Genomic DNA, 44,691 nt, shown 5'->3' with positions numbered 1-44,691 from the left:
AAGCCCCTTGCCTATTCGTCCAGACCCTGTCCTTTCGACTAGAAACATCGTCCAAGCGATTAGTATCAAACGCCAAATAAATCCCGATTTTCAGCTGAAATCTAGGTTTGGCCAACACACCTATTTCCGCACTAAAACAGAGCGCCAGTCCCATGGCGGTCCCATGAAGGCTTTTTTGAACGCCAAAAACCACAAACCTCCGACTAAGGAAAATCGGGGGATTGCGTTTTCGTAATTTGGCGGTGAAGAAAAGATTCGAACTCGCATCACTACAGCTGCTTTTGGCCCAGAGTGTGTAAATACTTAGCAGGAACGTGCGGCACTGAGGTAAAGCTACTCTGTAGATCTCAAACCGAACGGATGCCCTCAAATGACGGGTTCTTCTAGAACCAGTGTTCGTGCATGTTCCAAAGAAATTCAGGGGTAATCGGCAGACTGGATGCTGAACCGATGACCGAGTCGATCCCGCACTTCGGACACAGAGCGGTGCTATCTAGATCAACCCACTAAGTGATTTCTGAGGGCGAAAACACACCTAAGCAGTAAAAACAGCCACAGTGATCGCTTGCTTCAATTTGAGTACGGTGATTTGTAGAAAATAGGTGCGCTGAAATCACATCCATGGGCAGGTCCTTAAGCTCCAAATTTACTAGCATTACTTTCTTGCATCAGAGTAAATCAAGAGCCGTCCAACCTTGCTACGATTGCCCAAAGTGATAACGCAGGATTGCCTATGAAACGTTTCATCCAAGGTGACCATCGCGGACAAAGCACTCTGCTGCCCGAAAGCCTTGAAGACTATGTCAGTGATAGCAATCCGGTTCGCGTAGTCAACGTCTTTGTCGACGAACTCGACTTGGTCAATCTGGAGTTTGATCGCGCTACTCCTGCTGATACAGGCCGACCTGTATCACCCTGCGATCTTGCTGAAGATCTACATCTACGGCTATCTCAACCGAATTCAGTCGAGCCGGCGCTTGGAGGGAGAAGCCCTGCGCAACGTCGAACTGATGTGGCTGACCGAGCGTTTGATGCCGGACTTTAAGACCATCGCCAACTTCCGAAAAGACAACAAGGCCATCCGAGGCGTCTGTCGCCAGTTCGTTATGCTATGTCAGCAGTTGGGACTGTTTGGAAAGAATCTGGCAGCCATCGATGGCAGTAAAATTAAAGCAGTCAACAATCGCGACCGCAATTTCACCAGCGCCAAATTAAAGCGGCGAATGGAGGAAATTGAATCGAGTATCAACCGTTACCTGACTGCACTCGATGCTGCTGATCGGCAAGAACCAACAGCGTCCGAGCCCAGCGCCGTGCGGCTGGAAAAGAAAATCGCCAAGCTCAAAACTCAAATGAAAGAGCTTCAGGCGCTCGAAGTCCAGCTCAACGATTCGCTGGATAAACAGGTTTCACTGACCGATCCAGATAGCCGTTCCATGATGACACGCGACACCGGAATCGCCGGCTATAGCGTGCAGACAGCAGTCAATACCCAACACCATTTGATCGTTGCACATGAGGTCACTAACGTCGGTTCCGACCGCGATCAACTCAGCTCGATGGCCCTACAGGCCCGCCAGGCTGCCGCCTCAGAAACGTTGTCGGTAGTGGCTGATCGAGGTTGCTTCAGAAGCGAAGAGATCCTGGCTTGTCACGATGCAGGCATCACTGCATATGTGCCTAAGCCGATGACCTCTGGGGCCAGAGCGACGGGCGTTTCTTCGAAATGAAGGGGTTGCGCAATGAAATCGCACTGCACACCGAGCACGGAACGGCGGGTTCTACGCTGGGTACATGAAGCTGTACTGGAGGAAATGCAGGTCCGGCTGAGCAAATCATCGGAGATGATGCGAGTCCGAAAACGGACTGTTGAGTATCCCTTACAGCCCAAACACCTCCGCTGAATTCGGACTTAATGGAAAAAAATGCCAAAGCGCCTGTGCCATAAAAATCGCGGGCAAAAAAAAAAAAAAAATACTAAATCTCTTGATATTTTCTTTAAGCCTAATAAAAAACATACTAACCACCAAGTACGAAGCCAAAAAGAAATCAGAATAACATATCGAATAACCCCCCATTATTCAAAATCGCTTGTTAAAACTTTTCGATCAACATCCCACCTCAAAGATTCTACTTGCGACTTAAAATCTACAAGCTGTAATAAGCATTGAGAGATCAAAGCCGAAAAAGTACTTCGTTCCACTTCATCTCCTACTATATTGATATGCTCGGATACCATATGGAGGCAGGCATCAATTTTATTTGAAAGAAAATCCAACTGTTTAAAAGCCAAATTTTTCATGCTATCAATTTCTACAGCCCAAATGTAAAGCTGCCCCTCTAAGCTCTCTAGACCTGACTTGTTAAAACGACGAACTTCACGGGCCACAACAGACATCCCTTGTTCGGTCAATCGTATAGTCTGGATAAGCCCCGCAACTGACTTACCAACGATCTCTTGAGCTTCCTTAAGGACTTGAACTGACTCAACTAATTTGTGTTCCATCTCCACATAACCCTCTCGATGATATAGTCCCAGTGCAAGCACCACCTCAACGATCGCCAGCATGTCCAATCATCGTCTGCTCCAGGCAATTATTCTGCCAGCCCTCAAGCGCACAGACTAAGTCGTTCACAGCAAAGCACATGTCAACGAGCGGCTTTAAATTTTTTTGAGGCGGCGCGGTCAATACATATGATTCGACATAGCGTACGAGCGTCGAAGCATCAGCAATAAAATCTTTTATCAGAAACCGCGCCTTATCTAAGGACTTCTGCAAATCACTACTGAGAAAGTCTGCATCCTGGGCACTATTCTGATATATCACTAATCCCGAATCACTCGCCGCCCTTTCAAAAGATAGCGAATCATCTCGAACAGATACCAGCTTAGTGATCATTTGTATTGAAAAATGCAAAGCTCTAATCTGATTAATTAGTTCTTTGCCAACTCTATTTTTTTCTTCCAGCGAAATTAACCAGTGATCGCAAAGGTTAGACATCACTATCATCCATTCACGTTTGAATTATCGATAAGCCACATTGGTAGCCTGTAATTTATAGAAGCTTCAGTCAACTAAAAGTGCTAACCCTCTTGGCATAGACAAAAAATAAATCGCTCTACCCTAAAACACGATTTGCGGAGTCAGCACCCTAGGCGTCTAAACTTTGAATCTTGTAACCAATCGACTTAGCTCAACGGCCAAGGTAGAAAGTTCAGCGCTGGCCACAGACGTTTGTCGTGAACCTGCCGCCGACTGGATAGAAAGATCACGTATACTGACTAGATTTTCGTCAACTTTTCTTGCGACCTGCGATTGTTCTTCAGAGGCTGTTGCTATCTGCACGTTACGGTCGTTGATATGTTCAATCGACTCAGTGATCTCTGCGAGTGCTAATCCCGCCGACTGAGCCAGCGCTAACGTTTTACCTGCTTGATGGCTAGTCTGGTCCATGGAAGTGACTGCCTCGGTAGAACTCGCCTGAATGGTGAGAATCATTTTCTCAATTTCGCTTGTCGACGACTGGGTGCGATGAGCGAGCGCCCTAACTTCATCGGCCACCACGGCAAAACCACGGCCAGCCTCCCCGGCCCGTGCGGCCTCTATCGCGGCATTAAGCGCTAGCAGATTAGTTTGCTGAGCGACTGAGCGGATTACATCAAGCACTCCACTAATATCCGCTGCCATCTCTGCTAGACCGCGCACGCTGACCGAGGTCAGCCCAACATTATCGACCATGACATTAATCGCAACTACCGTTTCATCGACTTTGCCTCTACCGGTGATTGCCGTTCTTGCAGCGTTCGAGGCGGCGCTGGAGGCCTCTGCTGCGTTACTCGCAACTTCGTCCACGGCCGAACTCATCTCGTTCACGGCGGTGGCCGCCATTTCTATTTCATTATTCTGACGAACTAGTCCCTGAGAGGCGTCTTCCGTGACAGCATGCATTTCCTCTGCTGTGGCTGCTAATTGGGTTGAAGAATCGCCTATCTGAATGATAGCGCTGCGCAGATTGCCCTGCATTTTTGATAATGCGTCAAGGAGGCGTCCCATTTCGTCAGCACCATCGGCGTATATATCATGACTAAAGTCGTTAGCCGCAATACGTTCAGCAATCATTAGAGCTTTACGCAATGGGGTCGTTATGCTTTTGGTATAGAACCATGCAAGCGTGATAGTTGCAATTAGAGAAACAACAATAAATGAGCTGGCCAAGATTATCGTTCGGCTATAAGCATCTTCGGCTTCTTCGCCATCTGCCTCCGCTTTAATGTCATTAATTCCTTTCAACGCTTCAATATTTCTTGCGACAGCATCAGAAACGGTTCTGACTTCGCTATTCGCAAAGCTAATCGCCTCACTGAAACTATTGGCATCTACCAATGCCATATACTTCACTTGAATATTATTGAATTTCTCGACTGAGTCTTTAAGAACATTGATGGCTGCTAGGCCTTCGGGAGTGACAATAAGACGAGATAAGTTGTCCATGCTTTGCTGGATTAACGATTGAGATCTAATAACATCTTTCTTGCTATCCGCTCTTACAGAGTCATTCTCGCCGGCATTACGCAATTTGCTATTGCTATTACGCAGGCTTACAAATTCGCGATCAAGCACACCCAAGACCTTGAAGCTAGGCACAATGTTCGTTTCGATCTTTTTTTCTGCACCATTCAAAGTCGAAGCTTGCTGTATTGAAAACATCCCTAGCACGACGATCAACGTACAAAAAAAACCAAAACAAAGGGACGAACGAGCAGCTAGATTAAATTTTCGTAAGCTCATGTAAATTTCGCTCAAAAGTGGCATGTAGTTATTTTTCGGCCAGTAATTGAAATGCTTTAGTCTCAAATAAAAATTTCGACGAACGGTACTCCCTGTGCAGAGTGTCATTACAGTGGTCGCCGAATTCCAGACACGACATTAGTTTTTTCTCGGCCCGCGCTGGCGCCAACCCATCGTTGAGTTGGTGAATCCAGTTGTCGCGATGCATCAAAACATGGGTGATTTCACGCTGGACCTCTTAGGCCGTTCCGTAATCCGTGGTCAGTATCCATCCCGCTTTCAAGCAATACAGTCGGTTACCTTCTCTTTTTTAAACGCGAGCATCAACAGCTGCAATGCAGCACTGAGAGCGGGCTGACTGTTCAGTCCTTCTGATCATGTCCACGCAAACTGAGCAACATATTGTTGGCTCTTCTGACCATTTCCATCAACTCGGTTGAACTCACTTCTCGCCGATACTCCAGTAGTTCGGCTGCTAGGACCGCTTTGTCATAGCAACCTTCATCTATGAATTGGGTACCGAGATAATGCGATACCCAAGTCTCAAACGCCTGTGAATTGGCCTTGTGCCTGCGCATACTGCCCCCTCATTCATTAATCAGCCTCCACCGCCGCCATTTCTCCCTGGCTTGCCGCCGCAAATTTGTATTCAGTGCAGTTGGCTTTGGCCGGGATGAGCCGCTGTAAAGCTCAAAACAGCGGTGCACATGCCTTACCGCAAGAAAGCTCTTACTTCATGAGAAAATCTGCGTACTCCAGATAAGTACTTTTTTAAGAAGCCCCTCCCCAGGTCCCGGTATCCTGAAAGCCCACAGTCAGCTTTGCCAAAGCCCAGCCTTGAACAAGCCATCCCTCCTACTTGCATCTCCTTGCAGGATCTTGTTTGATGCGATCAACGTGAACTGCGTCTTGTCAATTATGCCCACTGTCCAAATGGCGCGTGCGTCAGAACAGGTCAACATCAAGGTGATGATAAATCAGCCGAATACGCTGGAGGACTCTGCGTCGCGCAGCGCCACGATCTCCGGCGAACGCGGTCAGCGCTAATAGTCCGATTATGAGCGCCTGATCGGCGGCATCTACAATATTTGACAGGGCCTGCAGGAGTTCCTGCCCACAAGTCGCGCACAACTGCGGAACTCGGCAAGCTGTCGGGCAAATACATCCTCACCGGCGAGCGGATGTCATGAGCCGACCCGTTCATCAGTGGCCACCTTGTTAGAGCGGTGAAGACTGGCCTTTGAGAAAGAACTTCATGGGGTCGTGTACTTGTTCTTCTAAAAATGCTGCGTATTTTTTCTTGATCTTGGGCAATTCGTACAACGCCTTGACGCCATGTTTGGCAGAGTTGCGTATCACCGAGGACGGGTTGAAATAACCTTCGGCATTTTCCAGTGTCAACACGAAAGGGGGCAGGCCTGCGCGCATGAGCAGATAGCTGACAATGAGCGACCCACTGCGGTTGTTACCCTCAATGAACAACTGCGGTTTGCTGAGAATGCGTACATAGACGCCTGCTGCGCGCTTCCAGACCGAGTCGCTGTGATAGGCACAATACCAGTTGTACAAATCCTTGATGCCCCCCTCAACATTGTTGAAGAAATGCGCCTCGGTCGCTGCCAGGTGCTGCGCGTAGTCCAACCGGCACGCCGGGTCCCGGCCACAAAGCACCGTGGCGTTGATCTCCAGCATCAGGTTCAGTTGCTGAAGATCAAACAGGTCGACGCCGCGGGCAACATATTCGTCAACCAGCGCATAACCTTCAAGCACGTTGTTCAGAACTTCATCGGTCAACGGGTCGCGCGGCTCGGTGAAGTGCTGGCTGAGCTGGGTAAAGTGGCTTTGCACTTGCCGTAGTGCGCGTTCAATTGCGGGTAAATCAAGGCGATGCGTAGCAGGCATTGGTACTCCCTGGAAATACTTGGTAATAGTCTACCGGATGCCCGCCAAATCCATTTAGCTTCTGCAGGTATGCGGCCTTGACCCGATGTGTGGCTTAGCTGAACTTGCCGCTGATGTAATCGCTGGTCATCTGTTCATGCGGGTTGTCGAAAATCTGCGCCGTCGGGCCCATCTCGACCAGATAACCGGTGCGCGTACCCTGAGAAATATCCACCGAGAAAAACGCCGTGGTGTCAGCGACGCGAATAGCCTGCTGCATGTTGTGGGTGACCAGGGCGATGGTATAGTCCTTCTTCAACTCAACCATCAACTCCTCGACCCGCCGGGTAGCGATCGGGTCGAGCGCCGAACAGGGTTCATCCAGCAGCAGGACTTCCGGCTCGGTGGCAATGGCTCGGGCGATGCACAGGCGCTGTTGCTGGCCGCCGGAGAGCGATAGGCCGCTGACCTTAAGCTTGTCTTTGACTTCGTCCCACAGCGCGGCGCCTTGCAGGGCATGCTTGACCCGGTCACCGATGTCGCCCTTGTAGCGGTTGAGGCGCAGGCCAAACGCGACGTTATCGAAAATGCTCATCGAAAACGGGTTCGGTTGCTGGAATACCATGCCGATGTAACGGCGCACGACTACCGGATCAACGCCTTTGCCGTAGACATCCTGTCCGAGGAAATGCACGTGGCCCTCGAAACGGAACCCCTTCACCAAGTCGTTCATGCGGTTGAGGCTGCGCAACACGGTGCTTTTGCCACAGCCGGAAGGCCCGATGAACCCGGTGATCTTGTTTTTTTCGATCGGCACATGGCTGTCACGGACCGCCATGAAGTTGCCGTAGAAAATCTTGTCCAGTTTGCAGTCCATGACTACAGGCGCCTGAGTGACAAACGGAGCGGCTATTTGCGCAGTGGATACGTTCAAGATTAGATGCTCCCGTTCTTAATACTTGGGCTTGCCGAAAATACGGCTGATGATATTAACGAACAGCACGATCATCACCAGCACCAGTGAGGCCGCCCATGCGAGTTCAAGCTGGTTATCAAAAGGCATCCCGGAGAAGTTGTAGATCAGCACCGCCAGCGAGGCCGTCGGGTTCATGACTTCGAGGTTGCCCTGGTGGTAAATCCAATAGTTGCTGAACAGTGCGGTAAACAGCAGCGGCGCGGTCTCGCCAGCGGCACGCGCCACGGACAGCATGACGCCGGTGAGGATGGCCGGCATGCCGGTTGGCAAGACGATTTTCCAGATCACCTGCGAGCGGGTGCAGCCCATGCCATAGGCTGCATCCTTCATGATCTTGGGCACCATGCGCATCGACTCTTCCGCCGTCAGCACGATGATCGGCAGCATCAGCACAGCCAGCGCCACACCGCCCGCCGGCGCCGAGTAGGTGCCAGTGGTCATCACCACCAGGGCGTAGGCGAACACGCCGGCCAGAATCGACGGCAGATCGGTGAGCATCTTGGCGGCAAACCGTGCGGAATTCCCCAATTTGCTGTCCGGTCCAAGCTCAGCCAGGAAGACTGCGGCCATGATGCCGACCGGCACCGCGATGGCGGCCGCGATGCCGACCATCACGAAGGTACCCGCCATGGCATTACCGAAACCGCCACCCATCTCGAAGCCGGTCGGCGGCAGCTCGGTAAAGACTTCCAGGTTCAGTCGCGCGCCACCGCGGGTGACGAGCATGTAGAGCACAGAAATCAGCGGCACACTGGCCAACATCGCTCCCGCCCAAACCAGGGTGGTCAGAATCAGGCTGCGCAGCGCGCGGCCTTCGAACTTGCGCTGCAAGCTGGGCAGCGCGCCCGCTGGCGCGGTCAAGTCTGTTGCGGCGGTCAGGTCAGTCATCACTTATTACCCCGTTGCGCATACATCATGATCATCGAGCCAATAATGTTCACGATCAGCGTAATCAACATCAGCACCAGGGCTGCATACATCAACACTTCGATCTCGTTCGGCCCGGCCTCGGGGAAGTTCAACGCCAGCAGGGCGGCGAGCGTGTTGGCCGGAGCAAACAGCGAGAGGGAAATGTTGTTGGCATTGCCGACCAGCATGGCCAGCGCCATCGTTTCACCCAGCGCGCGCCCAAGGCCCAGCACCAGAGAGCCGAAGATGCCGGTGGCGGCAGAGGGCACCATCACCTTGAGAATGGCTTCCCAGTGCGTCGTACCCATGCCATAGGCAGCCTGCTTGGTTTTCATCGGTACGCCGGTGAGCGCATCCTGCGACACGGCGGCAATGGTCGGTAGAATCATGATCGCAAGTACCAGCGCCGCGGGTAGCAGCCCGGGCCCGCTCAGGGACGTGCCGAAAAAGGGAACCCAGCCGAGCTCGCTGTTCAACCAGCTGGTCAGTGGCCGAATCGCCGGGATCACCACGTAGATCCCCCACAAGCCATAGACCACGCTGGGAATGGCCGCGAGCAGTTCGACGATGGTACGGAAAACGGCGGCGAGCTTGGGCGGCAGGAAATCCTGGGTCAGGAAAATCGCCATGCTGACGCCGAAAAAACCGGCGATCAGCAACGCAATAAAGGCGCTGTAGAGCGTGCCCCAGATAGCCGGCAGAATCCCGTATTTGCCCTGGTTGACGTCCCAGACGCTGCCCAGGAGCACGTCGAAACCGTGTTTCTCCATGCCGGGAATTGCTTTGCGTCCCACCTCGAACACCAGCGCAAACACCAGCGCCAGAATCAGCACCACGCCGATGCGCGCAAGCGCACGAAAAGTGCGATCAACCAGGAAATCCTTCGTCGAGGGTGGCTGACAGGCTGAGTCCGGATTGACCGGTACGACAAAAGGTTTGTTCATGGGCTAAGTCCAGAACAGGGGGGCTCTCACGGCGTGGCGCAGACACACACCGAGAGAGGCCTCACGGTTTTACTGAATGTTGGCGGATGCCTTGCGAACCTGCTCAACGACCGATGGCGGCAATGGGATGTAACCCATCGAATCGGCAATCTTCTGCCCTTCGGTCAGGCTGTATTCCACCATTTCCCGCATCGCCTTGGCCTTGGCCGGGTTGCCGTTGTCCTTGCGGAAGATCATCCAGGTGTAGGACGTGATCGGGTAGGACTTGGCGCCTTCCGGATCCGGCAGCCAGGCCACCAGGTTCTTCGGCATTTTCACCGCCGCCAGGGCCTCGGCACCGCTTTCAGCGTTCGGCACGACGTACTGGCCGGCCTTGTTCTGCAATTGAGCAAAGTCGACCTTGGCGAGCTTGGCGAAGCCATATTCGATATAGCCAATTGCGCCTGGAGTCTGGCGCACGGTTGCCGTCACACCGTCATTTTTCGGCGACTTGATGAACTTGTCACTGGCCGGCCAGTTGACGGTGTTGCCTTCACCCAGCGCCTGTTTGAAGTCTGCGTTGATAGCTGCCAGGTGCTTGGTGAATACCGCAGTCGTACCGCTGGAGTCCGCACGTACAACCACAGTGATCGGCGTATCGGTCAGTTTCAGGCCAGGGTTGGCGGCAGCGATCTGCGGATCGTTCCAGCGCGTGATCTTGCCCAGGAAGATGTTCGAGTACACATCGCGTGGCAGCTTGAGGCCCTTGGGACTGCCCGGCAGGTTATAGGCCAGCACGATTTCACCGGCGGTCATCGGCAACAACTGCACACCTTCGGCGACCTTGGCGATGTCTTCATCTTTCATGGCCGAGTCACTGGCCGCAAAGTCTACGGTTTTGTTCAGGAAGTCCTGTACGCCCGCGCCGCTACCCTTGGATTGGTAATCCACGGTGACAGTGTCGGATTTCTTGCTGAAATCCTTGAACCAGGTCAGGTAGATCGGTGCTGGAAAACTCGCCCCGGACCCCGTCAGACGGACATTCTCCGCAGCGAAAGACACGGAGGTGGCGCAAAGAGAAAGCGTAGCGACGAGCGCGGCAGACTTCATAAAACGTTTCATTGGGGACTCCTTGTGATTACGGATTCCCGAACCCTGCATTATTTTTGCTACGATTTCATGAATTCTGAGTGATGACAGGTCCTTTGCGTACGGCCAGCAGAGGAATTCTTATATAACTGGCTCGTAACTAAATTGTGCATAACAATCTTCCAGCTCCTCTCTTGCGCGCGTCTCAGAAGCCACCTTATATAACATACTCATCGTGACCGGATAGATCAGAGTGACGCTGTAATTGGAATTACTCGAAGACTGTCATGACCTGAACGTGCTGTTCGATAAGCACCTAAAGGAAGAGACTGAGAGGGGCGCTCGAATAGCTTATTTCAGCGACCTGTTCCGTCTGGTAGAGTTCTAAAGCTGGGTGGCCAAGACGGACTAAAACGTCGTGATCCTGTTCAAAGGGGGGGTTGCGGCCGGAAAGCGGCTTTGTCAATCATGTCGCCCAGCACCAAAGTACTAGAGTCTGCAGGGGCGCCGCATTACCCGCCCCCACGGACCCAGAAAGCACTCGGTGGTACTTCCAGTGCCGTGTCTGAATAGCCGCGGATTTCATAGAAACCTCTCTGCCTTATAAAAAAGAGTGCGGACGGACACGCTCAATGCAGCAACTACTGCACAACTGCATGCATTCTAACCAAGGAGGAAATCAATTGGCAGTATACGTATATCAGTATTTAAAATCGTGCAAGTCCATATATCTAGATTGCCAAGATAGACTTTTCACTATATACTGGCAAACTGTAATATAGATAAAATGGGCAACCTCAACAAAACCCTTAACCCCCCTATAATAAGCATGATTGCGGTCGGTTCTGACTTACTATATTGCTATTTCCTTAGAAACGCATTAGGAAAACTTTTGCACCTAAAATAGAAAGGAGATTTTTATGGGAAGGCTATCTTTTGTCGCAGGAGCACAAGTATCAGGCTCGGATAGGGCATGACTATGGCATCGAACACCGATACCACGCTATGGGCTGCGGCGGGAGCCGCGATAGCGATGCGAGTTGGAATGGCCTAAGAGGCTACGCAGTCGGACAGGGGAAGTGGCCTACAAAAATTAAGCACTGGAGCACGACAGGCATTTACAAGTGGGATTAGGGGCTTCCTTTTTGCCGCAGCCCCACCGGTATACTGCCCTTCAGCGCATATTGAACTGTTCCCTTAACGAACGAGCAGCCTATTAACTCATTATATTTTCTTACGGTACAGCAAAAGCCATGAGCAATAAACCAGTAAAAAGACTCTCCTTAAAATTTCAAATATCAAAAGACCCCTTCAAAGTATTCGCTTTTTTTGAAAAAATCATCATCACATTCATAACAGTTTTTGTTGCATTATTTCTGACAATAAAGATCGAGATTATGACCCCGTCCCTGATTGGCGGAGTTATAGTGGTAGCTATAGGCGCTTCAATAGCAGTCTTCGCAAAAAAAATGTACTATGACCAAGCTCTGTCCGAACTAATTACAACCTCCAACACAGGCCCAATAGACATTGAGAGACATATTATTTCACTCAATTACAAAAAGTCTGGAAATAAAACTTACTCTTCGAACATAAAGCTGTTTAGTATTTTCTTTCACTGCAACTCAGAATTAATAACATTAGAAAAGCAAAGCAATATTATGGTGTTAACGGGTCCTTACGACAAAATGGAAAGTCTCTTTAAGTCCTTCAATCATTAAGGAGACTCTGAAGAAGACTTCCTAATTTGGCAAAATGTCCAGACACCAGTCGCCGAGCTTTTCGATGATGAAGAAGATGACCTTCGTCGACGCGTACGGCGGCAAGCGCAAGCAGACCCAAAACGCGAATTCGAGGTCGCGGTAGGAATGGCTGTCACCTGCCACCCCCCGCACAGATCCGTACGTGCAGAATTACCGCATACGGCTCCTGCCTTGGGTTTTAACGCCGAAGCGGGTTATGGGATAAGGATGCATTGGTAGCTCACGTGGATAGGGTATGAACAACCGGGCCAGCGCAATCATGCGCTCCCAATTCAAACGGTGACGCTGACTTCGTCGCTTGAGAGCATGCCTCCACGCCCAGATAATTTCACGGCGAAAAGCATCCAGTCGCCGAGTATTACCGGGAACGTGGTAATAATGGCAGTACCCTCTAAACAACCGATTCAACCACTGGCCAATCACTGGGACTGGCTCGTGCCTGCGTTTGTGAAGTTGCGCCCGTATCTCTTTGAGTGTTGCCCTCATGCGCTTGCCAATGGTTACACGCCCAACCACGAACATACCGCTCTTGGTTTGATCACAGAAATGGGTGAACCCGAGAAAATCGAACGTTTCGGGCTTCCTTCTCCGCGTTTCTTACGATCTTCGACCGCGAACCAGCCAAACCGCAGCAAACGTGTTTTCTCTGGATGCAAAGTCAGGTTGAACTGGGCAATTCGAACTTCCAACGCATGGCGAAAACTCCGTGCATCTTCAAGCTTTTCGAACCCTAGCACACTGTCGTCTGCGTACCGCACGGCGATCATCTCGCCCTGTGCTGTACGCCCACGCCATTGCCTGACCCACAAATCCATCACATAGTGCAGGTAGATATTGGCTAACAGCGGTGAAATGGGCGAACCTTGTGGTGTGCCCTGTTTCGCAGGAATGCGCTTTCCGTTTTCAAGAACACCTGTGCGTAACCATCGGGCTATTAACGCCAACACCCGTCGATCCGCGATTCGGTGTTGCAGGAAACACATCATCCACTCGTGATCGATGGTGTCAAAGAACGCACGAACATCCACGTCCAATACCCAGCGCACACGAGAGTTTTGTATTCCTACCGATAAAGCGTCCAATGCATCGTGTTGCCCTCGACCAGGGCGAACCCCATACGAAAGTCCGAGAAAGTTCTGCTCATAAATCGCATTGAGCACTTGCACGACTGCGGCCTGGACGATCTTGTCTTCCAGCGCAGTAACGCCCAGCGGCCGCTCGCTACCGTCTGCCTTGGGGATGTACATCCGCCGGACAGGTTTGGCTCGATAGCGACCACTGTGCACTTTGTCGTGCAGCACTTTTAACTTCATGAGCAGGTCTTGCTCGTACTCTCGCCACGATAAGCCATCCACACCACTGGCCGCATCTCGCTTGAGGTTGTAGAAACTCTCGCGCAACAACTCGACCGTTAGGTGGTGCAGCAGGCTCGTGAACTTGACCCGGCGGTCGTGCCGGGCTGCTTGACGTAAAGCGAGCAACCCTGACAACGCACTTGTCCGGCTCTGCGTTCGGGATGCGGAGGCTGTTCACTGTTCCCCTTGGCTAACTCCCTTTCCTCCATTACCTCCGCTGAGCCAAGCTCATTGTTCGGTACTACAGAGTTATCCGACTTCTCATGCGTAAACGGCAGACATTTGGCTTGTGGCCTCTTCTGCCCCGTCTGGCGTGTCACGACCAGACACGAATGAGATCTCCCAGCTTCCGTACAGTTGACTTCCCAGCATGCTCAGGGTCTACGACCGCGCAGGGCGTGAAACATGACTTGCGATTATCGTCATGCACACTGTGGCCTTCCGCTTCACATAAGAGCGTCGGCGCCCCGGACTCATGATTTCGCGGCTCAATGGCTGGCCTGCTGGTTTCCCCTGCCAACGCTTCGCCATACACCTCGCGGTGTATCACGCATGACTCGGGGTCGAGGTGTTTCGCCGTAACTTCTCTCGTAGGGACTTTCACCCTTTATCAACTGCCAGCTTGGCTGGCCCACTCAGCGCTCCAAAAGGTCCAGCGCCACATCAACAATCATGTCCTCCTACCCGCCTACCATCCGGCGCTTGCCCAGCTCCACCAGAATGTCCACGGCCTTCAAGCCATACCGCGCCGCCGCCACTTCAGCGTGCCGCAAAAAGCTCGAATACACCCCAGCATAACCCAGCGCCAAGGTCTCGCGGTCGACCCGCACGGGGCGGTCCTGCAGCGGCCGCACGATGTTGTCGGCGACGCCCATCAGTGCATACAGGTCGGTGCCGTGGTTCCAGTCCAGGCGGCCGGCTGCGGCGATGAACACTTCCAGCGGCGCATTGCCCGCACCCGCGCCCATGCCGGCGAGGCTTGCGTCGATACGGTCGCATCCCTCCTCCACGGCCACGATGGAGTTGGCCACGCCCAGACACAAGTTATGGTGCGCATACATGCCGGTTTCAGTCTCGGGCTTGAGCTCGGTTTTAACCACCCGAAAGCGCTCGCGGATGTCCTGCATGCCCATCGCGCCACCGGAGTCCACCACCTAGATGCAGTGGCGCCATAGCTCTCATTTTTTTGGCTTCCAGCGCAAGATTCTGCGGGCTGGTGAGGTGGCTCATCACCTGGAAGCCCACGGTGTCCATGCCCAAGGTGCGCGCGTATTCAATGTGCTGGCGGGCGCAATCGGCCTCGGTGCAATGGGTGGCGACACGCACCACCCGCACCCCGGCATTGTATGCGACCTTGAGGTCGTGCACGGTGCCGATGCCCGGCAGCAACAGCGTCGCCACCCTGGCGTGGCTGATCACGTCGCTGACGGCCTCGATCCACCAAAGACGGTATGGGCACCAAAGCCGTAGTTGAAGCTAGAACCCTGTAGCCCGTCACCATGGGACACTTCGATGGAATCGACACGGGCATTGTCCAGCGCACGGGCGATGGTCTGTACGTTGTTGATCGAGTAGTGATGCCTCACCGCATGGCTGCCGTCACGGAGAGTGACGTCGCTGATGTAGAGCTTCTTGCCGGGATCAAAAGTCATGTCGTCAGCCTCACAAATCCATCGACCGCGCCATGCGTTCGGCGGTAAGTGGGACGTGGCCATCCGTTGGGGAGGCGAAGAATTTCTCATTGTACTTCCCCGAACAAGCGGTAAGGATGCTCTAAATTTAGCTGAGCGCCTGCGGGACAAATGTCGCCCATGAAATTTTCAAAAGTTGACTCCAAAGAAGTTTTCGTTACTCTTAGCTTAGGCGTTCCCATGCTTAGATCAAATGATGCGACATTCGACACAACCCTGCATAGGGCTGACCAAGCACTCTATGAGGCGAAGCAGTAAGGCCGAAATCGAACGATGGTAAACTTGTAATCTATAAGTTAACTTTTGTTAAGCAGACTCTAACTACGATGCCTTAAGGATGGTTTGAAGTAGTCACGCGTTCTGGCTGACTTCAGCCTTCGCTGATTTTGAAAACGACGACTCGACCAAAACGATCAGATCATCCGCTTATTTCTGAGCTTTTACAGCCACAAGCTACCTCGCAACCGTCATTTCCCAATGGGTCAGTTTTCGATCAGCGACAACAGCCGGAAGGGCTGAAAAATGAGGAGAAGGGTCAAATTTCGACGGGGGGGGTCGCTTTTTGAAAAGCAATGACGACTCAATAGCGGAAAAATAGCCCGCTATTTCAGACCATCCCTAACAAAAAAACATACCAACCAACAAATATGAGACCAACAACAACACCAGAATAAAATATTGAAAAATTTCAATTTTCTCATTCAAAATTGCTTACTCAAATTTGTCGATTGACATTCCATCTCAAAGATTCTACCTGCGACTTAAGATCTTCAAGCTGTAATAAGCATTGAGAGAGCAAAACCGAAAAAGTACTTCTCTCGACTTCATTCCCTACTCTATTGATATGTTCGGATACCATATGGAGGCAGGCACCAATTTTATTTGAAAGAAAATCCAACTGTTCAAAAGCCAAATTTTTCATGCTATCAATTTCTACAGCCCAAATGTAAAGTTGTCCCTCTAAACTCTCTAGACCTGACTTGTTAAAGCGACGGACTTCACGGGCCACAACGGACATCCTTTGCTCGGTCAATCGTATAGTCTGTATAAGCCCCGCAACTGACTTGCCAACGGCCTTTTGAGCGTCCTTAAGGACTTGAACTGACTCAACTAATTTGTGTTCCATCTGCACCTAACCCTCTCGATCATATAGTCCCAGTGCAAGCACCACCTCAACGATCGCAACCATGTCCAATCATCATCTGCTCCAGGCAATTATTCTGCCATCCCTCAAGCGCACAGACTAAGTCGTTCACAGCAAAGCACATGTCAACGAGCGGCTTTAAATCTTTTTGAGGCGGTGCAGTCAACACATATGATTCGGCATAACGTACGAGCGTCGAAGCATCAGCAATAAAATTTTCTATCAGAAACCGCGCCTTACCTAAGGATTTTTGCAAATCACTATTAAGAGAATCGGCATCCTGGCCGCTATTCTCATATATCACCAATCCCGAATCCCTCGCCTGCCCTTCGAGTGATAGCGAATTATCTCGGACAGACACCAGTTTAGTGATCATTTGTATTGAAAAATGCAAAGATCTAATCTGACGAATTAGTTCTTTACCGACTCTATTTTTTTCTTCCAGCGAGCTTAGCCAGTGATTACAAAGATTAGACATCACTATCATCCATTCACGTTAAATTATCGACAAACCACATTGGCAGTCTGTAATTTTTAGAAATTTCAGCCAACTGAGAATATTACCCCCCTTGACACAAGCAACAAATGAAGCGCCCCACTCTAAAACACTGTTTTCGAAATCAGCGCCCTAGATGTTTAAACTTTGAATCTTGCAACTAATCGACTTAGCTCAACGGCCAAGGTAGAAAGTTCAGCGCTGGCCACAGACGTTTGTCGTGAACCTGCCGCCGACTGGATAGAAAGATCACGTATACTGACAAGATTTTCGTCAACTTGTCTTGCAACCTGCGATTGTTCTTCCGAGGCTGTTGCTATCTGTACGTTACGGTCGTTGATACGTTCAATCGACTCAGTGATCTCCGCGAGTGCTAATCCCGCCGACTGAGCCAGCGCTAACGTTTTACCTGCTTGATGGCTAGTCTGGTCCATGGAAGTGACTGCCTCAGTAGAACTCGCCTGAATGGTGAGAATCATTTTTTCGATTTCGCTTGTCGACAACTGGGTACGATGAGCGAGCGCCCGAACTTCATCTGCCACCACGGCAAACCCACGGCCGGCCTCCCCGGCCCGTGCAGCCTCAATCGCGGCATTAAGTGCTAGCAGATTCGTTTGCTGAGCGACTGAGCGGATTACATCAAGCACTCCACTAATATCCGTTGCCATCGCTGCTAAGCCGCGCACGTTAACCGAGGTCGACTCAACGTTATCCACCATGATATTAATCGCAACCACCGTTTCATCTACCTTACCTCTACCGGCAATTGCCGTCTTTGCCGTGCTTGAGGCTGCACTGGAGGCTTCAGCTGCATTGCTCGCAACTTCGTCTACGGCCGAACTCATCTCGTTCACTGCGGTCGCCGCCATTTCTATTTCATTATTCTGACGAATTAATCCCTGAGAGGCGTCTTCCGTGACGGCATGCATTTCCTCTGCTGTTGCTGCTAATTGGGTTGAAGAGTCGCCTATTTGAATGATAGCGATGCGCAGATTGCCCTGCATTGTTGATAATGCGTCAAGGAGGCGCCCCATTTCGTCAGTGCCATCGGCGTATATCTCCTGACCAAAATCGTTAGCCGCAATACGCTCAGCAATCATCAACGACTTGTGCAATGGAGTCATTATGCTTTTGGTATAGAACCATGCAAGTGCTATAGTAGCGATTAAAGAAACAACAATAAATGAACTGGCCAAGGTTATCGTTCGACTATAAGCGCCTTTGGCTTCGTCGCCAGCCGCGTTTGCTTTTACGTCATTAATGTCCTTCAACGCTAAAATATTGCGTTCGACGGCATCATAAACGTTTCTTACTGCGCTATTCGTAAAGCTGATCGCCTCACTAAAATTCTTGGCATCCACCAATGCCATATACTTCACTTGAACATTATTGAGTTTCTCGACTGAGTCTTTAAGGCTACTAATGGCAGCCAGGCCTTCGGAAGTGACGATAAGACGAGATAAGTTGTCCATGCTTTGCTGGATTAACGATTGGGAGCGAATAATATCTTTCTTGCTATCCGCTCTTACAGAATCATTCTCGCCTGCATTACGCAATTTGCTGTTACTATTGCGCAGACTTAAAAATTCACGCTCAAGTACACCTAAGACTTTGAAACTAGACACAATATTCGTCTCAATCTTCTTTTCTGCGCCATTTAAAACCGAAGCTTGCTGTATTGAGAACACACCTAACACGACGATCAACGTACAAAAAAACCAAAACAAAGGGCCGAACGAGCAGCTAGATTAAGTTTTCGTAAACTCATGTAAATCTCCCTCAATAATGGCACACGGTTATTCTTCGGCCAATAATTGAAATACTTTAGTTTCGAAAATGGATTTCGACGAATGGTGCTCCCCGTACATAATGTCACTATCTGGCATATATCCCGACGAACAGGGCGAGCATCAGCCAGTGCAGGGTTATTGAAATTTTTCCATATCGGGTTACGGCGGTGTCTCTGGTCATAAGAAGCGCCTGTTGATTGTTGTGAGGGGCGGTTGATCCGGTTGCCTTGAACCGGCTGCGTCATCCTGCTCGTTCAATCTTAAGAGAGTCTGAAGATCGACTCACAGGCTAATCTTCTTTCACCCTCAGACTTCGTTAAGAAATGGCTTGGATACTTCGCTCAAACTCATTGAGGGAGGCGTTCGGCCCATGCCCGATTTTGACTGGAACATCCCCCTGCCTTTGCATTTCGGCCAGGCTAAAACGTCACCGCTAACCCTGGCTGGTGCTTTGCCGAACGACGCTTTGCGAGCGACGTTCGAAGACTTTATCCAGCAGCGTTTCCGCAAGGCCCACGGCGCCGACATCCGCCACTTCATGCCCGAGCTGTTCGGTATGCACAACGGTGAGGGCCAGTTGTGCGCAGTGGCCGGCGTGCGTCGCGCGCACCTTGAGCCGCTGTTTCTGGAGCGGTATCTGGATGAACCAATCGAGCCTTTGATCAGCGCGGCGGCTGATCAATCGGTAGACCGAAATGCCATTGTCGAGGTTGGAAATCTGGCGGCCAGCGACACCGGCAGCGCACGCCTGAGCATCATCGCCATCACCTATCTGCTGGCCATGGGTGGCCTGGAATGGGTGACATTCACTGGCAATATCGGACTGGTCAACAGCTTCCATCGTCTCGGACTGAAACCAGTGACCTTGTGCGCCGCTGATCCGGATCGACTGGGTGACGAGCGCCAACATTGGGGCAGTTATTACGAGAGCAAACCCTGGGTGCACGTCGGCAACATCCGCGCCGGGTTCGTCCACCTACGCAATATCGGCCTGTTCAGCCGCCTGGGTTTGCCGACCTCAATTGAAGGAGCCTGTCATGTCGCTTGAACTGCAACGCTTTCAGGAAACCTTGCGCGAGCATGCCCGGCGCAATGACAGCGCGACCGCGCTGTGGGGCGATACGCTGAAACTCGATTACGCCACCCTTCATGCAGAAGTGCTGTATCGCCAGGAGCGCCTGCGCGATGAGCAGGTGCAAGTCGTCGCCCTGGCGCTGGACAACGGCGTCGATGCAATGCTCTGGGATCTGGCGGTTTTGTTCGAAGGGTTGACCTGCGTAACGCTACCGCCGTTTTTCAGCGCGGCGCAACGCGCCCATTGTCTGGAGCAGAGTCAGGCCGAACGCGTGATTGCCGAACCGGAGCTGGAACCCGAACTGCGCGCTGCCAGCTATGAGCAACGTGGCGAGTTCTGGTGTCGCACCTTCAGCAGTCAAAGACGCATGCCGATGGGCACCGCCAAACTGACTTTCACATCTGGCACCACCGGCACGCCGAAAGGTGTTTGCCTGAGTGCCGACAGCCTGTTGCGGGTCGCACGAGAGTTGGATCAGGCGAGCGAAACCACCAACCCGCAACATCACTTGGCACTGCTGCCATTGGCAATTCTACTGGAGAACCTCGGCTGTTATGCCGCGCTGTATGCCGGTGCAATGCTCAGCTTGCCGAGCCAGAAAACCCTCGGCATTCAGGGCGCCAGTGGCGTCGATGTCCCGCACCTGCTGAGTTATCTCGCCGGGCGTGCGCCGGAGAGTCTTATCCTGGTGCCACAGCTGTTGCTGATGCTAGTCAACGCGGCCGAACAGGATGCCTTCTCCCCGCAAGCTCTGCGCTTTGCGGCGGTCGGTGGTGCACGAGTTTCCAAAGATTTGCTGGACCGTGCGCAACGGGTCGGCCTACCGGTTTTTGAAGGTTACGGTTTATCCGAATGCGCGTCAGTGGTGTGCCTCAACCGCCCCGGCGCACTTCGACCCGGCAGCGTCGGTCGACCGCTGCCCCATGTCGAAGTGCGGTTGGCCGAAGACGGTGAAGTGCTGATCAAGGGCTCGACGCTGCTCGGCTATCTAGGGGACGCAACGTACGTCGATGAGTGGTGGCCGAGCGGCGACCTGGGCGAGTTAGACCCGGAAGGTTTTCTTTATCTCAAGGGCCGCAAGAAGCATCAGTTCGTCACCAGTTACGGGCGCAACGTCAACCCGGAATGGGTCGAGGCCGAGCTGACCCAGCGCCGCCAAATCGCCCAGGCGTTCGTTTACGGCGAGTCCTTGCCGCGTAATCACGCCCTGCTCTGGCCGCACCGCCAGGACTGTACCGATGCCGAACTAGCTGCTGCCGTGGCCGAAGCCAACGAGGCGTTGCCCGATTACGCCCAGGTGCATCAGTGGACGCGCCTGCTGCAACCCTTCACCGCCGCCAATGGTTTTCTAACCGCCAATGGCCGCCCACGCCGCGATGCCATTGTCGCGCAGTACCACGCCCAATTGACCGAATCCGTTGTCCGAGAGGAATCCGTATCATGAGTTTTTTCGACACCCTGCAAGAAGCCACACAGCATGAACGCCACGAGCTGTTCAACCTGCCGATCATCCTCGATGCGTTGCACGGCAAGGTCAGCCTCGATAGCTATCGGGCTTTTCTCGCTCAGGCTTACTATCACGTGCGCCACACCGTGCCATTGATGATGGCATGCGGCGCACGTTTGCCGACGCGTCTGGAATGGTTGCGCAAAGCGGTGTGCGAGTACATTGAAGACGAATACGGCCACGAACAGTGGGTGCTCAATGACATTGCGGCCTGCGGAGGTGATCGCAAAGCCGTGCATGATGGCGAGCCTTCGCTGCCGATAGAGCTGATGGTGAGCTTCCTTTATGACCTGATTGCCCGAGGCAACCCGGTGGGTCTATTTGGCATGGTCAATGTCCTAGAAGGCACGAGTATCGCCCTGGCCACACACGCGGCAGGGAGCATTCGGGAGCGCCTGGCGTTGCCGGAAATCGCCTTCAGTTACCTGAGCTCTCACGGTTCGCTAGACATCGAACACATGCAAACCTATCGCCGCCTGATGAACCAATTGGAAGATCCTGAGGATCAATCAGCAGTGATTCATGCTTCAAAAGTCGTGTACCGACTGTACACCGACATGTTTCGTGGCCTGCCGCGTGACGCGGAGACCGAACATGCAGCTGCGTAACGCGCGCGTGGTCTTGACCGGTGCTAATGGCGGTATCGGCATGGCTATCGCCGAAGCCTTGTGCGCCGCCGGTGCTCGAGTATTGGCCGTGGCGCGGCGTCAGGAAGCCTTGGCTCCACTGCTCAAACGCTACCCTGACGCCCTGTGCTGGGTCGCGGCTGACCTGACACTCCCAAGCGACAAACGCAAAGTACTCGCCGCCGCCGAAGAAATGGGCGGAGTCAATCTGTTGATCAACGCCGCCGGGGTGAACCACTTCGCCATGCTCGAACAGTTAGAAGACAGTGATATCAATGCGATGCTCGCGGTGAACATCAACGCGCCGATCTGCCTGACCAAGCTATTGCTGCCACTACTCAAGCAGGCCGATAGCGCCATGGTAGTTAACGTCGGCTCGACCTATGGCTCGATCGGCTATGCCGGTTACGCCAGCTATTGCGCGACCAAGTTTGCCCTGCGCGGGTTTTCCGAAGCGCTGCGCCGAGAGCTGGCCGACACCCGGGTCAGCGTGCTCTACGTCGCACCGCGGGCCACCCGCACGTCGATGAACAGCGCGACGGCGCAAGCCCTGAACGACGCGCTCAAGGCCAACGTTGATGATCCACAAACCGTGGCCTCGGCGGTGATCCACGCGATTGTCGGTGACCGCCGCGACCTGTATCTGGGATGGCCCGAACGCTTCTTCGTGCGCCTCAACAATCTACTGCCGCAACTGGTCGACCGAGGGCTGCGCAAGCAGTTGCCCCTGATCCGTCGCTTCAGCGAAAAACCCGAAAACGAGACCCTCAAGCCATGAAAAAAATCTTCGCGTGCCTGTTGATAGCAACCCTCAGCCAAAGCGTTTGGGCCCTGGAGGCCGCCGACCAGCAGCGCCTGAGCAGCATTCAACAAACCTGGGCGCACATCCAATATGAAGTGGCGGAGAAACAGCGCGCCGCCGCGTTCGAGCAGTTGTTCAGCGAAACCCAGGCGTTCACTGCGCAGCGCCCGGCGGTGGCCGAAGCCTGGATCTGGAAAGGCATTGTCACCAGCAGCTGGGCCGGTGCCGAAGGCGGACTCGGAGCACTGGGCAAAGCCAAGGAAGCTAAGGCCGACCTGGAGAAGTCCCTGACCCTCGACCCCAAGGCTCTGCAAGGCTCGGCCTATACCAGCCTGGCGGCGCTGTATGATCGTGTGCCCGGCTGGCCTATCGGTTTTGGCGACAGCGACAAATCTGAACAGCTGCTCAAGCAGGCGCTGCAACTCAACCCCGATGGCATCGACAGCCTATACTTCTGGGGCGATCACCTCTACCGTCAGAAACGCTACGCTGAAGCAAAAGCAGCGCTGCAAAAAGCCCTGCAGGCGGCGCCGCGTCCCGGCCGTGAAACGGCAGATGCGGGACGCCGCAAAGAGATCACCACTCTGCTGGTGGACGTCAACAAGAAACTCGACTGACAGGAGTCCGCGTGCGTTTATTACTGATTGAGGATGATGTGGCGCTAGGTGAAGGCATCCATCAAGCGCTGGGGCGCGAAGGCTACACCGTCGATTGGCTCAAGGACGGCAGCAGCGCGCTGCATGCCCTGCTCAGCGAAACGTTCGATGTCGCTGTGCTGGATCTCGGTTTGCCACGCATGGACGGTCTCGAAGTGCTGCGGCGCCTACGCGACAGCGGCTCGAACCTGCCGGTGTTGATTCTCACCGCCCGCGATGCAACCGAAGATCGCATTGCGGGGCTGGATGCCGGTGCCGACGACTACTTGATCAAACCGTTCGACCTGGCCGAACTCAAGGCGCGATTGCGAGCGCTGTTGCGGCGCAGTGCCGGACGCGCGCAAGCGCTGATCGAACATGCCGGCATCATCCTCAACCCCGGCACCCAGCAGGTCAGCTACCAGGGCCATCCCGTAGCACTGACGCCCAAGGAGTATCAGTTGCTGCATGAACTGCTCTCACCTCCGGGCCGGGTGATGACTCGAGATCAACTGATTCAACTGCTCTATGGCTGGAGTGAAGAAGCGAAAAGTAACACTCTAGAAGTCCACATCTATCACCTGCGCAAAAAATTCTCTACTGAGCTGATCCGCACCATTCGGGGTGTGGGCTACCTAGTGGAGGAGCGCTGATGACTTCGATCCGCCGCCGTACATTGACGCTGATCATTGGCCTGCTGCTGGCCGGTCTGGCGGTGCTCAGCCTCTTCAATCTGCACGATAGTAATCATGAAATCGCCGAGGTTTACGATGCTCAACTGGCGCAGAACGCGCGCTTATTGCAAGGCGTGATGCTCATGCAGCTGGGGAGCAAGCAACAAGCTGAACTGTACCGGGCCTTCAATACCGCACTGGGCGAAGCGCTGCCGCGCGGCGATGGTCATCCATACGAACGGAAAATTGCTTTTCAGGTATGGAACCCTCGCGGGGAGGTGTTGGTGCACACCGCCAGCGCGCCGTCCTTCAGTTCACCGCCGACGCAACCGGGTTTCAGTGATGTGGTGGATTTTAACCATCGTCATTGGCGCGCCTTCCTCCTTGAAGACCCACAAAACGGCATGCGCATCTGGGTTGGCGAGCTCGATGATGTGCGCGCTGATCTGGTCGACCGCATCGTGCGTCATACGCTATGGCCGAACATCGTCGGCAGTTTACTGCTCGCGGCGATGGTCTGGCTCGCTATAGGCTGGGGCTTGAAGCCTTTGGCAAACATGGCCGAGACCTTACGTGCCCGCAACAGCGGTTCACTTGAGCCATTGCAACTGGCCCCGTTGCCCAGCGAACTAGAGCCCATGCAGGCGGCGCTCAACCGCATGCTCGCGCAGATTCAAGAAGTGCTTGGCCGCGAACGACGCTTCATTGCCGACGCTGCCCACGAAATGCGTACGCCACTCGCCGTGCTGCGGGTGCACGCGCAAAATCTACTGGAGGCAAGCACAGAGCAGGAACGTCGAGAATCGCTGGAATTCCTCATCTCAGGCGTTGATCGCACCAGCCGATTGGTCAACCAGTTACTGACCATGGCGCGACTGGAACCCCAACCCAATCCGCCAACGCTACAGCGCATCGACCTCTGCGAAACCGTGCGTAATAGTCTCGTGCAACTGACACCGTGGTTGTTGAGCAAAAACCTTGAACTGATATTCGATGTCAGCGACCAGCCATTTTATGTATTTGCCACCCCCTCCGCCATCGACATCGCGCTGAGCAACCTGATCACCAACGCAGCCAATTTCTCTCCCGAACACGGGGTAATCGCTGTGCAACTGAACCAGGCTGATGGCTTCTGTCATTTGACCGTCGACGACCAGGGGCCGGGAATTGATGAGTCATGTAGAGAGCGATTGTTTGAGCGTTTCTATAGCCGTGGAACGGCGCAAGGCGCCGGTTTGGGGCTAACCATCGTCAACACAATAGCCCTGCGTTTGAACGGACGTATCGAACTGGTAAACCGGGCAGAGGGAGGTTTGAGGGCTACGCTTTCAATTCCAGCCAAAAAATAATCGCAAAGCACCAGACGATTATTTGGTTTCACACAGTCGTTAAACATCGTACGGGATGATAAGGCCACAAGTTCAACCTAGTGAAAAACTTTCGGGAATTTTAAAGGCCATCAATGTGGTGATGGTGTTTCGCGGTTTGTACACACATCCGTTTTGGCTCCAGAGTAGGCTCTCACCAGCGTACTCTTTTGGCCGATTCTGTTGAAAAAGTAGATCTCCTGCCTGGCCTGCGGAAAAATCAGGTCATCGGCCAGCGGGAGGATTCGCAGCATGATGGGACAATTGTCGAGCAAACAAGAGAGACTGTTTTACTCGTTCAACATTGAGGATCACATCCCAGCCAATCACCTCCTGCGCAGCGTCGACTTATGCCGGTCAAGGCGCACGCCGTGCGCTGGTCAAATCCGATGCAAACAGCTGGTCAGGTCGAATGCAAATGGGTGGTCAAATCTATGCAATTGCGCATCTGCCAGATGACGTGGCTGTTGGCGCTCATTGAAAACTGACCCACACAGCTTGTGGTCGGCGCAGTGGCTGGTCTCTTTGGGTTAGCTTTCATTTGGCTGATGGCGACGACAATTACCAAACCCACTCTTAGAGTTGCAGAAATGTTTAAGGGCATTGCTGCTGGCGAAGGCGACCTTACACATCAATTGACATACGATCGAAAAGACGAGATGGGAGAGTTAACAGGCTGGTTTAACAAATTTCTCGACAAGCTGCAGCCAATAATCGCAGCAGTGAGTCGTTCAGTCTCAGATACGCGCCGTACTGCGGATCAAGCATCCAGCATTGCCAATGAAACCAATGCGGGTATTTAGCAGCAGTTTCGCGAGGTTGATCAGGTTGCGACTGCCTCTCAGGAAATGAGCGCAACTTCACTGGATGTCGCGAAAAATGCGTCTCTAGCAGCTGAAGCTGCACGTAATGTCGATACCGCAGCTCGCGAAGGGATGGCCACGATCGATCAGACGACCCAATCCATCGACCGCCTTGCTGCGGACATTGATAGTGCCATGCAAGAGGTTGAAGTGCTGGCATCAAATAGCAATGAGATTGGTGCCGTCCTTGACGTCATCCGCGCCATAGCGGAACAGACGATTCACTAAGCCATTTGATGCGTTGCTCATTTTGCGAGAGTCTGCGTTCTGTCACTTCATAGCTATTAGTCTTCGTCGGTCACGTTTGACGTAATCCCCTGAAGCCTCGAATATCCGGGAGAATAATCCCTGATTGAAGTGTTGTGAGAGACAGTCGGGCTTCCGGAGTGATCTTTTTAGTCGGCAGCCCTCTGTAGCCTCCCCGTACCAAGAGGCTTTTTTATTTCACCATGACTCCAGCACCGAACTTCGCTGGACTACGCCGACGCCCAATACAAAAAGCTTATCAATAAGTTAGGCGCGTTCAACATATGCCGGTATCTTCCGAAACCTGACCTGACTTGCCCTCTGCTGACCCCCATAAGGTTCCAGGGAATTGGGTTTTACCGAGGAGTCGGCATGGCGAAAATCAAACTCACCAAATCCACGGTCGATGCGGCAAAAGTCCAGGCTCAGGCCTTAGAACTTGTGGACACACTGGTGTCCGGATTCCTTTGCAAGGTTACGCCGGCGGGCCGCAAGGTGTTCCTGCTTCAGTACCGGCTGGCCAATTTCAAGGCCTTGTTACAACAGCACGCACCACCCCGGCGCCTTCAAACGACTGATTTGACCTGCGCACTGCACTGACGCAATGTTCAAGTGCAATGCTTCAACACAAGATTGCATCACTGCGTATAATTTTCTTCGGGGAAATACCCCAGCTGCACGATGCGACTCATGCATCTGCAGCATCCGACAACAATAAGGAGGATAAGGACATGCGTTCCCCTTTCAGGAAACAATTTGCGCAGTTGTATCTATCACTGCTGGCGTTACTGCTATTGACGTCGGCTGGCGCGCACGCCAGCACCATCACCAATGTCGAGTTTCAGTCGCCCACTTTAGGGCGTGCATGGAATTACAACGTCTACCTGCCGACCGGTTACGAAACATCCAACCTGCGCTATCCGGTGCTATATCTGCTGCATGGCAATGACGGCCATCGCAACGACTGGCCGGCCAAGGGACGCATCCAGGCAACGGCCGATGCATTGATCGCATCCGGTGACATCCCTCCTGCCATCATCATCATGCCGGACGCAGGTACCACCTGGTTTGTCGACCTCAAGGAAAAAGTCGAAACAGCCTTCTTCGCCGATCTGATTCCGCAAGTGCAAAAGCGCTTTCGCACACTGACAGGACGTGATGGCCGACTGGTAGGCGGATTGTCGATGGGTGGCTACGGTGCGATGCGTTTTGCACTGAAGTATCCGGAGAAATTTCAGGCTGCCGCACTGCTGAGCCCGGCCATTTACAACCCGGAGCCACCTGCCACGTCCTCGGCACGCTCCGTCAAGGTATTCGGTTCGCCTTATTTTGATCCTGCGATCTGGAAAGCACACAACTATCCGGCGCTGTGGGATGAGTTTCTGAAGAAAAACATCAAGGTCCCGATGTATATCAACTCGGGCGACGACGACGATTTCATGATCGAGAGCGAAGCGACGCAGTTTTACTCGTTGCTACGCAAGAACAAGCAACCTGCTGAGCTCCGCATCGTCAACGGTGCGCATGCCTGGTCAGTGTGGGAGTCCACCATTGGTGACGCGCTCAAATACATCTTCCAGACTGTACGCCGGCCTGAACAATAACCAGGCGGGATAGATTCAATCAAACCCGGTTAGCTTCACGGCGACCGGGCTCGAGCCGCTGAGCCGAATTCTCAACTGTTGCATATTTCCCAATAGCGATGCGCCTTCATCGCGCTGTGACCGCATTTTGATCGAGCTTTTTTACCCGCATTTCCGCAACAAAACACGTTTATCGCCCCGGTAACCGTTTACAATCCTCCCCTTTCCGAATTCCCCCGGATGCATTGACTGACGCGGCTTCGGTGTCTGTATTGTTTTAAATTTTACAAGGTAACTCAGAACAAGTTCTTCAAGAAATTCGCTCTAGTGTTGGCGCTGGTCTCCGCGCTGTCTGCTTGCGGCAAGAAAGACGAACCGGTTGCACAAGCACCCGCCGAACCTCCTGCAGCCAAGGTCTATCTGGTTGGCGTGGAATCGGCGTATGCGCCGTTTTCTGCTGAGAACGAACAGAAGAATGTAGTGGGATTCGACATCGACGTGATGAAAAGCGCTGGCGCAAAAGATCGGCATTGAAGTGAAGTTTGTACCGAACCATTTGAAGGCTTCTCCAATTCCCTGGCGCAAGGCGACCGCAATCTGTTGATCTCGGCCATCACAATCACCGATGAGCGCAAAACATACCGTTGATTTCTCCGAGCCGTATTTCGAGGCCCGCAATTGATCGCCATGGCGGCCAATAACACCAAGGTGCAAAAGTCCGATGACCTGAAGACGCTGAAGATTGGCGTACAGAGCGCCACCATCGGTGACGAAGTTATACAAAACCTGCTCAGCAAGAACAACGCAAACATCAAGCGTCTACCACTGGCATTGAAGGAACTGGAAACCGGTGGCGTTGACGCCGTGGTGGCCGATGACGCAGTGGTCAAGAACTACATCACCAAGAATCCGTCAAGCAAGCTGCGTACCGTCTCAGACGCCGGTCTCCCGAATAACTATTACGGTATCGCCGTACTCAAGGGCAACACCGAGCTGCTGAACAAGGTCAACAAGGGTATGGTCGAGTTGAAGGCTGATGGTACGTTTGATCATATAGCGCGCAGTATCTCGGCGCGAAGAAGTAATCTTTTTACCTCGCTCTGCTGTCGGCGTTCGGTCAAGAGAATCTAGGCTGGCAGCGGTGCTGCGGTATAATTGCGGATTCCACGCTGATCCGGACACTCATTCCACGAGCATCCGGACACCGATTCCACGGCCATCCGGACACTTTCAGGCAGGCAGCAACGCAGGATTATTCACGACCATCGACCTCTTTTTTCGAAGCGAAGAGGTCGTCGTGGAGCGTTTATCCATGCGTAAAATCCGAGAGGTACTACGCCTAAAGTTCGACGCCGGCCTGTCCGTGCGCAAGATCGCCAAAAGTTTATCCATTGGCCATTCAAGCACAGGAGACTACCTTTGCCGGTTCGCAGCCAGTGGGCTTCAGTGGCCCATCGATATCTCTGATGCAGAGCTGAACCGACGCCTGTTTCCGCCGGCAGTACCGGTGCCGAGCGACCAGCGCCCGATGCCTGACTGGGCTTGGGCGCATGCCGAGTTGCGCCGCCCCGGCGTAACTCTGGCCCTGCTTTGGCAAGAGTACCGACTCGCTCACCCGCAAGGCTTTCAATACAGCTGGTTCTGCGAGCACTACCGCCTTTGGGCCGCCAAGGTCGACGTGGTCATGCGCCAGGAGCATCGTGCTGGCGAAAAGCTGTTCGTCGATTACGCGGGTCAGACCGTGCCGATCATCGACCGGCGAACCGGAGAGACCCGCCAGGCTCAGATCTTCGTCGCCGTCCTCGGCGCCTCCAGCTACACCTTCGCCGAGGCGACCTGGTCGCAGAAACTGCCCGACTGGCTGGGCTCTCACGCCCGCTGTTTTGCTTTTTTCGGCGGTACCGCACAGATCCTGGTGCCCGACAATCTGCGCAGTGGCGTGACCAAGGCGCACCGTTACGAGCCCGATATCAACCCCAGCTATCGCGATCTAGCCGAGCACTACGGCGTCGCCGTACTGCCCGCGCGTTCGCGTAAACCCAAGGACAAAGCCAAGGTTGAAGTGGGTGTGCAAGTGCACCAACTCGAAGTACGACTCACCGCCCAGACCGTCGAGTGCTTCCACGCCAACCAGCGCGTGGCCAGCCACATGCGCTAGCAGCACAAAGGCCGGCACACCACCCAAACCGAGCACATGCCCAAGAGCCACCGCGAACATGCTGAGTGGACGCCGCAACGGCTGATCCGCTGGGCAGAGCAGACCGGGCCTAACACCGCTGGCGTCATCGCCTACATCCTCGAACGCCGCATCCACCCACAGCACGGCTTCCGCGCCTGCCTGGGCATCCTGCGCCTGAGCAAACAGCACGGCGAAGCGCGGCTGGAAGCCGCGTGCCAGCGTGCGCTGGCACTGGGCACATGCAGCTACAAAAGCCTCGAATCGATCCTGCGCCAAGGGCTGGAGCGCCTTCCGCTGGCCCAGCAAAACCTGCCGCTACTGCCCGACGAGCACATCAATCTGCGCGGCCCGGGCTACTACCACTGACCTGAAAAAGGAGCTTCGAAATGCTACCGAACCCGACCCTGGACAAACTGCAAACCCTGCGCCTGCACGGCATGATCAAAGCGCTGGGCGACCAACACGCGACGCCCGACATCAATGATCTGAGCTTTGACGAACGCCTCGGCCTGATGGTCGACCGCGAGGTGACCGAGCGCGAAGACGCCCGCCTGACCACCCGCCTCAAAGCCGCGCGGTTGCGCCACAACGCCTGCCTGGAAGACATCGACTACCGCAGCCCGCGCGGCCTGGACAAGGCCTTGATCCTGCAACTGGGCAGCGGCCAGTGGCTGCATGATGGCCTGAACCTGATCATCGGGGGGCCAACTGGCGTAGGCAAAACCTGGCTCGCCTGCGCGCTGGCCCACAAGGCCTGCCGCGACGGCTACAGCGTGCGCTACCTGCGTCTGCCACGCTTGATGGAGGAGTTGGGCCTGGCTCATGGCGACGGCCGCTTCGCCAAACTGATGGCTGGTTATGCCAAGACCGACCTGCTGATCCTGGACGACTGGGGCCTGGCACCGTTTACCGCCGCACAACGACGCGACATGCTTGAGCTGCTGGACGACCGCTACGGCAACCGCTCGACGCTGGTGACCAGCCAGATGCCGGTGGACAAATGGCATGCGCTGATCGGCGATCCGACCTTGGGCGATGCGATCCTCGACCGGCTGGTGCACAACGCTTATCGGATCGAACTGAAGGGCGAGTCGATGCGCAGACACGCAACGAAATTGACGACGGCAGGGACTTCAGACTAACAATGCGAACCTGCGTCGCTGCGCTCCGACTGCCTATCCGGATGATTGTGGAACGGGTGTCCGGATGTTGGTGGGCTGAGTGTCCAGATGGCGTGGAATCCGCAAGAACGTGCGTAAACGCCCAGCCTTTTAGCGGCCACAAAAATCAGTTATCAGGCGCTAAAACGGGGCTTCGTATTCTCGGCGCGTTTGCAGATACCGCGAAACGCTTCGGCATCTTTGAGCTGCTTGAACGTTGGGTGGGTCGCAGTGGCGACTTACAAGTAAGAGCGCTGACTAGCTATCTGAACCTGGTCAACGGCGTGGGATTAGCTTATATCCTTAACTTCAGTCTCATGCGGGTCGAGGAAGCAAGGAATCTTCGAACCGGGTGCCTTGATGTAGAGCACGACAAGAGCTTCGGCGACATTTTTTTGTTACGTGGGCAGACCACAAAAACGCTCTCTGATCGCGACGCCCTTTGGATCACATCCCCATCTGTGGCGGTCGCCGTGAAGGCAATGGAGGTCATTTCTCTATTTCGCTCACTATACGCACCTCACAAAGCTGCGGGAGATCTCGCCGGGCGTTACTTGAGCGATTTTTCTTACGAGCCCTGGAGCTCGTTGCGCAATAAAGGTAATCACTCACTGAGACCGAGCATTCAGCCATATTCCGGCCTTTTGGGGCACTGGAAGCTCTTTGACTTAGAACGTTTGCGTATCACGACTGAGGATTTGAAATTGGCCCGGCTAGCTACCCCTACACTGCCGGAGGAGTATCAAGTGGGCGCTGTATGGCCGTTGGCGTGGCATCAGTTGCGTAGAACTGGGGCAGTAAACATGCAAGCTTCCGGGCTCGTAAGTGATGCTTCGCTTCAGTACCAGCTCAAGCACGTCACTCGATCGATGAGCCTTTACTACGGACAAAATCACTCGCGGTTGCGTCTGGAGGAGAAGGCTCACACCCTGTACGTTCGCACAATGTACGAGACGCTTGGAAGAGAGTTGCAGCAGCTTACGAGTGAGCGTTTTGTCAGTCCCCATGGAGACAAACGAAAGGCTGAGATCGTTCGGCTGATTTCGCCAGAGGATGCGAAGAAGATGATTGGTTTGGCAAAGAAAGGCGCGGTTGCCTGTCGCCCGATCATTCTTGGCGTCTGTTCGAGTCGCAAGCCTTGTCCGTACGGCGGAATTGACAACATTGCCCATTGCGGGGGCGGTGATTCAGTGGATGCAAAACCTTGCCCTGATGTGCTGTATGACTCAGAACGATTGGGCGCGGTAGATGATCTTGAACACGTACTCAAAGAGCGGCTTGCTACTGCTCAGGATGGAAGTCCGCTAATGGAATCTTTGATGGCTCAACAGCGAAGCGTAGCAAGCTTTCGTCGTGTCGTAGGGAGCGCAAATGGACGTTGAACTCCCTGCTCGCCGCAGCGCGGCTGATCAATATCGTGATGCTTTTGAGCGCCTGAAACTCAATAGGCCACAGCTTCTACCGAAGGGGACACCGGTCACTCAGAACAACGTGGCCAAAGAGGCCGGGAGCGATCCGTCGGCGCTTAAGAAATCTCGTTTCCCGAGTCTCATCGCTGAGATAAAAACCTACGTGGAACAACATGCGGAGGAGCGACCTCCTTCGTTGAACCAGGTAAATCTTCTCGCCCGCCAGAAAAGCCGCGCCCTGCGTGATCGGATTGAGGAAGTAGCCCGGCAGCGCGACCAACTCGCAAGTTTATTGAGCGAAGCGGCTACGAAAATCATTGAGCTGTATGACCGTATCGCTGAGCTTGAGCGGCAGTTGCCTGCGTCAAATATAATTTCGTTGGATCCTCGCGGGCCGAGAAAGCTTTGAGATAACAGCGCATGCAGCTAGGTTTCGCCAAGAAGTCGATGTGGAATGCTTCCTGGCCAGTACGCTCTGGCCGGGGGGGGGAGTAAAAACGTGCGCACGAGGGATGACTGCCGAGCGGCCAATTTTGGCCGATTTCTGCCCTTAGCCTAAGGCTGCAATAGGATGTCAATACATCGGGTGGTGTGACAAGGGTGGCCGGATTGGCCGGGAACACCAACGGCGTTAAAAAATCGTGATACTGCCTTGCCTCGCGCTACTGGGAAATTGCACTCCACTTGCCCACCCATATGCATTCGACCTGACCAGTCATTTGCATCGTACTGACCACCGATTGCACCGGATTTGACAGGCATACTTTGAGACCATGATCGGCAGAGAACGGCCAGGAGCTGCCGCCCAAGTCTGCTTCTGCCAGAAGACAACATTAAGCGTTTCTTACGATCTCGTCCCAGACGGTGGGGGACGCGAAAAGCTCGCCCAGAAAACCCACAAACGCTTTGACGTTGGGGCTGCCTCGTCGACTTTCCGGCCATAACGCAGTGATAGAAGAACGGTCGACCGCACACTCAGGGAAGAGCGGCTTCAATTGCCCACGAGTCACGTAGGGCGCCGCTACATAGGTCGGCGAAATACCTATTCCGCCACCCGCTGCGACCACTGCTGCAACGGCATCGCTGGCATCGATGACAATCGCCGAGACCGGCACCAGCTCCACCACTATCCCGTCCACGCTGAACGGCCAGCGCAATGCCTGGCCTGAGCTTTGATAACGAAAGTTCACGCAGTCGTGATGCGCCAGATCGCTGAGTTCCAGCGGAGTGCCCCGCTTGGCCAGATAGGCCGGTGAAGCAAAAGCGGCTAGCCGATGAGGCGCCAAGGTTTTTGAGATCAGCCGCGAATCCGTCAGGTTGCCCACGCGTACCGCTACGTCGATGCCTTGCTCAATGATGTCCGAATAGTGGTCGACCAGGCGCAGGTCGATGGCGAGCTTTGGATAACGCTCGCGAAACCTGGGGATGGCCGGCGCCAGGATGTTCAGGCCAATCGGCGGCGGGGCGGTGATCTTCAATGTGCCGGAAGGCTCGCCGCGAGAGGCAACAGCGGCCTGATCGATGTCTTCCACCTCGCGCAAGATACGCAACGCCCGTTCGTACAAATCCCGCCCCTCTGGCGTCAGGGTCAGCGAGCGAGTCGTCCGGCTAAATAGCCTCAGTTCGAAGTGCTGTTCAAGGCGCTGGACGCTTTTGCTGATGGCTGACGGTGAGACCGATAAGTCTCGGGCTGCGGCGGTATAGCTACCCAGGGACGCGGCGCGGGCAAAGGCAATAAGACCGGTAAGGCGGTCCAACCCTATTTGTTCCTTCATGGCATCATTAAAGCGACTCACGCCCTAATTGTCAATCTCGACTCAAGCCTTTAGCCTTTCTCCCATAGACGCCATCCAGGCGTTCAAGGAGATGGGCCATGACCGCTACACCTGATCTTGATCACGCTTTGCTCGCCAATTTGCATGGCCGTACGGTGGTGATTTTCGGTGGTACTTCCGGCATCGGTTTGGCCGCCGCCATCCAAGCCAAGGCCGACGGCGCACACGTGACCGTAATCGGTTCCGATGCCACCCGTGCCGAGCAGGCCGCCCGTGACAACGGTCTAGACGCCTGGCGCGCAGCCGATGTAACCGACAGCAAAGCCCTCTACGCTGCCTTGGTGGATATCCCAAAAGTAGATCACTTGGTTCTGCTTGCCGGCACCTATGTGGTGGGCAAGGTAATGGATGCCGAGATTGACCACCTGCGCCGGGCATTTGAGGAGCGTATGTGGGCTTCGGTGCATGCCATAAGAGCCCTTGGCGAACGCCTGGCTAAAGACGGTTCCATCACCTTTATCTCCGGGATGCTGTCGGAGCGACCCAATGCCAATGGCTCCGCTGTGTTGTCGGCTGCCTGTGCCGCGATGGAAGCGCTGGCGCGGGGCCTTGCCCTGGAGTTGGCGCCGATTCGGGTCAACACCTTGTCACCCGGTCCGATCAACACCCCCATTTTCAGCAAAGCACTGGGCGACGGCCGTGATGCGTTCGTAGCGGCGCTGGAACAGTCGTTGCCGCTGCATCGTCTAGGCAGCGCAACAGAGGCAGGCGCCGCCGTTGTTTTCCTGATGAGCAATGGTTTTATGAACGGCGCCACCTTGAATATCGACGGCGGCGCAAGGCTGGTCTGAGTGGCACGACTGGCCAATTAGCTAAATTTGGAGGCGAGAGCGCCGATGACTGCTCTTTTAGGAAGGGCAGCCATCGGCCGATTGTGTTGAAAAAGTCGGTTGGCTCGAACCACCCGCGCATTGACTCGTCAAAACACCTTGTCTGCGCGCCGCTACGTGAAATCTGAGCTAGGAAGCCTCTGCCGAAAGTAAGGATTTCAATCTACGACGGGTACTTTTCTGCCTTGGAAACCGAAGCCGACTTTTTCAACAGAATCGGCCAGTAGCTGACAGTGGACGAAATCGCCGCCGATTATTACACCGCGACTACTAGCTCTAAGGCGTCGATTGGTCGCGGCTCGATCGTCGACTGTTACCGGCCAGAAGCAGCCTGTCGCCGATGATCGCATTCGAGCCTTCGGACGTTCATGGATAACTGGTTCTGGTCAGAAGCCTCCGGCAGCTATCTGAACCCTTCCGCTCTGGCACTAACGACGGCCACTGCCTATAGATCCCTACAGAGGGCCTTCAATGGCTCGTGGCCACAACCGCGATTTCGGGTTCATCTTGATCACGCTAGCTTTCGTCGCCACAAAATTCGCGTATTTGCCATGGACACCACGTGATCCATTTCTGTGAAAAATGTGTATTGTCTATGGACATCGAAGACCTAATTTAAACCCTAACAAATATTCATCCAAATCGATGTCCATGGGTTGACATCTTTCCTTTACATTGACGAAATTTTCTGTGACCTCACCGGCATCCCGGCAACCTCACCGAATTTGGGCGAAAGATCCGTGCCAAAGTCTTAAAACACACTGGTATCCCGGGTGGTGTGGGCATTTCCCACACCAAAACCCTGGCCAAACTGGCGAACCACACCGCAAAACGCCTGCAGGCACAGACGGGTGGAGTCGTGGATCTGTGCGATCCTTTTAAGCGCGATTGGGTACTGCGCAACACGGCTGTCGAAGAGGTATGGGGCATAGATCGACGCATGGCGGCGCACATGCAGGCCCTGGGCATACACACGGCCATGGACCTGGCCAAGGCAGATCCCTTCTTGCTCGGTCGCAAATTCAGCGTTGTCCTGGAGAAAACCGTGCCCGAGCTGGCCGGCACGTCGTGCCTGGTCCTGGAAGAAGCGGCGCCGGCCAAGCAAGAGATCTGCTGCAGCAGAATGTTCGGCGTGCGTCTGGTGAAGATCGAGCCGATCAAAGAGGCGGTGGCCACTTACGCGCAGCGTGCGTCGGAAAAGCTAAGAACCCAGCATTCGCTGTGCAAGAAGATCCGCGTCAGCATCCGCACCGGCATGTTTAACCCTGACGAAGCCCGTTACGCTAACGGCGTGTTGGTGGAGCTGCCCTACCCCACCAACGACGTGCGTTTGATCACCAAGGCCGCCATGCAGGCGGTGGAACGCCTATTCCGTCCTGGGTTCCGATACAGCAAGGCTGAGGTGTTGCTGATGGATCTACGTCAACCAGGTGAGTTCACTGACGACCTATTTGCGCACACGCAGCCAGCAGCCGCGAACAAGGTGATGAGTGTCCTCGATGAGATCAACAACCGATGGGGCGCGGCACGCTGCGTGCCGCCGCTGTGCCGTCGGCGCCGGCCTGGGCGATGCGACGGGAGTTGATGAGTCCGAGTTACACCACTAGGCCTGACCAGTTATGGACGGTAAACGCCATCTGAGGCGTCTAGATTCGGAGGGAGTTTCGGCATGTGCAGCCATTATGAAGCGCCGGCGCCGCAGTTGGTGGCCCATACATTCGGCATCGACCCTTACGAACAGGGCAAGCTAGACCTATGGCCAGGCTACACCGGCGCCTTCCTTCGCCGCGCGGAACATATCGAGCTCGACGCAGAGCCGCAAACAGCGCTAGAGGCGCTGCCGGGTTCGTTCGGGCTAATTCCCTTCTGGAGCAAGGACAGAAAAATTGCCCGGCGCACGTAGAACTGCCGATCGGAGACAGCCAATGAAAATCCGTCCTTCCGTTCCGCCTGGCGGAAGGCGCAACACTGCATCATCCCGGCAGTTGCCATATACGAGCCTGACTGGAAATCGGGAAAATCAATTTCCACTAGGATCGCCCGTGCGGACGGCAAGTTAATGGGTATCGCTGGCCTATGGGAGCAATGGAGCGATTCTGACTCAAGGGAGATCGTATACAGCTACACCATGTTGACGATCAATGCGGAAGACCATCCATTCATGCGCGATTACCACAAGCCCCAGGATGAAAAACGCATGGTGGTGATTCTGCCCCGTGGGCTTTATGGCGACTGGTTGAAAGCACCTGCGAGCGACAGCATGGAGTTTATGCGTCAATACTTAGCAAAATTAACGAGGCTATCAGCGAAATAAACAGTCTGAATTTAGTTATAGCTAGCGCATCCCAGGGTGCCTCACAGACGACCAGTGCTAGCCATGAATTGTCGCGACTGGCTGAAGATTTGAGTGGGATTGTTGGAAGATTCAAACTGATTTGAGATGACCTAGGCGTAGCGAGTTATGTAATCAGTGTACGCTAGTAATCAAGGGACATTCCCCATTGTTGTCTCACTTACCACACAGCGGGAAAAGGTAGTGGCGATCATCGGCTTGTCTACCGGCGATCATGAATGGGCAGGGTAAGGGCCCGGCGAACACACCTTCCGAGCCTGGCCGATAAGGGCGATTGTGTCCGCGGTTAAGTGCACACTATGTCTTGGCTTTGCAGGGCTGGGTAGATGACTTCGCCGGACGGATACCTATTACCTTCGCACTCGAGCAGTGCTCGCCACAGGTCGGTAATTGCTTGGCCGACGGCGAAAAGCCGCTTTTTCAGGCCGATCAAATGGCTGGCTAGTTCTGCTTCGCAGCCCGTGGCGAGGCGGAGACCCATGTCGCTTCATTCGACAGCGTGAAGCCTGTGTACGAGAAGGTCGATTTCAAGCCTTGATCATTGGATAAACCGCAATTGCAAGCAATGTTCCGTGGGTTGAATACGGTGGACGGCGAAATGATGGTGACGGTAGTGGGGGAACCCCCATCGGCACAGCCGAACGAATCGCGTTGTCGGTGCGTGCCGAAAAAACTCAGTCCCACATAGTGAGCAATTAGTCCTACGCCTGAACTTCCCTATAAGTCCATGCAGGTTGGCTGTCGAGGGCATGAAATGTCTAGGTCAGCATTTTCACTTGCAAAAACTCCCCGTGTTTTTTATATGTCAGAGTCTGTCGGTTCCGGCGTTGTTTTGTTCTCGGAACAAAGACGTCGGTTGAGGCTCCGGCGTTTCTTGAACCCTGTCGATCAACCATGCTCGTTGTAACGGGAGATGTATGTCGATACCACGTTTGAAATCCTACCTGTCCATAATCGCCACGGTGTTGGTGCTGGGTCATGCTGTCGCCGCGCAAGCGGCCGAGCTGCCTGACTTCACCCAATTGGTTGAGCAAGCCTCGCCCGCCGTGGTGAATATCAGTACCACGCAAAAACTGCCGGATCGTATGGTATCCAACCAGCAGATGCCCGACCTGGAAGGGCTACCGCCGATGCTGCGCGAGTTCTTCGAGCGTGGCATGCCGCAGCAGCGCTCCCCTCGCGGTGGCGGCCAGCGTGAAGCGCAGTCCCTAGGCTCGGGCTTTATTATTTCCCCGGATGGCTACATCCTCACCAACAACCACGTGATCGCTGACGCCGACAAAATCCTCGTGCGACTGGCCGATCGCAGTGAGCTGAAAGCCAAGCTGGTCGGCACCGACCCACGTTCCGACGTGGCGCTCCTGAAGATCGAAGGCAAGGACTTGCCAGTACTGAAGCTGGGCAAATCCCAGGACCTGAAGGCCGGGCAGTGGGTCGTGGCCATCGGTTCGCCTTTTGGTTTTGACCACACCGTGACCCAGGGTATTGTCAGCGCCATCGGCCGCAGCCTGCCGAATGAGAACTACGTGCCGTTCATCCAGACTGACGTGCCGATCAACCCAGGTAACTCGGGTGGTCCACTGTTCAATCTGGCGGGTGAAGTAGTAGGGATCAATTCGCAGATCTACACCCGTTCCGGTGGTTTCATGGGTGTGTCGTTCGCTATCCCTATCGATGTGGCGATGGACGTTTCCAATCAATTGAAAAAAGGTGGCAAGGTCAGTCGTGGCTGGCTGGGCGTAGTGATCCAGGAAGTGAACAAGGACCTTGCTGAATCATTCGGCCTCGATAAGCCTGCGGGTGCCCTGGTTGCGCAGATCCAGGACGACGGTCCGGCTGCCAAGGGTGGCTTGCAAGTCGGCGACGTGATCCTGAGCATGAATGGCCAACCTATCGTCATGTCGGCAGATTTGCCGCACCTGGTGGGCTCGCTGAAGGCGGGCACCAAAGCCAAGCTCGAAGTGATTCGTGACGGCAAGCGCCAGAATGTCGAGCTGACCGTTGGCGCCATTCCTGAAGAAGGCGCGACTCTGGATGCTTTGGATAACACCGCGCCGGGCGCCGAGCGCAGCAGCAACCTCCTGGGTATCACGGTGGCCGAGTTGACCAATGAACAGAAGAAGGCGTTCGACCTCAAGAGCGGCGTAGTGATCAAGGAAGTGCAGGACGGCCCTGCTGCTTTGATCGGCCTGCAACCGGGCGACGTGATCACCCACCTGAACAATCAGGCGATCAACACCACCAAGCAGTTCACTGACATCGCCAAGGCGTTGCCGAAGAATCGTTCGGTGTCGATGCGCGTATTGCGTCAGGGTCGTGCCAGCTTCATCACCTTCAAGCTGGCTGAGTAATCCGATAGCATGCTTCTCAAAAAAAAATAAAGCCCCGCCCCCAATGGCCGATGGCGGGGCTTTTTTGTAGGATTTAGCTCATCATCCCCTTTACCAAGCGTTCCTGTTCGATCATCTAACACTGCCGTGCATCGATACGCGACGACAGTGGAAAGGTCGCGACGCTTGGCAAAATCCAGCTGTTGGATAGCCTGCTGGAAGCCGCCTACCAAGGCAAAATACTCAGTCCGCGCCTGATGCCGCCCGATGATATTACCGGACAGTCCGCGCGTCACCACCACCTGATACCATACTCAGGATCGTCCGAACGGGATTTGAGCAAGCCGTTCAGAGCCTTTTCCGTAAGCAGCCAGCGAACACACGTTGCACAGATCAGGCAGGCGATCGGGTGTTGATCTTCAAGGCGCGGTAGGCAAGCGCAGCAAGCCTTGGTAGGCCATGCAGACGGGTATATTACCTATCTCAGAAAGCTCATATCTCGGCACGGGCCGATATCCTGGAAGCGGATATCAGCACCTCGCGAGAGGCTCGTCCGTCCATAGCACCTACACCGTTGGCCAACTTGACGTTTAGTGCGGAGGCTGCGGTGGCGTTGATCAGGTACCCTACGGCCGAGTCACCTAAGAAAAGGAGCCATAGTCGGAAACCCTCCACGAGGACTACGAGAAAAATGCCTCATCATGCTCGCCGCGATAACCGCACCTAGATGAGGTAACATAATGAAAACAGTTGTAGCAGACGATTCAACGTCCAGTCGTCCAGCGCCGTCAGCAGCGATTTAGCCTGGTCATTACCGAATGCCGGCTCTTGCCTACGTTGGTTTCAATCCTGGGCCATTTGGCCCTGTGCACCGGGTTGCCGCCGGCACGGCATTGTTCTCCAGGAGGTGGTCGAACGAGCTGGCCAACGCCGCCAGTTTGCGCCGGGTCGTGGCACTGGCCAGGCCTCCTGTTTCGAGCTTGGCACGTCAAGCCATCACGCATACGCGCGTGACTGCGGAACTCATCGGCGCCAGTGGGCCCGACGAATCCGCAGAAGTCTTCTTGATCGTTTTGGTAGGCAAGGCGGGTGCTTGGATTGTCTATATTGGCGAACCATTCCACTGCTGCCGGTACGGCGGCCAACTGCTGGAACCTGACGACGCTCAACCGGCATTCGCCTGGATTGGCGTGGTGGATCAGCGAACTCATAGGTCTTTCCACGTTTCGAAACGTGTCTGGATCTTGGGGCATTCCGTGACGCTTTCAGTTCCCGTATCAAGCGTTAATGCCGTTTCGGTAGCAGGTGCTGCCAGCGTAGTTGTTCCAGCCTCATTTGCTCGTCGCTGCGCAATTCGTCCCCTATCTGTGCGCCAGCCGCCACCAATCGCCGACGTGTCCGGTACCCGGTGTTTTGGTTCAGCGGCACAATAGGTAACCCGTGCTTGAGCCAGAGCAGCCATAAGACGTGTAGACCGATGTACTGCTGCTGGCGGCCGGGCTCAACTTTAATTCGGTTGATGTAAAGGCGATCACCTAGCGGATTGATACCGTAGTCGACATACCCGACGCTCTGGTCAGCTATCTGGATGCTATCGATGAAGTTCGCCCCCGGATAGACAAAGCCGAATTTGGATTCAACGCGCTCTCTGACTAAACGAGTCGTCGAGGCGCTTTCATTTAGTTTTTTTACCGCGCGTCTAAGAAAAAAATCGTGTAGTGGCTCAAAAATCGACATATAGCCAATCCTGCTTAAAATCTAGAGGTCTATTTTACCACCGTTTTTTTACATACGAATTTCATAGAGTCTGGCCCCCCCCCCCCTGAAAAACATATTTATTGAAAAACCTATTTCCTGCTGCAATCGATGGACAGGTTTGAGAGGGCGTCTTTGCTTTTGCGCGAGAAGGCCCATGAACCTACCACGCCCTACTCGAACCACCGTGATTCTCAGCGTCTGCCTTGCAGTCCTGGCAGGGATGCTGGGTTATCAGCACCACCAGCTATCCCAACTCAGCAACAGCCTGGCTGCAACCGCCGATAAAGAGTCGCTCGATGCACTACTGACACCACTGGGCAAGGTCGACGAGCGGTTGGACACGGTCGACGGCAAGCACCTGGTGACCAACGAGGACTTTCGCTCCGGTCAGCAAGCATTATCGAACCGCATCGACGCAGCACAGGCCTACGCTAAGCACGCGACCGAAACAGCCAAGGAGCTCTCGCTAAATGCCGCGTCTGCCGGGGAACTGGTAATGCTCAAGGCCAGCGTCGAAACGCTTGATAGCCGTGTCCACGCACTAAGCCAATCCCAGATAAAGCAACCTGCAACAACTCCTTCCAAGCTCAAAGCGATCACGCGCAAACCACCTCCCACTCAGAAACCCAATACCAGCGTCGTTACGCCGAAAACATCCCCCTTCACCGTTATAGGCATTGAGTACCGGGGCGGTGAACGCTTTTTATACGTAGCCCCACCTGGTAGCACACAGTTGAACCAGATCTACCTAATCCGACATAGGGATGCCGTGGCGGGCACAGCCTGGCGCCTCAACGCTCTGGACGGCAGGTCTGCACGCTTTGACGTGGCCGGAACACCGCAAACAGCAACCGTTGCGCAAAAGGACTTCTTTTATGTGCATCCCCACCTCTTCGGAAAAATGAATCCGATGGGCATCCCGCCAATCATTACAAGCTTGGCAATCCTTGCATTTGCCTACGGCTGTCAAGCTGACTGTCAAGCTGCTCCGGGACAAGCAACCTCCATCTCGAACACATAGAACAGTGCAACCCAAAACTCATCTCAAGCTGCCAGCCAGACAGAACTCGCCCGTGAGTGGGGATTAACACCCCAAGAGTGGACCCGATATCAAACGTTGATGAATGGCCCTCGCGGGATCTATTCGCCAGGCCTGGACCCTCTGACCGAGCTTGGTATAGAAGCCAAATCGGCTGAAGAGCGTCGACGCTACGCAGAACTGCAGGTACGGGCCGGGCGACAGCGTATCGATAAAGCGCTTGCTTACCAAAGGGCCTATGACCAAGCCTTTGCTCGCCTCTATCCCAATGAGAAAGTCATCCAAATATCATCTGGCCCGCCATCTGCGGCGGGCTCTGGCGCAACCACTACTCTGAAAGGCACAGGGCGATTAGCCGTTTTTGTTCAAGACAGTTGCACCGCCGGTATCGTTCGAGTGAAAGACCTTCAAACTCAGAAACAATCCTTTGATCTGTACTTCGTGGGTAGCCAAGGTGACGACGAGATTATTCGCCGTTGGCCGCAGTGCCATGGGCGCAGGATTGACAAGGGCGACGCTTGAACTGGGCGGTAAAAACTCGGCCGGGTTCCTGCGCGATGTCGACTTGGACAAGGCTGTCAACGGCATCATTGAAGCCGGGTTCCTGCACAGTGGCCAGATCTGTGCTGCGGCCGAGCCCTTCTTCGCTCACCGCTCGCAGATCGAACCAATGATGGAAAAACTTGCCCAGCGTTTGAGAAGCTTGAAAATCGGCTCGCCATTGAATGAGCGGACAGAATTTGGGCCGCTGACCAACCGTCAGCATCAACAAAAACTCGGCGCTTTTTTTGATCGAGCCCGTGCAGAGAACAACACCATCGTCTGCGGTGGCCACTTGATCGATGGGCCGGGTTACTACGTTGAACCGACTGTGATCCTGGCCAACACCGTTAACGACACGCTGCTCAACGAAGAAACCTTCGGTCCGATCGCCACCTTCTTCGCCTACGACACTGAAGACGAATTACTCGACCTGATGAACAGCGGACCCTATGGCTTGAGCGCAAGCCTTTGGACCAACGATTTATCCAAAGCCCTGCGTATGATCCCGAGGATCGAGGCCGGCACGGTATGGGTGAATATGCACGCCCTGCTCGACCCGGCGGTGCCGTTCGGCGGCATTAAATCTTGGGGGGTTGGCCGCGAGTTCGGCAGCGCGTTCATCGATGATTACACCTACCTTAAATCGGTGATAATTCGTTATTAATGGATCCATAAATAATCAAATTCATTAAATTTATTTGACATATAGACTTATACTCGCAGCCAATGGATCCACTAAATAATAAAAAATCAAGCTGGAGAATACTCATGTACCCCAAGAACACCTGGTATGTCGCCTGCACGCCCGATGAGCTCGCCGATAAGCCTCTGGGTCGCCAGATATGTGCTGAAAAGATGGTTTTTTATCGGGGCCAGGAAGGCAAAGTCGTCGCTGTCGAGGACTTCTGCCCGCACCGGGGGGCGCCGCTGTCGTTGGGGTATGTGGAAAACGGCAATCTGGTCTGCGGTTACCACGGCCTGGTGATGGGAGGTAATGGCAACACAGTCGACATGCCGGGTCAGCGGGTACGGGGCTTTCCATGCAACAAGACCTTTGCCTTGGTCGAGCG

At 54.2% G+C, this 44,691-nt stretch carries 34 protein-coding genes and 18 pseudogenes (2 of these 52 only partly in view); 32 read left to right on the top strand and 20 right to left on the bottom strand.

The genetic code is table 11. From position 1 onward, the window contains the following. Together V3W40_RS31415 and V3W40_RS31410 are read left to right on the top strand one after the other, a co-directional pair. Nucleotides 1–235, top strand: a 235-nt coding sequence (locus tag V3W40_RS31415; protein WP_330216320.1) for a hypothetical protein, incomplete at its 5' end; no start/stop codon positions are given. A 498-nt stretch (nucleotides 236–733) separates the two neighbouring features. Next, nucleotides 734–1,880, top strand: a pseudogene (locus V3W40_RS31410) (IS1182 family transposase); the annotation flags it as partial. Between the two features lie 197 nt (nucleotides 1,881–2,077). On the opposite strand, the gene V3W40_RS31405 reads toward V3W40_RS31410, so the two are convergent. The 9 genes and pseudogenes from V3W40_RS31405 to pstS all read right to left on the bottom strand — a co-directional run bounded on the left by V3W40_RS31405 (nucleotide 2,078) and on the right by pstS (nucleotide 10,601). Beyond that, nucleotides 2,078–2,569, bottom strand: coding sequence for a hypothetical protein (locus V3W40_RS31405; protein WP_330208979.1), 492 nt, complete (start codon nucleotides 2,567–2,569; stop codon nucleotides 2,078–2,080). Beyond that, entirely contained in the window at nucleotides 2,553–3,002 is a 450-nt protein-coding gene (locus tag V3W40_RS31400; RefSeq protein ID WP_330208523.1) for a hypothetical protein, read from the bottom strand. Before V3W40_RS31400 ends, V3W40_RS31405 begins: the two co-directional genes overlap by 17 nt. A gap of 159 nt (nucleotides 3,003–3,161) precedes the next feature. Continuing rightward, complete coding sequence (locus V3W40_RS35040; RefSeq protein ID WP_442962885.1) at nucleotides 3,162–3,890, bottom strand: methyl-accepting chemotaxis protein; 729 nt, start codon at nucleotides 3,888–3,890, stop codon at nucleotides 3,162–3,164. Between the two features lie 129 nt (nucleotides 3,891–4,019). Then, nucleotides 4,020–4,790 (bottom strand): annotated as a pseudogene (locus V3W40_RS35035) (MCP four helix bundle domain-containing protein); the annotation flags it as partial. A 1,218-nt stretch (nucleotides 4,791–6,008) separates the two neighbouring features. After that, nucleotides 6,009–6,692 (bottom strand): hypothetical protein, encoded by a 684-nt coding sequence (locus tag V3W40_RS31385; RefSeq protein WP_330216318.1) that lies wholly within the window; start codon nucleotides 6,690–6,692, stop codon nucleotides 6,009–6,011. A gap of 94 nt (nucleotides 6,693–6,786) precedes the next feature. Continuing rightward, nucleotides 6,787–7,548 carry a phosphate ABC transporter ATP-binding protein PstB gene (gene pstB / locus V3W40_RS31380; protein ID WP_330208528.1) on the bottom strand — a complete coding sequence of 254 codons (762 nt, stop codon included), beginning with the start codon at nucleotides 7,546–7,548 and terminating at the stop codon, nucleotides 6,787–6,789. Nucleotides 7,549–7,623: 75 nt separating this feature from the next. After that, nucleotides 7,624–8,535 (bottom strand): phosphate ABC transporter permease PstA, encoded by a 912-nt coding sequence (pstA, locus tag V3W40_RS31375; protein WP_330216317.1) that lies wholly within the window; start codon nucleotides 8,533–8,535, stop codon nucleotides 7,624–7,626. After that, nucleotides 8,535–9,500, bottom strand: a complete 966-nt coding sequence (pstC, locus tag V3W40_RS31370; protein ID WP_330216316.1) for a phosphate ABC transporter permease subunit PstC — start codon at nucleotides 9,498–9,500, stop codon at nucleotides 8,535–8,537. The genes pstA and pstC overlap by 1 nt, the downstream gene beginning before the upstream one ends. Nucleotides 9,501–9,569: 69 nt before the next feature. Beyond that, on the bottom strand, nucleotides 9,570–10,601 hold the full coding sequence (gene pstS, locus V3W40_RS31365) for a phosphate ABC transporter substrate-binding protein PstS (protein WP_330216315.1): 1,032 nt from the start codon (nucleotides 10,599–10,601) through the stop codon (nucleotides 9,570–9,572). A gap of 1,220 nt (nucleotides 10,602–11,821) precedes the next feature. Between pstS and V3W40_RS31360 the strand changes: the two genes are divergently transcribed. Continuing rightward, entirely contained in the window at nucleotides 11,822–12,289 is a 468-nt protein-coding gene (locus V3W40_RS31360; protein WP_330208526.1) for a hypothetical protein, read from the top strand. A 542-nt stretch (nucleotides 12,290–12,831) separates the two neighbouring features. On the opposite strand, the gene V3W40_RS31355 is transcribed toward V3W40_RS31360, so the two are convergent. Together V3W40_RS31355 and dmpG are read right to left on the bottom strand one after the other, a co-directional pair. Then, complete coding sequence (locus V3W40_RS31355) at nucleotides 12,832–13,821, bottom strand: reverse transcriptase domain-containing protein (RefSeq protein WP_442962882.1); 990 nt, start codon at nucleotides 13,819–13,821, stop codon at nucleotides 12,832–12,834. 545 nt (nucleotides 13,822–14,366) lie between these two features. Then, a pseudogene (dmpG, locus tag V3W40_RS31350) lies at nucleotides 14,367–15,338 on the bottom strand (4-hydroxy-2-oxovalerate aldolase). On the opposite strand from dmpG, the gene V3W40_RS31345 reads away from it, so the two are divergent. Both V3W40_RS31345 and V3W40_RS35030 read left to right on the top strand, forming a co-directional pair. Beyond that, nucleotides 15,337–15,501, top strand: coding sequence for a diguanylate cyclase domain-containing protein (locus V3W40_RS31345; RefSeq protein WP_330208525.1), 165 nt, complete (start codon nucleotides 15,337–15,339; stop codon nucleotides 15,499–15,501). The pseudogene dmpG and the gene V3W40_RS31345 sit on opposite strands and share 2 nt — an antisense overlap. Next, a complete protein-coding gene (locus V3W40_RS35030) occupies nucleotides 15,489–15,635 on the top strand; it encodes a diguanylate cyclase domain-containing protein (protein WP_442962881.1) in 147 nt (48 codons plus the stop codon). Before V3W40_RS31345 ends, V3W40_RS35030 begins: the two co-directional genes overlap by 13 nt. A 457-nt stretch (nucleotides 15,636–16,092) precedes the next feature. On the opposite strand, the gene V3W40_RS31340 is transcribed toward V3W40_RS35030, so the two are convergent. From V3W40_RS31340 to V3W40_RS31325, 5 genes and pseudogenes are all read right to left on the bottom strand, one after another. Continuing rightward, on the bottom strand, nucleotides 16,093–16,386 hold the full coding sequence (locus V3W40_RS31340) for a hypothetical protein (RefSeq protein WP_330216314.1): 294 nt from the start codon (nucleotides 16,384–16,386) through the stop codon (nucleotides 16,093–16,095). Nucleotides 16,387–16,549: 163 nt separating this feature from the next. Beyond that, complete coding sequence (locus V3W40_RS31335) at nucleotides 16,550–16,999, bottom strand: hypothetical protein (RefSeq protein WP_330216313.1); 450 nt, start codon at nucleotides 16,997–16,999, stop codon at nucleotides 16,550–16,552. Between the two features lie 158 nt (nucleotides 17,000–17,157). Beyond that, nucleotides 17,158–17,751: pseudogene (locus V3W40_RS35025) on the bottom strand (methyl-accepting chemotaxis protein); the annotation flags it as partial. A gap of 312 nt (nucleotides 17,752–18,063) precedes the next feature. Beyond that, nucleotides 18,064–18,705: pseudogene (locus V3W40_RS35020) on the bottom strand (MCP four helix bundle domain-containing protein); the annotation flags it as partial. Between the two features lie 193 nt (nucleotides 18,706–18,898). Then, a pseudogene (locus V3W40_RS31325) lies at nucleotides 18,899–18,988 on the bottom strand (cytochrome B); the annotation flags it as partial. Between the two features lie 189 nt (nucleotides 18,989–19,177). On the opposite strand from V3W40_RS31325, the gene V3W40_RS31320 reads away from it, so the two are divergent. The 16 genes and pseudogenes from V3W40_RS31320 (at nucleotide 19,178) to V3W40_RS31240 (ending at nucleotide 33,342) form a co-directional block, all read left to right on the top strand. Continuing rightward, the gene (locus V3W40_RS31320) at nucleotides 19,178–19,855 is read left to right on the top strand and encodes a thermostable hemolysin (RefSeq protein WP_330208521.1); all 678 of its coding nucleotides are present in this window, start codon (nucleotides 19,178–19,180) and stop codon (nucleotides 19,853–19,855) included. Beyond that, nucleotides 19,845–21,326, top strand: coding sequence for an AMP-binding protein (locus V3W40_RS31315; protein WP_330208520.1), 1,482 nt, complete (start codon nucleotides 19,845–19,847; stop codon nucleotides 21,324–21,326). Before V3W40_RS31320 ends, V3W40_RS31315 begins: the two co-directional genes overlap by 11 nt. Beyond that, the gene (locus V3W40_RS31310; RefSeq protein WP_330208519.1) at nucleotides 21,323–21,997 is read left to right on the top strand and encodes a TenA family transcriptional regulator; all 675 of its coding nucleotides are present in this window, start codon (nucleotides 21,323–21,325) and stop codon (nucleotides 21,995–21,997) included. The genes V3W40_RS31315 and V3W40_RS31310 overlap by 4 nt, the downstream gene beginning before the upstream one ends. After that, complete coding sequence (locus tag V3W40_RS31305) at nucleotides 21,984–22,793, top strand: SDR family oxidoreductase (RefSeq protein ID WP_330216312.1); 810 nt, start codon at nucleotides 21,984–21,986, stop codon at nucleotides 22,791–22,793. The genes V3W40_RS31310 and V3W40_RS31305 overlap by 14 nt, the downstream gene beginning before the upstream one ends. Then, a complete protein-coding gene (locus V3W40_RS31300) occupies nucleotides 22,790–23,434 on the top strand; it encodes a tetratricopeptide repeat protein (RefSeq protein WP_330208517.1) in 645 nt (214 codons plus the stop codon). Before V3W40_RS31305 ends, V3W40_RS31300 begins: the two co-directional genes overlap by 4 nt. Before the next feature lie 11 nt (nucleotides 23,435–23,445). Next, complete coding sequence (locus V3W40_RS31295) at nucleotides 23,446–24,105, top strand: response regulator (protein WP_330208516.1); 660 nt, start codon at nucleotides 23,446–23,448, stop codon at nucleotides 24,103–24,105. Continuing rightward, on the top strand, nucleotides 24,105–25,475 hold the full coding sequence (locus V3W40_RS31290; protein WP_330208515.1) for an ATP-binding protein: 1,371 nt from the start codon (nucleotides 24,105–24,107) through the stop codon (nucleotides 25,473–25,475). Before V3W40_RS31295 ends, V3W40_RS31290 begins: the two co-directional genes overlap by 1 nt. A 515-nt stretch (nucleotides 25,476–25,990) precedes the next feature. Beyond that, nucleotides 25,991–26,575: pseudogene (locus tag V3W40_RS31280) on the top strand (methyl-accepting chemotaxis protein); the annotation flags it as partial. 399 nt (nucleotides 26,576–26,974) lie between these two features. Continuing rightward, nucleotides 26,975–27,118: pseudogene (locus V3W40_RS31275) on the top strand (integrase); the annotation flags it as partial. Between the two features lie 215 nt (nucleotides 27,119–27,333). Continuing rightward, complete coding sequence (locus V3W40_RS31270) at nucleotides 27,334–28,206, top strand: alpha/beta hydrolase (RefSeq protein WP_330208514.1); 873 nt, start codon at nucleotides 27,334–27,336, stop codon at nucleotides 28,204–28,206. A gap of 306 nt (nucleotides 28,207–28,512) precedes the next feature. Next, nucleotides 28,513–28,719 carry a hypothetical protein gene (locus tag V3W40_RS31265; RefSeq protein WP_330208513.1) on the top strand — a complete coding sequence of 69 codons (207 nt, stop codon included), beginning with the start codon at nucleotides 28,513–28,515 and terminating at the stop codon, nucleotides 28,717–28,719. A gap of 144 nt (nucleotides 28,720–28,863) precedes the next feature. Then, nucleotides 28,864–29,316 carry a transporter substrate-binding domain-containing protein gene (locus V3W40_RS31260; RefSeq protein ID WP_330208512.1) on the top strand — a complete coding sequence of 151 codons (453 nt, stop codon included), beginning with the start codon at nucleotides 28,864–28,866 and terminating at the stop codon, nucleotides 29,314–29,316. 181 nt (nucleotides 29,317–29,497) lie between these two features. Continuing rightward, a pseudogene (gene istA / locus V3W40_RS31255) lies at nucleotides 29,498–30,730 on the top strand (IS21 family transposase). Between the two features lie 20 nt (nucleotides 30,731–30,750). Further along, nucleotides 30,751–31,506, top strand: coding sequence for an IS21-like element ISPsy14 family helper ATPase IstB (gene istB, locus V3W40_RS31250; protein ID WP_330208511.1), 756 nt, complete (start codon nucleotides 30,751–30,753; stop codon nucleotides 31,504–31,506). Between the two features lie 92 nt (nucleotides 31,507–31,598). Continuing rightward, complete coding sequence (locus tag V3W40_RS31245) at nucleotides 31,599–32,906, top strand: hypothetical protein (protein ID WP_330216311.1); 1,308 nt, start codon at nucleotides 31,599–31,601, stop codon at nucleotides 32,904–32,906. Next, nucleotides 32,896–33,342 (top strand): hypothetical protein, encoded by a 447-nt coding sequence (locus V3W40_RS31240; protein ID WP_330208508.1) that lies wholly within the window; start codon nucleotides 32,896–32,898, stop codon nucleotides 33,340–33,342. The genes V3W40_RS31245 and V3W40_RS31240 overlap by 11 nt, the downstream gene beginning before the upstream one ends. Before the next feature lie 424 nt (nucleotides 33,343–33,766). Here the strand turns inward: V3W40_RS31240 and V3W40_RS31235 are convergent, their stop codons facing one another. Beyond that, nucleotides 33,767–34,708: a LysR family transcriptional regulator gene (locus tag V3W40_RS31235; protein ID WP_442962880.1), complete on the bottom strand. Its 942-nt coding sequence runs from the start codon at nucleotides 34,706–34,708 to the stop codon at nucleotides 33,767–33,769. Between the two features lie 98 nt (nucleotides 34,709–34,806). Here V3W40_RS31235 and V3W40_RS31230 point away from each other — a divergent pair, with 98 nt between their 5' ends. The 6 genes and pseudogenes from V3W40_RS31230 (at nucleotide 34,807) to V3W40_RS31215 (ending at nucleotide 40,302) form a co-directional block, all read left to right on the top strand. Beyond that, on the top strand, nucleotides 34,807–35,559 hold the full coding sequence (locus tag V3W40_RS31230) for an SDR family oxidoreductase (RefSeq protein ID WP_330208506.1): 753 nt from the start codon (nucleotides 34,807–34,809) through the stop codon (nucleotides 35,557–35,559). A gap of 713 nt (nucleotides 35,560–36,272) precedes the next feature. Beyond that, nucleotides 36,273–37,239, top strand: a pseudogene (locus V3W40_RS31225) (DinB/UmuC family translesion DNA polymerase); the annotation flags it as partial. 28 nt (nucleotides 37,240–37,267) lie between these two features. Further along, nucleotides 37,268–37,912 (top strand): annotated as a pseudogene (locus V3W40_RS31220) (SOS response-associated peptidase). Beyond that, nucleotides 37,879–38,037, top strand: a pseudogene (locus V3W40_RS35015) (hypothetical protein); the annotation flags it as partial. The pseudogenes V3W40_RS31220 and V3W40_RS35015, both read left to right, overlap by 34 nt. Before the next feature lie 476 nt (nucleotides 38,038–38,513). Continuing rightward, a pseudogene (locus tag V3W40_RS35010) lies at nucleotides 38,514–38,650 on the top strand (anti-sigma factor); the annotation flags it as partial. A gap of 218 nt (nucleotides 38,651–38,868) precedes the next feature. Beyond that, nucleotides 38,869–40,302: a DegQ family serine endoprotease gene (locus V3W40_RS31215; protein WP_330208505.1), complete on the top strand. Its 1,434-nt coding sequence runs from the start codon at nucleotides 38,869–38,871 to the stop codon at nucleotides 40,300–40,302. 115 nt (nucleotides 40,303–40,417) lie between these two features. Here V3W40_RS31215 and V3W40_RS31210 read toward each other — a convergent pair. The 3 genes and pseudogenes from V3W40_RS31210 to V3W40_RS31200 form a co-directional block, all read right to left on the bottom strand. Further along, a pseudogene (locus V3W40_RS31210) lies at nucleotides 40,418–40,642 on the bottom strand (M48 family peptidase); the annotation flags it as partial. 404 nt (nucleotides 40,643–41,046) lie between these two features. Continuing rightward, nucleotides 41,047–41,492 (bottom strand): annotated as a pseudogene (locus V3W40_RS31205) (tyrosine-type recombinase/integrase); the annotation flags it as partial. 73 nt (nucleotides 41,493–41,565) lie between these two features. Then, complete coding sequence (locus tag V3W40_RS31200) at nucleotides 41,566–42,018, bottom strand: N-acetyltransferase (protein WP_330216309.1); 453 nt, start codon at nucleotides 42,016–42,018, stop codon at nucleotides 41,566–41,568. A 175-nt stretch (nucleotides 42,019–42,193) separates the two neighbouring features. Between V3W40_RS31200 and V3W40_RS31195 the strand changes: the two are divergent. Beyond that, a pseudogene (locus V3W40_RS31195) lies at nucleotides 42,194–42,895 on the top strand (methyl-accepting chemotaxis protein); the annotation flags it as partial. Nucleotides 42,896–43,099: 204 nt separating this feature from the next. Next, nucleotides 43,100–43,558: pseudogene (locus tag V3W40_RS31190) on the top strand (TIGR03759 family integrating conjugative element protein); the annotation flags it as partial. Then, nucleotides 43,539–44,285 (top strand): annotated as a pseudogene (locus V3W40_RS31185) (aldehyde dehydrogenase family protein); the annotation flags it as partial. The pseudogenes V3W40_RS31190 and V3W40_RS31185, both read left to right, overlap by 20 nt. A 62-nt stretch (nucleotides 44,286–44,347) precedes the next feature. Next, nucleotides 44,348–44,691 carry the 5' portion of a Rieske 2Fe-2S domain-containing protein gene (locus tag V3W40_RS35005; RefSeq protein ID WP_442962879.1) on the top strand. Its footprint extends 58 nt past the window's final position, so the window shows 344 of its 402 coding nt (coding positions 1–344); it begins with the start codon at nucleotides 44,348–44,350; its stop codon lies off the right edge, out of view. After that, nucleotides 44,662–44,691 carry the beginning of a hypothetical protein gene (locus V3W40_RS35000; protein ID WP_442962886.1) on the top strand. It continues 177 nt past the right edge of the window, so only the first 30 of its 207 coding nucleotides appear in the window; it begins with the start codon at nucleotides 44,662–44,664; its stop codon lies beyond the right edge, outside the window. Before V3W40_RS35005 ends, V3W40_RS35000 begins: the two co-directional genes overlap by 88 nt.

The organism is Pseudomonas sp. AM8, assembly GCF_036346475.1.
In the GTDB taxonomy this organism is placed as follows: Bacteria; Pseudomonadota; Gammaproteobacteria; order Pseudomonadales; family Pseudomonadaceae; genus Aquipseudomonas; species Aquipseudomonas marginalis.
This window is presented reverse-complemented; position numbering and strand designations above follow the sequence as displayed.

Excerpts from the sequence above, each read along its gene's own strand:
- V3W40_RS31405 (WP_330208979.1), bottom strand. The coding sequence starts at position 2,569 with ATGCTGGCGATCGTTGAGGTGGTGCTTGCACTGGGACTATATCATCGA.
- V3W40_RS31400 (WP_330208523.1), bottom strand. The coding sequence starts at position 3,002 with ATGTCTAACCTTTGCGATCACTGGTTAATTTCGCTGGAAGAAAAAAAT.
- V3W40_RS35040 (WP_442962885.1), bottom strand. The coding sequence starts at position 3,890 with ATGGCGGCCACCGCCGTGAACGAGATGAGTTCGGCCGTGGACGAAGTT.
- V3W40_RS31385 (WP_330216318.1), bottom strand. The coding sequence starts at position 6,692 with ATGCCTGCTACGCATCGCCTTGATTTACCCGCAATTGAACGCGCACTA.
- pstB (WP_330208528.1), bottom strand. The coding sequence starts at position 7,548 with ATGGACTGCAAACTGGACAAGATTTTCTACGGCAACTTCATGGCGGTC.
- pstA (WP_330216317.1), bottom strand. The coding sequence starts at position 8,535 with ATGACTGACCTGACCGCCGCAACAGACTTGACCGCGCCAGCGGGCGCG.
- pstC (WP_330216316.1), bottom strand. The coding sequence starts at position 9,500 with ATGAACAAACCTTTTGTCGTACCGGTCAATCCGGACTCAGCCTGTCAG.
- pstS (WP_330216315.1), bottom strand. The coding sequence starts at position 10,601 with ATGAAACGTTTTATGAAGTCTGCCGCGCTCGTCGCTACGCTTTCTCTT.
- V3W40_RS31360 (WP_330208526.1), top strand. The coding sequence starts at position 11,822 with ATGAGCAATAAACCAGTAAAAAGACTCTCCTTAAAATTTCAAATATCA.
- V3W40_RS31345 (WP_330208525.1), top strand. The coding sequence starts at position 15,337 with ATGTCGTCAGCCTCACAAATCCATCGACCGCGCCATGCGTTCGGCGGT.
- V3W40_RS35030 (WP_442962881.1), top strand. The coding sequence starts at position 15,489 with ATGTCGCCCATGAAATTTTCAAAAGTTGACTCCAAAGAAGTTTTCGTT.
- V3W40_RS31335 (WP_330216313.1), bottom strand. The coding sequence starts at position 16,999 with ATGTCTAATCTTTGTAATCACTGGCTAAGCTCGCTGGAAGAAAAAAAT.
- V3W40_RS31320 (WP_330208521.1), top strand. The coding sequence starts at position 19,178 with ATGCCCGATTTTGACTGGAACATCCCCCTGCCTTTGCATTTCGGCCAG.
- V3W40_RS31315 (WP_330208520.1), top strand. The coding sequence starts at position 19,845 with ATGTCGCTTGAACTGCAACGCTTTCAGGAAACCTTGCGCGAGCATGCC.
- V3W40_RS31310 (WP_330208519.1), top strand. The coding sequence starts at position 21,323 with ATGAGTTTTTTCGACACCCTGCAAGAAGCCACACAGCATGAACGCCAC.
- V3W40_RS31305 (WP_330216312.1), top strand. The coding sequence starts at position 21,984 with ATGCAGCTGCGTAACGCGCGCGTGGTCTTGACCGGTGCTAATGGCGGT.
- V3W40_RS31300 (WP_330208517.1), top strand. The coding sequence starts at position 22,790 with ATGAAAAAAATCTTCGCGTGCCTGTTGATAGCAACCCTCAGCCAAAGC.
- V3W40_RS31290 (WP_330208515.1), top strand. The coding sequence starts at position 24,105 with ATGACTTCGATCCGCCGCCGTACATTGACGCTGATCATTGGCCTGCTG.
- V3W40_RS31270 (WP_330208514.1), top strand. The coding sequence starts at position 27,334 with ATGCGTTCCCCTTTCAGGAAACAATTTGCGCAGTTGTATCTATCACTG.
- istB (WP_330208511.1), top strand. The coding sequence starts at position 30,751 with ATGCTACCGAACCCGACCCTGGACAAACTGCAAACCCTGCGCCTGCAC.
- V3W40_RS31240 (WP_330208508.1), top strand. The coding sequence starts at position 32,896 with ATGGACGTTGAACTCCCTGCTCGCCGCAGCGCGGCTGATCAATATCGT.
- V3W40_RS31235 (WP_442962880.1), bottom strand. The coding sequence starts at position 34,708 with ATGAAGGAACAAATAGGGTTGGACCGCCTTACCGGTCTTATTGCCTTT.
- V3W40_RS31230 (WP_330208506.1), top strand. The coding sequence starts at position 34,807 with ATGACCGCTACACCTGATCTTGATCACGCTTTGCTCGCCAATTTGCAT.
- V3W40_RS31215 (WP_330208505.1), top strand. The coding sequence starts at position 38,869 with ATGTCGATACCACGTTTGAAATCCTACCTGTCCATAATCGCCACGGTG.
- V3W40_RS31200 (WP_330216309.1), bottom strand. The coding sequence starts at position 42,018 with ATGTCGATTTTTGAGCCACTACACGATTTTTTTCTTAGACGCGCGGTA.